This is a genomic window from uncultured Reyranella sp., assembly GCF_945957355.1.
In the GTDB taxonomy this organism is placed as follows: domain Bacteria; phylum Pseudomonadota; class Alphaproteobacteria; order Reyranellales; family Reyranellaceae; genus Reyranella.
Window position 1 is genome coordinate 114,272 of record NZ_CAMFKM010000014.1, and the last position, 50,119, is coordinate 164,390.

The window sequence follows — 50,119 nt, forward strand, 5'->3', positions numbered from 1 at the left end:
TGTCGATGTCGGCCGTGGTCATCCAGGCGAAGCCGGCGGCGAACAGGATCAGCCCGCCGATGATCATGGTCGAGGCCGGCATGGCATCGGACAGGCGCCCGGCCAGCGGGAAGATGAAGGCCAGCATGATGCCGGCCGGCATCATCATCAGCCCTGCGACCAGCGGCGTGAAGCCGATGATGGTCTGCACGAAGACGGGGATGATGTAGGTCGAGCCCATCATGCCGGCGCCGAAGATGAAGGCGATGAGCGCGGCGGCGGCGAATTCGACATTGCCGAAGATGCGCACGTCGAGCAGCGCCCGAGGCGTGTAGAGCTCCCAGCAGATGAAGGCGACGGTGGCCGCGGCGCCAAGGACCAGCCGGAACACGATGGCGTCGGAGCTCCAGCCTTCGCGCTGGCCGTCGGCGATGCCGGTCATCAGCCCGAGCAACGCCGTGCAGAGCAGCGCAAAGCCCAGCCAGTCGAAGGGCGGTATGACCTTGGGGATCGGCCGGGTCGGCATGAACACCAGGCCGAGGACGGCGGCGACGACGCAGAACGGCAGCGAGATGAAGAAGACGTAGCGCCAGGAGAAGTACTCGATCATCAGGCCGCCCAGGGTCGGGCCGATGGCCGGTGCGAAGACCACGCCGAGCCCGAATACGCCCATCGCCATGCCGCGGCGCTCCGGCGGGAAGACGGTGAAGATCGTGGCCATGACGAGCGGCTGGGCGATGCCGGCGCTGAACCCCTGCAGGACGCGAGCGAAGATCAGCGCATCCTCGGTCGGCGCCGAGCCGCCCATCAGCGCGCCCACCGAGAAGAAGAACAGCGCGCCGACGAAGGTCCGGCGCTCGCCCAGGATGCCGCTCACCCAGGCGTTGATCAGCATGCCCGCCGTCATCGTCGCCATGTAGGCCGACGACATCCACTGCGCCTTGTCCTGCCCGATGCCGAAGGCGCCCATGACGTCGGGCACCGCCACATTCACTGTGGTCATGGCCAGCACCATGGATACGACGCCCATCATGCCGGTGACGGTGACCAGCCAGCGATAGGAGGGACCGTAGCGCTCGGTGAGCGCCGCGGCGGTCTGCAGGGGGATGGCGGTTGCCGTCATGATGCGGCTACGGCTTCGTCGTTGCCCATCCTTCGAGACGCTCGCGGTGCTCGCTCCTCAGGATGAGGTGTTGTTTGTATCGCCACCAAAGACCTCATCCTGAGGAGGCCGCGGAGCGGCCGTCTCGAAGGATGGGCAACGGCATGATCGCCTGCTCCCCGCCTACCGAATGTCAATTTCGACTTCGACCATCATACCGGGCGTCAGCGGCTTCGGCATCTGGACCATGTCGATCTTGACCGGTACGCGCTGCGTGATCTTTGTGAAGTTGCCCGAGGGGTTGGGCGTCGGCAGCAGCGCAAAGCGCGCCGTCGTGGCGCTGCCGATGCGGCCCACCTTGCCGACGAAGGTGTCGTTGGGATAGGCGTCGACCGAGACGCGAACGGTCTGGCCGAGCCTCAGCTTGCCGACCTGCGTTTCCTTGATGTTGGCCTCGACCCAGACCTCGTCGGGATTGTGCAGCAGCAGGATTCGCTGGCCCGCCGCCACATACTCGCCCGGCAGGGTGAAGGTGCGGTCGATCACGGCCGGGATCGGGCTCTTGATCGTGCGGTCCTCGACATCGACCTGTTGCTGGCGCATTTGCGCCGCCAGCACGGCGACCTGGTGGGTCAGCGCCTCGATCTGCGCGTCGATCACGCCCAGCCGGTCGTGACCGACTTTCGCCTCGCCGAGGCTGCCCTCGGCCTGCTCGTGTTCGGCCTGGAGCTGCAGGATCTGGATCTCGAGCTTCGTGACCGCCGCCTGCGCCATCTGGAGCTGGCGCTCGTTGATGACCTTGCTGGCGAACAGCGTCTTGCTGCGGTCGAGTTCCAGCCTGGCGAAATCGAGGTCGGCCCGCAGGGCGGCCAGCGCCTTCTCGCGCACCGTGATGATGGAGGTGCGCGTGCGCATCGCGGCATCGGCCTGGTTCTGGTCGAGCTTGCGCTCGGCGCGCAGGCGCGCCCGCTCGACTCGTACGCCCTCGATCTGCGCCTTCAAGCCGTCGACCCGCAGCTTCGCGGCGCGGTCGTCGATCCTGACCAGGGTCTGCCCGGCCTCGACACGCTGGCCCTCACGCACCGCGAGATCGACGATCCATCCCTCGGCGCGACTCGACACCGTCACGATGTCGGCCGTCACCCGGGCGTCGTATTCGTAGACATGGGTGAGACGCAGATGCACCTCGCGACCGCCATAGGCCACCGCCGCGAGCAGCAGGAGACCGATGAAGATGAAGCGGGGCCGCAGCAGGAGACGCATGATGCCGGATGTCCGGCTCACGCGCGCAGGAGGCGCGACGCCGACGATGGGCGATACAGGCGATGTCTTGAGGGCGGGCGGCGGCACCGACTGATCCACGACTTATCCTGCCGCTTTCAACCGGGGTTTCGCGCTTCTGTCATGAAAAAAGAATAAGGCCGAAACAATCGGCGGGCCAACGATCTTCGCGCTCAGGCACTGCCTTGCAGCAACGCACGCCGTGCATGGCGCGGTGCCAGTTCCGCATCCGTGCTCGCTGCTCTTGCCAAAGCGGGCCACCGGGTCGACGCTGTTCACGCAAGCCCGTCGGACACCGCTCGCAGAGCAAAAATTCAAGACAGGAGCCGTCGCATGCCCGATGCTTCCCACGCGCCCGTGCCTCGCCAGGATGTCGCCTCCCTCGATGTCGCGATCGTCGGCGGCGGACTGGCCGGCCTCTACGCCATCCACCGCCTGCGCAAGCTCGGCCTCAAGGTCCGCGCCTATGAAGCCGGCTCCGGCATCGGCGGCACCTGGTTCTGGAACCGCTATCCCGGCGCGCGCTGCGACGTCGAAAGTCTCGAATACTCCTACAGCTTTTCAGACGAGCTGCAGCAGGAGTGGAAGTGGCCGGAACGCTACGGTACCCAGCCCGAGATCCTGAAGTACATCAATCACGTCGCCGACCGCTTCGACCTGCGCCGCGACGTGCAGTTGAACACCCGCATCAAGTCGGCCCTGTTCGACAAGGCGGCCAATGAATGGACCTTGCGGACCGAGAAGGGCGAGGAGATCCGCGCCCGCTACTGCATCATGGCAGCGGGCAATCTCTCGACGCCGCGCGTGCCCGACTTCAAGGGCATCGGAAGCTTCAAGGGCAGGTGGTATCATTCGGGTCTGTGGCCGCATGAGGGTGTCGACTTCACGGGCCTGCGGGTCGGCGTCATCGGCACGGGCTCCTCGGGCGTGCAGATGATCCCGCTGATCGCCCAGCAGGCCAGACATCTGCATGTCTTCCAGCGCACCGCCAACTTCAGCCTGCCGGCGCGCAATGGGCCGATGGAGGAAGAGCGCGAGAGCCGTCACAAAGCCGAGTATCCCGCCCGACGGCGCGCCGCCTACGACACGCCCTTCGCCATCGGCGGCTATCCGCGGCCGACCAAGTCGGCGCTCGAAGCCACCGAGGAGGAGCGCAACGCCGCCTACGAGGCCAAGTGGCAGGAAGGCGGCAGCATCAGCTACCTCTATACGTACACCGACCTGCTGGTGAACAAGGAGGCCAACGACACGGCCTCGGAGTTCGCGCGCAACAAGATCCGCGGCATCGTGAAGGACAGCAGGACGGCCGAGCTGCTGGCGCCCAAGGACCATCCGATCGGCACCAAGCGCCTCTGTCTCGATACGAACTATTACGAGACCTACAATCGCGACAATGTCGAGCTGGTCGACGTGCGCTCTGCCCCGATCCAGGAGATCACCGAGAAGGGCGTGCGGACGACGGAGCAGGAATACGAACTCGACGCCATCGTTTTCGCCACCGGCTTCGACGCCATGACCGGCGCGCTGCGCGAGATCGACATCCGCACCAGCGAGGGCGCGGTGCTGGCCGATCACTGGCAGGGCGGCCCCCTCACCTATCTCGGCCTGATGGTCTCGGGCTTCCCCAACATGTTCGTCGTCACCGGTCCCGGCAGCCCCGGCGTGAAGACGCAGATGATCGCGTCCATCGAACAACATGTCGACTGGATCGCCGATGCGCTCGAACATCTCGGCAAGCACCAGCTCGACCGCATCGAACCGTCGCCGCAGGCCGAGGCTGAATGGGTCCGGCACGTCAACGAAGTCGCCGACAGCACGCTCTATCCGCTGGCCAACTCGTGGTACGTGGGCGCCAACATTCCGGGCAAGCCGCGCGTGTTCATGCCCTATGTCGGCGGCTTCGATCGCTACAAGAAGCGCTGCGACGAGATCACGGCCGGCGGCTACGAAGGCTTCACGCTCAGCCGTCACCACGTACTCGCGTGAGCGCCACCTTCGTCCATCACCGCATCGACGCCGCGCCGCGGCGGTGGCAGGCCGTTGCCGACGGGCTGGCGGACGATGGCGCTCGACGCATCGGCGAAGCGGGCGGCCAGCTCTACGGCGCCTGGCGCAGCCAGATCGGCCGGCCGCGCGACGAGGTGCAGGCGATCAGCGTCTGGCCGCAGGGCACCTCCGCCGCTCGAGCCGAGCGCGCGCTCGTGGCGGACAGAACCGACATCCGCGCCGTGACCAGTGAGGCCCTGGCGCCGACACTCCGCCCGACCGACACCGTCCCGCCGACCCGGCAGGGCAATTACGCCTTCCGCTGGTTCGCCGTGCCGGAGCCGAACTGGCCGGAATTCCTCGACCTCTGCGCCGCGGCCTGGCCGGGCTTCGAGGGTGCCTACGATTCGCAGGTGATCGGGCTCTGGCAGGCGACCGGCGAGCGCACCGGTACCGGCCCCGACGAAGTCACGGGCGCGGGCCTGCACGGCGGCGTGCGCAGCCTGCTGCTGACCCGGCGGCCCAACCTCGCCATGTGGGAGCGCTCCAAACTGCCCGAAGGCGCAGCCGAGGCGGCGGTACGCGACAAGCTCAGCCGCCGCTACGACCTCTGCGACTGGACCGTGGTGTCCACCGCGACCCTCCTGACCGCCGTCGACCGCGCCGATACGGCCCGCTGGACCTGAGCGGCCGCTGGACTTGAGGGGCCGCGACGCCTATCTCGGCGCCGCCATGCCGACGCTGCGCTCCCTGGAAGCTCTCGAAAGCGAGGGCCTCCTCCTGCCCGACCCGCGCCTGCCGGACGCCGCGCAGGCCATGGCGATCGCCATTACCCCGGAGATGGCGGCGCTGATCGACCGGTCGCGGCTGGCCGACGATCCGATCGCCCGGCAGTTCGTGCCGAGCGGCGCCGAGGCCGAGGTCTCGCCCGACGAGCTGGCCGATCCGATCGGCGACGAGGCGCGCTCGCCCGTGAAGGGCATCGTCCATCGCTATCCCGACCGTGTCCTGCTGAAGCCGCTGCATGTCTGCCCGGTCTATTGCCGGTTCTGCTTCCGCCGCGAGAAGGTCGGTCCGGGCGGCGAGGCCCTGTCAGCCGAGGAGCTGGCGGCGGCGCTGGCCTATATCCGCAGCCGGCCGGAAATCTGGGAAGTGATCCTGACCGGTGGCGATCCGCTGATGCTCGCGCCGCGCCGGCTGGCCGAGCTGATGGCCGCACTCGATGCGATCCCCCACGTGGCCATCGTGCGCCTGCACAGCCGCGTGCCGATCGTCGATCCTGAACGGGTCACCGCCGGGCTGGTGCGGGCCCTCAAGCCCGGCCGGGTCGGCGTCTGGCTGGCCGTTCATTGCAATCATGCGCGCGAGCTCAGCCCCCCGACCCGTGCAGCCCTGGCGAGACTTGCCGACGCCGGCCTGCCGCTGATGGGTCAGACGGTGCTGCTGAAGGGCGTGAACGACGATGTCGAGACCCTAGAGCAGCTCATGCGCGCGCTGGTGACGGCCCGGGTAAAGCCCTACTACCTGCATCATCCCGACCTGGTGCGCGGCACGGGTCATTTCCGGGTGTCCATTGCCGAGGGTCAGGCGCTGATGAGGGCCCTGCGCGGCCGCCTCTCCGGGCTCGCCCAGCCGACCTACGTGCTGGACGTGCCGGGCGGTCACGGAAAGGTGCCGGTCGGCCCCTCCTACCTGGCCGACGATCCCGGGGCTCTGACGGTCGAGGACGTCTTCGGCGGGCAGCACCGCTACCCGCCCGGCTGACCCTTCCGCCATTAGAATTTCTCGCGGGCGCCTCAGCGACGGGCCGTCGGCGCCAGGGCCGGACGCACGGTCCGCGCCTGCGGTGCGGCCAGCTCCTCGACCAGCCATTCCTCGAAGGCCTTGGTCTTGGGACGGCTGACCGAGGCCGGCGGGCAGACGAACCACCAGGCCTTGCCGCTGTCGACAATCTGCTCGAACGGCTGGAACAGCCGGCCTTCCGAGAGCTCCTCTCGGAACAGTTGTGGCGGACCGACCGCTACACCCGCGCCTTCCATCGCCGCTTCCACCGCGATCATCGTCGAGTCGAAGGTGAGAACCCTCTTGGGCTTGAAGTCGCCGAGGCCGACGGCGCGCAGCCAGATCGGCCATTCAGGGTCATGTGTCATATCGATGAAGGGCACGCGCTTCAGGTCGTCGAGCGTCTTCAGCTTGTCATGGTAGCGCTTGCCGCAGAGCGGCGTCAGCACGTCGCTGAACAGCCTCGTTGCATGCAGTTCGGGCTCCGGCTGCACCGTGAACCTGATCGCGCAGTCGACATCCTCGCGCGCGAAGTCGACACGCTTCTGGCTCGTCGTCATGCGAACCTCGATCTCGGGATGCTTGGCCTGGAAGCGATGCAGGCGCGGCACCAGCCAGCCCAGCGCAAAGGTCGTGACGAGACTGACGTTCAGCGTGCCGGAGTTGGCCTTGCGGCCGACCCGCTCCAGCGCGTTGGTCATGCGGTCGAACGCATCGCGCAGATCCGGCAGCAGCGCCTCGCCTTCGCTGGTGATCTCGAGCCCGCGCGGACGGCGCACGAACAGGGCGACGCCGAGCCTCTCCTCGAGCGCCTTCACCTGGTGGCTGACGGCGGCCTGCGTGACGTGAAGCTCTTCGGCGGCGTGGGTGAAACTGGCGTGACGGGCAGCGGCCTCGAAGGCGCGCAAGGCGTTGAGCGGTAGTTGCGAACGGCTCATCTAGGACACACGCTCATAGAAATTCTATGCCTCCCCCGAGCTTTCATCCTTTGCAAGTATCCACAGGATACAGCAAATTCAGGCCAGAAACGAGGCGCAACTGCCGATTCCCGGCCTCATCGCCTCAAGCGGAGCTAAGTCATGTCGATCGTATCCAACGTGCGGATGGTCCGCGCGGATGCCCCTTCCTTCTCGTTCGGCCGCGTGATGTCGCTGCTGGCGGGCACGGTCGCGGTCGGGATCGAGAAAGCCATGACCCGAGCCGAACTCGCCCGTTCGCGACATCAGCTGGCCCAGCTGGACGAACGACTGCTGCGGGATATCGGCATCGACCGGGCAACCGCCCGGTTCGAGGCGACCAAGCCTTTCTGGTCCTAGCCGGAATTGCCGGCGGGCACCGGATAGAGCAGGTTCGGGTCGTGGTGCTTTGATGGCGCCATGACCCAACATCCTCTTTCCTTTCCCGCCGTGGTCCTCGCCACTTCCCTTCTTCCCGAACCGGAGAGCTGCTGGGACGCCGTCCAGCGGCGCGACCGGGCCTACAACGGCCGCTTCTGGTTCTCGGTCAGGACGACCGGGGTCTATTGCCTGCCGTCGTGCGCGGCCCGTCCGCCGTTGCGGCGCAACGTCGACTTCCACGCCTCGCCCGAGGCGGCGGAAGCGGCGGGTTTCCGTGCGTGCAAGCGATGCAAGCCGCGCGACTGGCAGGCCGAGGCGGGCCTCAGCCGGCCGGTGGCGCGCGCCTGTGCGCTGTTCGACGCCGGCGATGCCGACAGCCCGCCCTCGCTGGCCGAGGTGTCGCGCAAGGTCGGCCTGTCGAGCGGCGCCCTGGGCAAGCGTTTCCTGGCCGAACTGGGCGTCGCGCCGCGCGACTGGCTGGTCGCGCGCAAGCGCGAGCGGTTCCGCAGCGCCCTGCGCGGCGGCGCCAGCGTGGCCGATGCGATCTACGGCGCGGGCTACGGCTCGCCGAGCCGCGTCTACGAGAGCAGCGACAAGGCGCTGGGCATGACGCCCGCGACGTACGCCAAAGGCGGCGCCGGCGCGCACATCGACTACACCACGGTCGACTCCGACTATGGCCGGGTGCTGGTGGCAGCGACCGAGAAGGGCATCGCCGCCGTGTTCCTGGGCGATGACGACCGCGCCCTCGAAAAAGACCTGAAACGGGACTTCCCGGCCGCAGAGATCCAACGCAACGACGACGTCCTCGGCCCGCGCGTCAGAGGCGTGCTGTCGCGCCTCTACGGCCGCAAGCCCTCGGCCCTCGACGCGCCCGACGTGCCGCTCGACATCCTGGGGACCGCCTTCCAGTGGAAGGTGTGGAAGGCGCTGACCGAGATCCCGGCCGGCGAGACCCGCACCTATGGCGAGATCGCCCGCAGCATCGGCGAGCCCAAGGCGGCGCGCGCGGTGGGACGCGCCTGCGCCACCAACCAGGCCGCCGTGGTCATCCCGTGTCATCGCGCCGTGGAATCGAGCGGCGCGCTGACCGGCTATCGCTGGGGCGTGGCGCGCAAGGAACGGCTGCTGGCCGAGGAACGCCGGCGCAGCAGCAGGTAGAAGGCGCCCGTACCGCCATGATGGGCATGGGCGGCGCGGACCGCCCGCACCCGGTCGCGATTGTCGCCACGGTTCAGCCAGCCCACGAACTCTGCCCGGATGCGGCCGTCGATCGTGCGGTCGCCTTCGCGGCGCAGCCCCTTGCCGGTCACGACCAGCACGACACGCATGTCCTGCGCCGTTACTCGTTCCAGGAACCGCGTCACGGCCCGCTCGGCCGCGGCCAGGGTCATGCCGTGCAGGTCGATGGTCGCTTCCGGCGCCAGCTTGCGCCGCGACAGGGCGCGCGAGACGTCGCGGTCGAACTGCCGGCCATCCGGCGACAGCTCGGGAACGCTCGGCCGGGCAGGCAGCGGGCGAGGTTTCGGGAGAAGCGCCTCTGTCGGCCTGGACTTCACGGATCTGGCCGCGGGCGCCCGCGCGGACCCCGGCCCGGCTTCCACCGCCGGAACGCGCGCCGCGGCCGCCCGCTTTCGCTTGAGCGGCTTCACGTCGGCCATCGCCGCGGCGAACAATTCGACGTCCTTCACCATGCCATTTCGTCTAGCCTTGGCCGTGGGGCGGGTCTACACAGCCCGGCATGGCCATCGCGCCCCCCTCCCGGCCCCCCGGCCAGCCACAACCCGATCCCGACCTCCAGAGCGGCCTGCAGTATCTGCGTGCAGGCTGGTACGACCGCGCCGAGCCGCTGTTCAAGAGCGCGCGCGTGCGGCACGGCGACCGCCCCGACATCCTGCACTATCTGGCCGTCTGCCTGTCGCAGCGCGGCGCCGTGAAGGAAGCCGAGGGTCTGTGGCGCAAGGCCGTGGCGAAGGATCCGAACGAGCCGATGCTGCTCTACAATCTCGGCCTCGCCTCCCGTCGCCTCGGCAATCTCGACGAGGCGGCGCGCCGCTTCCGCGACACGATCCGCCAGGCGCCCAGTCATGTCGAAGCAAGGCTGGCGCTGGCCTCCGTGCACATGGACACCGGCCGCTTCGCCGCCGCCGAACGCGAACTGTCGGAGTTCGTGGCCAACGTCGATCGCGCCATCCATGAACATGGGACCGAGGCGCTGAAGCCCCTGCAGGCGCGTGCGCGCAACATGCTGGGCTATGCGCTCTATCGCCTGGGCCGTCATTCGGCCGCGATCGAGATCTTCGACATGGCGCTGGAAGACGCCGGCGACAATGCCGAGCGCCGCGGCCAGATCATGGGCGACCGTTCGCTCTCCCTGGCCGCCCTCGGCCACTACGACGAAGCCATTGCCGAGGCCGGCCGGGCGCTCGAACTGGCACCGGCCAGCGCCACGTTGAGCCATACGCTGGGCTACGTCCTCTATTTCAGCGGCCGTCCGAGCGACGCCATCCCGATGATCGAGAAGGCGCTGCAGCTCGATCCGGCCTTCGGCCAGGCCTACAATACCCTGGCGCTGGCGCGGTCCGCAGCCGGCCAGCCGGAACAGGCCGTCGGCATCCTCGAGAAGGTTCTGGAACGCAACCCTCTCGATCAGGAGACGATCCTCCAGCTCTCCAACCTGCACGTCCAGGCCGGGCGGTTCGAGGAGGCCATCCGGATTCTGGAGCCCTACCTGAAAGTCGTGTCCGGGGACGCCCGGGCGATGAACAACCAGGGGCTGGCGCTTCTCGGTCTCAAGCGGTTCGACGATGCGCGGCGCATCCTGAAGAAGGCCGCGAAGGTCTCACCGGAGGAACCGTTCGTGCAGACCAATTACGGGCGCGCCCTCATGGGGCTGGGGCGGGCGGCCGAAGCGCGGGCCCACCACGAGCAGGCGTTGCGCGCGCTGCCGGACGATACGCGGCTTCTGGTCCACTACGGAATATGCCTCGCCGCGCTGGGCGAATCCGACCGGGCCCGGGAAACGCTGGACTCTGCCCTGGCCGCCGACCCGAGCAACGAGGAAGCCCTGCTCGCGCGCGCGGGCCTGGACGCATGAGCAGCGGCGCCGATCGTCTGGCCGAGGTCACGGGCCGCATCGCCGAAGCCGCGCGGGCATCGGGTCGTTCGCCTTCCGACGTCACCCTGGTCGCCGTCTCGAAGACCCATGGCGCCGACCGGGTCCGCGAACTGCTGGAGGTCGGCCATCGCGTGTTCGGCGAGAACCGCGTCCAGGAAGCCGAGGGCAAATTTCCGGAGCTGAAGGCCGCCTGGCCCGATCTCGAACTGCACCTGATCGGTCCGCTGCAGACCAACAAGGCCCGCGATGCCGTCGCCCTGTTCGACGTCATACAGTCGGTCGACCGCGAGCGCCTCGCCGCCGCCCTGGTCAAGGAGATGGAACGGCTGGGCCGCCGGCCTGCCTGCTACATCCAGGTCAACACCGGCGAGGAGCCGCAGAAGGCAGGCATTCTCCCGAAGGACGTCGATGCCTTCGTCGCCCTCTGCCGCGATCAGTACAAGTTGCCGATCGTCGGCCTGATGTGCATCCCGCCGGTCGACGAGGAGCCGGCCCTGCATTTCGCGCTGCTGGCCAAGATGGCGGCGCGCAACGGTCTGGCCAGGCTCAGCATGGGCATGAGCGCCGACTACGAGACGGCGGTCCGCATGGGCGCCACCCATGTGCGCGTCGGCAGCGCCCTGTTCGGCTCCCGCCCGCCGCTGTCGCCCCCCCAACCGAAGGCCGATGCCTGAACTGCCCGAGGTCGAGACCGTCCGGCGCGGGCTGATGCCGCGCCTGGTCGGTCGGCGCATCGTGCGACTGCAGCAGCGCCGGGCAGACCTGCGGGTGCCCCTGCCGGCGAAGTTCGCCACCAGGGTCGAGGGGCGAGCGGTCACCGGCATCGACCGGCGCGCCAAGTACCTGCTGGTCCGGCTGGATGACGGCCAGACCCTGATCGTCCATCTCGGCATGTCGGGCCGCATGACCCTGCACGATGCCGAAACCGCGGCAAGCCATCCGCTGGACCGGCACGATCATGTGGTGTTCGACATGGACGATGGCTGGCAGGTCCGCTTCAACGATGCGCGGCGCTTCGGCCTGATGGTGCTGGTGGCCAATGAGGCTGTCGCCACGCACAAGTACTTCAAGAGCCTGGGACCGGAACCGCTGGACGACGCCTTTACCGGAGATGTGCTGGCGGCCCGCCTCGCCGGACGCAAGACGCCGATCAAGGCGGCGTTGCTCGACCAGAAGACCCTGGTGGGCGTCGGCAACATCTATGCGTGCGAGGCGCTCTTCCTGGCCGGCATCTCGCCGCGCCGCTCCGCCCATACCGTGAAGGGGGAACGGGCGGGCCGCCTCGTCGAGGCGATCAAGCGCGTGCTGAAGCGTTCGATACAGGACGGCGGATCGACCCTGCGCGACCATGTCCAGCCGGGCGGTGAACTCGGCTATTTCCAGACGCGTTTCAACGTCTATGACCGGGCCGGCATCGCCTGCCCCACCCGCGACTGCGGCCAGACGGTGCGCCGGCTCGTACAGGCCGGGCGATCCACCTTCTATTGCGCGCGCTGCCAGCGCTAGTTAAGGCACGCTCAAGGAGAACAAGAATGACTGCGGCATACGAGAACATCCAGACTGAGACCAGGGGCCGGGTCGGCATCATCCGGCTGAACCGCCCGAAGGCCCTGAACGCCCTCTGCGCCGATCTGGTGCGAGAGCTCGGCCAGGCGCTCGATGCGTTCGAAGCCGATCCCGGCATCGGTTGCATGGTCCTCACCGGAAGCGACAAGGCGTTCGCGGCCGGTGCCGACATCAAGGAGATGAAGGAGAAGACCTACCAGGACGTCTTCCTGCAGGACTTCATCACCGTCGGCTGGGAGAAGGTGAGCCAGGTCCGCAAGCCCATCGTCGCGGCGGTGGCGGGGTACGCCCTGGGCGGCGGCTGCGAGATGGCCATGATGTGTGACTTCATCATCGCTGCGGACAACGCCAAATTCGGCCAGCCCGAGATCACGCTCGGGACCATTCCCGGTGCCGGCGGCACGCAGCGCCTGCCGCGCTTCGTCGGCAAGTCGAAGGCGATGGACATGGTCCTGACCGGGCGCATGATGGATGCGGCCGAAGCCGAGCGCTGCGGCCTGGTCAGCCGGGTGGTCCCACTGGCCCAGCTCATGGACGACGCCATCGCCACGGCCGAGAAGATCGCAGGGATGTCACTGCCCGCCACCCTGGTCGCCAAGGAAGCGGTCAATCGGGCCTTCGAAACCACCCTCTCGGAGGGTGTTCGTTTCGAGCGCAGGACCTTTCACGCAACTTTTGCCTTCGACGACCGGTCCGAGGGCATGGCCGCCTTCGCCGAAAAGCGCAAGCCGGGCTGGAAACACCGCTGATTTGGCCGGTTTGGCGCGCTTGACCGGCCCCCATGCGGCCCGTATAAGCGCGCCCTTCGAGCAACGAGGACTATTATGGCTAATCACAAGTCGGCCGAGAAGCGCGCCCGCCAGACCGAGCGCCGCACCGCCGTGAATACGGCGCGCCGTAGCCGCGTGCGCGGCTCGGTGAAGAAGGTCGAGGAGGCGATTGCGTCCGGCGACAAGAAGGCCGCCCAGGACGCGCTGCGCGCGGCGCAGCCCGAGATCCAGCGCGGCGCCACCAAGCGCATCGTGACCAAGAACGCAGCCGCCCGCCGCGTGTCGCGCCTCTCGGCGCGCATCAAGGCGATGGCCTGACGCTTACCGATATCCTGCTTCAGGGTTTGTGAACGCCGCTCCTTCGAGCGGCGTTTTCTTTTGTGGCGATGACGATGCCGAGATTCTTTCGCGAAAAAAATCTTCGCGCTTTTCTCCAATGATCGTTTGGTCGTCGATTGGCCGACTGACATACGATTCGGAGTTATCGAACGAAGCGCAACGGCGAGCGCTACATGTTGAGAGCCGTCTCCCGACGAATGGCGCGCAAAATTGAATCGAACAACTTGTCAATCGAGCAACGCCGCGAAGTGGCTGAATAGCGTGTGGTGTTCGGGGTGTGAATCGTTTGCGCGCTTCGGAGAGTCTGGATAAGACTCACGACATCGCGACGGGGCGTGGGGCGCTTGGATCGCGAGCCAGATGGAGAAGAGGGGATTCCTCTCCATCGCAACGACGAACGAGGGAGACAGGTACACAACGCTTCGCAAGTTCGACGATCGATAAGAAGATGAAGCGTCCCATAAGCGACGCTCGCTGAACATCCCTCGTTCCCTCTTGCCGTGTTGTGTGTCGCCCGACGTCGCTGGCTCGCCAGACAACGCCTCGCTTCGACGAATGAAAGCGGGGGCCATGTCGAAAGACAACAAGATCGCAGACACATTCGAAGTGTCCCCCGCCGCCGGCTACGCTGGCGACGTCACTCCTGCGGTTGCCTGGAAGATTCTCGGCGAACTCAAGGACGCGATCCTGATCGACGTGCGCACGCGCGCCGAGTGGAACTATGTGGGCGTGCCCGACCTTGCCGGCCTCGACAAGAAGCCGGGCCTGGTCGAGTGGCAGGTCTTCCCGAGCATGCAGGTCAATCCGGATTTCGTCGGCGCGCTTTCAGGGGCGCTGGCGGACAAGGAGGTCCCGCTGCTCTTTCTGTGTCGAAGTGGGGTGAGATCGGTCGCGGCGGCGAAAGCCATGGCCGCGGCCGGATACAGTACGTGTCTCAATGTAGCAGACGGCTTTGAAGGACCCCTCGATGCGCAGGGCAAGCGCGGCGCGACGAGGGGATGGAAGGCAGCGGGGCTTCCGTGGAGACAAACGTGAATCGAATTCAATCGCCGGTCCAAGGCAATAAGAACACAGCATTTGAAAGCAACAATTTTGCGGGGGCAGATATGGAAGAAGGGGCGGGCCGAAAGGAGCTCGAAGCACATTGGGTGCGCGTCTGCGATCGGCTTCGCAAGGAGATTGGGGACAAGGCCTTCAAGACATGGTTCGGCGAGGTCGAACTGGGTGAGCTGAAGGCCGGCAAGCTGCGGCTTTACGCGCCGACGCGCTTCGTGCGCGACTGGGTCGGCCGTCACTATGGCGACCGCGTGCTCGCCTACTGGCAGTCGGTCAATGCCGAGGTGAAGAACGTCGAGGTGAACCTCGTGCCGCCGCCGGCGCCGCGCCGGCCGAACGAGATCATCGCGATGCCGCCCGTGCCCTCGTCGCAGAATCACCAGCCGCCGATGCCGCGCATGGGCCCCTCGATCGGCCGCGGCGCCGACGAGATTTCGCAGGCTCCGGAGGCACGCTACACTTTCGCCAACTTCGTGGTCGGCAAGCCCAACGAGTTCGCCTATGCGGCGGCGCGCAACATCTCCGAACAGGACATGCCGCTGCCGGAGCGCAATCCGCTCTACATCTTCGGCGGAGTCGGCCTCGGCAAGACCCACCTGATGCACGCGATCTGGCATGTCATCCGCGAGCGCGACCCCAAGACCCGCGTCCTCTACCTGACGGCCGAGAGCTTCGTGAACCGGTTCATCCAGGCCCTGCGCACCAAGAACACCGGCCAGTTCAAGGAGCTGTTCCGCAACGTCGACGTGCTGATGGTCGACGACGTGCAGTTCATCTGCGGCAAGGAAGCGAGCCAGGACGAGTTCTTCTTCACGTTCAACTCGCTGGTCGAGCAGAACAAGCAGATCATCCTGTCCTCGGAGAAGCCGCCGAGCGAGCTGCAGGACATCGAGGAGCGCATGCGCTCGCGGCTGGGCAGCGGCCTCGTGGCCGACATCCACTCGTCGACCTACGAGCTGCGCCTGTCGATCCTGCAGACCAAGGCCGAGAACGCCCGGGTGCCGGTGCCGGCCAACGTGCTCGAGTTCCTCGCGCACAAGATCAGCACCAACATCCGCGAGCTCGAGGGTGCCCTGAACCGCGTCGTTGCGCACGGCCAGCTGATCGGCCGCGAGATCACCGTCGAGATGGCGCAGGACGTGCTGCACGACCTGCTGCGCCAGGCCGACCGCAAGGTCACGGTCGACGAGATCCAGCAGCGGGTCGCCGCCCACTACAACATCAAGCTCGCCGAGATGAGTTCGCCGCGGCGCGCCCGCTCGGTCGCCCGGCCGCGCCAGGTGGCGATGTACCTCGCCAAGCAGCTCACGACCCTCAGCCTGCCGCAGATCGGCAAGCGTTTCGGCAACCGCGACCACACGACGGTCATGCACGCAGTGCGCAAGATCGAGGAACTCAAGGTTTCCGACCTGTCGATCGCCGAGGACGTCGAGTTGCTGAAGCGGCAGCTGCAGGGCTGAAAATTCACTGAGACAGACTGTGAAACGGGCCCCGCAAGGGGCCCGTTTTGCATGGCACCCAAGGCTCTAAATGCCTCTAGAAACAGCGAAATTGCTTCCCGCGGACAGTCGGCGTGATATACTTTTCAACCGTTCCTCCGGCGCCCTGCGCCGCGTTTGGAACGGGCCATGAACCAGACCCAATCCGGCCCTGACTACGGCGACCAAAACATGAAATTGACGATCGAACGGGCGGCTCTTCTGAAGGCTCTCGCCCATGTCCAGAGTGTCGTCGAGCGTCGGAACACCATCCCGATCCTGTCGAACGTGCTGATCACCGCCCAGAAGGGCCGGCTGAGCCTCGCCGCGACCGACATGGACTTGGCCATCACCGAATCGGTGGAAGCCAGCGCCTCCAAGACCGGGTCGACCACGGCACCGGCCCACACGCTGTACGAGATCGTCCGCAAGCTGCCCGACGGCGCCCAGGTCGAGCTGGAAGCCGCCTCGGACAACAGCAGCCTGGTGATCCGGGCCGGCCGTTCACGCTTCACCCTGCAGTGCCTGCCGCCGGCCGATTTCCCGGCCATGGCCGAAGGCGACCTGCCGCACCGGTTCCAGCTCCCGGCGACCGACCTGAAGGGCATCATCGACCGCACCCGGTTCGCAATCTCCAACGAGGAGACGCGCTACTACCTGAACGGCATCTATTTCCATGCCGCGACCGCGGCCGGCACCCAGGTGCTGCGCGGCGTGGCGACCGACGGCCATCGCCTGGCCCGGGTCGAGGTGCCGTTGCCCAAGGGCGCCGGCGAGATCCCGGGCGTGATCGTGCCGCGCAAGACCGTGGGCGAGGTCCGCAAGCTGCTCGACGAGGGCGACGGTTCGGTCGACGTCGAGCTCAGCGACACCCGCATCCGCTTCTCCAGCGGCAACGTCACCCTGGTCAGCAAGCTGATCGACGGCACCTTCCCGGACTACGAGCGGGTCATCCCGACCGGCAACGACAAGGTCCTGAACGTGCCGTGCAAGGAATTCGCGCACGCCGTCGACCGCGTCTCGACCATCTCGACCGAGAAGTCGCGCGCCATCAAGCTGGCGGTCGGCAAGGGCATCGTGACGCTTTCGGCCACCAGCCCGGACGCGGGCAGCGCCAGCGAGGAGATCGAGGTCGAGTACAAGGACACGGCGCTCGAGATCGGCTTCAACTCGCGCTACCTGCTGGACATCACCGAGCAGATCGCGGGCAGCGAGGCGCGCTTCCTGATGGCCGATGCCGGCTCGCCCACCCTGGTGCGTGACGGTGCCGACGAGAGCGCGCTCTACGTGCTCATGCCGATGCGGGTATGAACGCACAGGCCATTAGCAACCTCGCCTACTCTTCCGACGCCGTATCGGGCGCTGCGCCGGCACTCCTCGCCGTGCGCCAGCTTCGCCTGACTGACTTCCGCAACTACCGCCAGCTCCGCCTCGAGTGCGGCCACGAGCCGGTCGTCCTGGTCGGCGCCAACGGCGCGGGCAAGACCAACCTGCTGGAGGCCCTCTCTTTCCTGGCGCCCGGCCGCGGCCTGCGGCGGGCCAGGCTCGACGATGTCTGCCGCCGCTCCCGCGGCGACGAGCCTTCGGCCGCCGGCTGGGCCGCCGCTGCGACACTCGACACGCCCGAAGGCCGGCTGGCCATTGGCACCGGCCTCGAAGCCGGGCGCAGCGAGAGCAGCCTGCCGCGCCGCGCCGTGCGCATCGATGGCCGGACGATGCAGAGCCAGACCGCACTGGGTCGGCACGTCGCCGCCGTGTGGCTGACGCCGCAGCTCGACCGGCTGTTCCTCGACGGCGCGACCGAGCGACGGCGCTTTCTCGACCGGCTGGTGACGGCACTGCATCCCGAACACGCCGGCGACGTCGCGGCCTACGAGAATGCGCAGCGCCAGCGCGCGCGGCTGCTCGGAGAGGGCAACCGCGACCCGCACTGGTTCTCGGCTCTGGAAGACACGATGGCCCGCCACGGCGTGGCGCTCGCCGCCGCACGGGCCGACACGGTGCAGCGCCTCGATGCCGCCGCACGGCTCGGCGTCGGACCTTTCCCCCGCGCCTCGCTCGCCATGGCGGGCGAAGTCGACGGCTGGATTGCCACCATGGCTGCGATCGACGTCGAAGACCGGCTGCGCGACGAACTGGCGGCCAGCCGCTTGCGCGACGCCGAGGCCGGCACCACGTCCTGCGGGCCGCACCGCAGCGATCTCGCGGTGCGCCATCTCGATCTCGACCTGCCGGCGGCCGAGGGGTCGACCGGCCAGCAGAAGGCGGTCCTCGTCTCGATCGCACTGGCGCATGCGAGGCTGGTGGCGCTGTCGCGCGGTCGGCCGCCGTTGCTGCTGCTCGACGAAATCGCGGCCCATCTCGACGAAGAGCGCCGGCGGGCGCTGTTCGACGAGGTGGTCGCGCTCGGCGTCCAGAGCTGGATGACCGGCACCGATGCCGAACTCTTTGCGCCGCTCCGCGGCCGCGCGCAGATCCTGCGCGTGACCGACGGGTCGATCGCGGCCGTCTGAACCCTTTTCGAAAGCCAGGACCATGAGCGACAACGACATGACGCCGGGCGCCGAGGACTACGGCGCCGATTCCATCAAGGTGCTGCGCGGCCTCGATGCCGTCCGTAAGCGCCCGGGCATGTATATCGGCGACACGGACGACGGCACCGGCCTGCATCACATGGTCTACGAGATCGTCGACAATGCGATCGACGAGGCGCTGGCGGGCTATTGCGATAAGGTCGACGTCGTCCTGCACGGCGACGGCTCCGTTACCGTGTGCGACAATGGCCGCGGCGTCCCGACCGACATCCACAAGGAAGAGGGAATCTCGGCGGCCAACGTCATCTTCACGCAGCTCCATGCCGGCGGAAAGTTCGACCAGAATTCCTACAAGGTTTCGGGCGGACTGCACGGCGTCGGCGCCGCGGTGGTGAACGCCCTGTCGGAGCATCTCGACCTGCGCATCTGGCGCAACGGCAAGGAACACTTCATGCGCTTCCGGCACGGCGAGCCTGAGGGCGACCTGCAGATGGTCGGCGACGCGCCCGAGGGCAAGAAGGGCACCGAGGTGACGTTCCTGCCTTCCAAGGGCACCTTCACGAAGACCGAGTTCGACTTCTCGACGCTCGAGCACCGGCTGCGCGAGCTGGCCTTCCTTAACTCCGGCGTGCGGATCGTGCTGACCGACGAGCGCGGCGCCGAGCGAAAGGTCTCGGAACTGTTTTACGAGGGCGGCGTCGAGGCCTTCGCCAAGTATCTCGACCGCAACAAATCCGTACTGCACGACCCGCCGGTGTCGATCCGCGGCGAGAAGGACGGCATCGCCGTCGAAGTCGCGATGCAATGGAACGACAGCTATCACGAGACGATGCTGTGCTTCACCAACAACATCCCGCAGCGTGACGGCGGCACCCATCTCGCGGGCTTCCGCGGCGCACTGACCCGCACACTGAACAAGTATGCCGACGAGAGCGGCATCTCCAAGAAGGAGAAGGTCGGCCTCACCGGCGACGACATGCGCGAGGGTCTGACCTGCGTGCTCTCGGTCAAGGTGCCCGACCCCAAGTTTTCCTCGCAGACCAAGGACAAGCTGGTCTCGTCGGAAGTCCGCCCGGTGGTCGAGTCGGTGGTAGGCGACAAGCTCGGCCAGTGGTTCGAGGAGCATCCCGCCGAGACGAAGAAGATCCTGACCAAGGTGGTCGAGGCGGCGGCGGCGCGCGAGGCCGCCCGCAAGGCCCGCGAGCTCACCCGCCGCAAAGGCGCGCTCGACGTCTCCTCGCTGCCCGGCAAGCTCGCCGACTGTCAGCAGCGCGATCCGGCGCTCTCCGAGCTGTTCATCGTCGAGGGCGATTCGGCCGGCGGTTCGGCCAAGCAGGGCCGCAACCGGGCGAATCAAGCCATCCTGCCGTTGCGCGGAAAAATCCTGAACGTCGAACGCGCGCGCTTCGACAAGATGCTGGGCTCGGCGGAAATCGGCACGCTGATCACGGCGCTCGGCACCGGCATCGGCCATGACGACTTCAACCTCGACAAGCTGCGCTACCACAAGATCATCATCATGACGGACGCCGACGTCGACGGCTCCCACATCCGCACGCTCCTGATGACGTTCTTTTATCGCCAGATGCGCGACCTGATCGAGCGCGGCTACCTCTACATCGCCCAGCCGCCGCTGTTCAAAGCGGCCAAGGGCAAGTCCGCGATATACCTCAAGGACGAGCGCGCGCTCGACGACCATCTGATCCAGACCGGGCTCGAGGGCGCCACCCTGCAGCTCGGCAGTGGCAGCGTTCTGGCCAAGGAAGACCTGCGGAACACGGTGGACATTGCCCGCTCGGTGACCAACCTCGTGAAGCCGCTGGCCTTGTCGCGGCGCGTCACCAGCCAGGCCGTGATCGAGCAGGCGGCGATCGCGGGCGCCCTCAAGCCCGACGTGCTGGCCGATCCGACACTCGCCAAGCAGACGGCCGACTACATCGCCAAGCGGCTCGACGTCGTCAGCCCGTTGCTGGAGAAGGGCTGGGCAGGCGAGCCGATCGCCGACGGCGGGCTTGCCTTCGTGCGCCGCCTGCGCGGCGTCACCGAGCGACACGTGATCGACGGCCCGCTGACCCGCAGTGCCGAAGCCCGCAAGCTCGACGCGCTCGCGGACGAGCTGCAGGCTGTCTACGAGAAGCCCGGCATCTTCGCGGTGAAGGACAAGGAGACCAGGATCGCCTCGCCGACCGAGCTGTTCGCCGCCGTCCTCGAGGCGGGCCGCAAGGGCGTCACGATCCAGCGCTACAAGGGACTGGGCGAGATGAACCCCGACCAGCTCTGGGAGACCACCCTCGATCCGGAGGCGCGCACCTTGCTGCAGGTCAGGATCAACCATGCCGACGAGGCCGACGAGATTTTCTCGACCCTTATGGGCGACGTGGTCGAGCCGCGCCGCGACTTTATCCAGGAAAACGCGCTGAAGGTGGCGAACCTCGATGTTTAGGATCGGAAAGGCCCTGGTCGCCGCCGTGCTTCTGGCAAGCGCGACTCCCGTCGCTGCATCGGCGCAGACCCAGTCGACGACGCCTGCGACGAACGCCGGCACCAGGCTCAACTTTCCGTCGAGCCTGGGCGGCGCCACGTTCGAACGTTCGGTCAACTATGCCGCTCCTCCGGGCAACAATCCCGGCCAGGGCATGGCCTACTACTATTCGACGCCGAAGCGGCTGACGATCAGCGTCCAGGTCTACGATCTCGGCCGCCGGGTGCCGGCCGGCAGCGACAATCCGGCGGTGACCGCCCAGTTCAACGCCGAGGTCGCCTCGGCCGAGCAACAGTTCAAGCACGCCGGATACACGAGCTTCCAGAAACCGTCGGTGCCCTCGAGCTGCACTTATGGGACGGTGACCTTCCGCTGCCTCGCTTATAGCGGCCTTACCCAAGCGAACTCGCGGGTCTACAGCAAGCTGCTGCTGACCGGCTTTCGCGACCACTTCGTCAAGATCCGCATCGACTGGATGCAGTCGCACCAGCAGACTGCGGCCGATGCCGATGCCGCGCTGCAGGCCTTCGTGCCGGCCCTGATGCACTGACGCCCGCGGCGAGGGCTCACCGGAGACCCAGTCGCCGGAACAGGCCGACCGTCGTCATCAGGCCCAGGGTGACGAGACAGAGTCCGGTGATCTGCAACATGCCGGGGATTTCACCGACGATCGGGATGCCGACCAGCACCGACAGGGCCGGAACGATGGCTGGGAACAGCACGGCCCGGCTGACGCCGAGGAAAATCACCGCCTGACTGTAGGCTACCATGGTGATGGCGCCCTGCAGGCCGCCCTGCACCAGTCCCTGGAAGGCCAGCATGCCGAGCGGCAGTGCTTGCAGATGGGCAATGCCCATCACCGCCAGATAGACCGGCGTGGTCAGCAGGAAGGACAGCACGGCCACGACCGCCGTCGCCGGCAGCGCCGGCAGGCGCCAGTGCCGCAGCAGCAGGGTGAAGCCCGCCCACAGTACGCTCGACCCGAAGAACAGGAGATCGCCCAGCCAGGCCCGTTCGCCCGATGGCTGGGTAAGCCCGTCCCAGCCGATCAGGACGATGCCCGTCAGCACGATGGCGGCGCCGACCAGATGAGTGCGACTGAGGCGCTCGCGCAGGAACAGGGCGGCGCCGATCGTGCTGACGATGGTGACGGTCGACGGCGCGATCACCGCGCCGTGCGCGAGCGGCGCGAAGCCGTAGCCGCCGGTCTGCAGCAGCGCGAAGGGAGCGCCGCCCAGCAGGGTCAGGATGAGTGATCGCCGCAAGCCGATACCCGCGAAGTCGCGCACGCCGTAGCGCAGCAGCAGCGGAAACATGATCGCGCCGGCCACGATGTAGCGGGCGAAGATCATGTCGACGGCGCCGAGTCCGCCCAGGATGCCGGCGCGTGCCGAGGCGAACGACAGCGACGCCCCCAGGGCCATGATGGAGCCGCACAGGAAGCCCCAGTGGTCGCGCGTCATCCGCACGAATGTCCCCTCGGCCATGCCCTTCGCTAGCACGGAGCGGGCCAGCGGCACACGAATTTTAGTGCAATCGATCCAGAATCGCGCTCATATGCTGCGATGGCTCGCTTGAGGGAATTCGACGAGGACCGCGCGCTCGATGCCGCTGTCGACTGTTTCTGGAGTCGCGGCTACGAGGCCACGTCGGTGCGCGACCTCGCGCGCGAGATGGGGATCGGCGGCGCCAGCCTGTACAATGCCTTCGGCGGCAAGCGCGCCCTGTTCGCGCGCGTCCTGGAACGCTACGCCAACCGTTCGACGCGAGAGCGCATCGCGCGGCTCGAAGCCGCTCATCGTCCCCGCGAGGCGATCCGCGCCTTCCTGGCGGAGGTGATCGACCGTTCGCTGAAGGATCGCGACTGCAAGGGCTGCCTGCTGGTGAATTCCGCGCTCGACGTCGCGCCGCACGACGCAGAACTGGGCCGCGCGGTTACCGGCTACCTCGAGGAGATCCGCGCGTTCTTCCGGCGCAACGTCGAGGCGGCGATCGCGGCCGGCGAGACGCCGCGCGGCACCGATGCCGAGGTCCTGTCCATCCACCTGCTGGGCGTACTGATGGGCATGCGGGTCCTGGCGCGCACCGGCGCCCGCCGGCGCACGCTGGAAGCGGTGGTCCAGCCGGCGCTCGACCTTCTGGGGAGGCCGCATTGATCGACCATCTGAACGATGCCGCCCTGAGCACGCTGCCGGACGACGCTCCCGTGGTCATGCTGAACCTGATGCGTTTCCGCGAATGCTCGCTGGACGGCAACGGCAGCGGATGGGACGCCTACCTGCGTTACAGCGCACTCACCATAAAACTGATCAAGGCGCAGGGCGGCACGATCATCTGGACGGGCGATGCCGAAGCGGTGGCACTGGGCGAACCCGACCGGCATCGCTGGGACTACGTGGCGCTGGTCCGCTATCCCTCGCGCGCGGCATTCCTTGCCATGATGAACTCGCCCGAATACGCGGCAGCCAACGTCGAACGTGAGAACGGCTGCGCCGACCACGCCATCGTCGCCACGCGCGAGACCTATCGGAAATTCACATGAGGAGTCCGGGGCCATGGTGAAACGTCTCAGCGAGATGCCCGAGGTCGAAGCCCACCACCTCCGGCGCATCGAGTGCCCGACCTTCGACGACACGCCGGCGCTGCGTGGCAAGCCGCTCAGCCAGCGCCGCATCGCACTGATCTCGACCGCGGGCCTGCATCGACGCGGCGACCGGCCATTCCGCCCCGGCGACGGCAGCTATCGCGTCATTCCGGCCGAGACCCCGGCGCGCGACCTGGTCATGAGCCACATCTCGGTGAACTTCGACCGCACCGGCTTCCAGCAGGACCACAATGTCGCCTTTCCGATCGACCGGCTGCGCGAGCTGGTCGAACAGGGCATCGTGGGCTCGATGGCGTCGATGCACTATTCGTTCATGGGCGCGTTTCCGCCGGATGCAGCCGAACCACATGCCCAGCATCTGGCCGGCCTGCTGAAGCAGGATGCCGTCGACGCGGCCCTGCTCGTTCCCGTTTGACCCGCCTGCACGCGCGCCGTGGGCGCGCTCGGCCACTATCTCGAGCGTCAGGGCATTCCAACCGCCAGCATCAGCCTGGTGCGTGAGCACACCGAAACGATCCGCCCACCGCGTGCGCTCTGGGTCACGTTCGAACTCGGACGTCCGCTCGGCATCCCCGACGATCCCGGCTTCCAGCGGCGCGTGCTGCGCGCGACGGCGGAGCTGCTGGAGCGCAGCGATGGGCCGCTGATCGTCGACTACCCCGAAGAGGCCACCGAAGAAGTCGACTTCACCGGTTGGGCCTGCCCGATCAACCTGGCGCCCCAGGCAACCGACACGCTTGCGGCGGAGATCGATCGTCTGGCGACCTGGCACGATCAGAGCGTCGCCCGGACAGGCCGCACCACCGTGGGGGTCTCCGGCCTCGACATGCCGGCGGCCGGTGCCCTTCTGTCAGCAGCGCTGGCCGGCGACCTGCCGTCGGCCCAGGCGCTCAAGGAAGCGGTCGACGATCTCCGCGCCTACTATCTGGAGGCCGCCTCGGCCTTTCCCGATCCCGGCACATCGAAGAAACGCAAGGCGTGGCTGTGGGACGAGACCCTGTTCGGCAAGGCGCTGCTCGATCTGCAGCCCAGGCTGGCCGCCAGCGCCGACCCGCAGCACAGGATTCTGGGAAACCTCACCCTGATTCCGGCGACCGAGCGCCACCGGCTGACGAAAACCTAGAGAACCATCTGCGTCTGCGTCACCACCGCCACGAGCTTGCCGTCGGCGGTGGTGATCCGGGTGGTCCAGACCATGGTGCGGCGGCCGCGATGGACCGGCGTGGTCTCGCCGATCACCGTGGCGCCGACCGGGGCCGGGCCCACGAAGTTGGTCTTGCTCTCGATTGTCGTGGTGCCCTTGCCCTCGGGCAGGTTGAGCACGGTGGCGGCGGCGCCCAGCGTGTCGGCGAAGGCCATCACCGCGCCGCCGTGCAGGATGGCGGGCCGCGTACAGAGCTCGGGGCGCACGACCATCTCGGCCTTCACCCCGGTCTCGCTCGCTTCCGTGAACCTGAGCCCCAGCACCTCGGCGAAGGGCAGCTTGATGGCGTTCAGGTGCTGGAGCTTGTCCATGGTCGTTCCCCTCTAAACAGCGGTATGGAGCCGGCGCAGGCCGAGATATTCCAGGATCACGAAGTCGGCCACGATCAGCGCGACCACGACGATGCCCGCGATACCGGCCGTGGTCCACGAGGCCGGCAGCGCGAGCACCAGCGCGCTGGCCGCCACCCAGGCGATATCGGCGGCGAAGATGAAGCGGGCGAGGCCGCGCGGCAGTTCGCCCCGCGAGGCGACCCAGGCGCAGAGACCGCCGAAGGCCACGACACCCACGCCCAGCAACTCGAACAGGATGGCGAGATCGAGGCCGGCGACGGACACCGGAGCATGAGCAGCGAAGCGAGCGAAGGGCGCGGCGAAGGCCACGAGCATCGCGCCGGAGAGTACGGAGAAGGCGGCGTTGCCCCACAGGGTGCGGCGGAGCAGGCGATCGGATGAAGCAGTCATGTCGTCCTCCTTTGGTTGCGGACGATCGGGAGATCGCATTCCCCCACCGGTCCCTCAATTACGCAGGAGGTAATCGGCGGACCCGAGGGCCAGTGCTAGGTTTCGCTCCATCATGAGCACCCACCCCGCTTCCGCCCCCACGGCTCCGGTCGACACGTTCGGTCCCATGCTGCGCGCCTGGCGCCGGCGCCGCGGCGCCAGCCAGCTCTCGCTGGCGCTGCAGTCCGGCGTCTCGCAACGCCATGTCAGCTTCCTCGAATCGGGACGTGCGCGCCCCAGCCGCGAGATGGTGGTCCAGCTCTCGACCGCGCTCGACGTGCCGCTGCGCCAGCGCAACGAGATGCTGCTGGCCGCTGGATTCGCGCCAGCCTATCGCGAGAGCAATCTCGCCGCGCCCGAACTCGCGCCGGTGCGCCAGGCGATCGATTTCATGCTGAAGCAGCAGGAGCCCTACCCTGCCGTCGTGATCGACCGGCTATGGAACCTGCTGCTGGCCAACGAGGCGGCCAACGCCTTCACCGTCTTCCTGTTCGAGGGCATGCCGCCGGCACCGCCGCCCGGCAAGGGTCCCAACCTGCTGCGCTGGATCCTCGACCCGAAGGCCCTGCGCTCGAAGATCTCCAACTGGGAGGAAGTCGCGCGCTATCTCGTGTCGACGACATATGCCGAAATCCTGGCGGCTGGCGGCGAGCCCCGGGCGCTCGCCTTCATCGAGGAGATCATGGCCTATCCCGACGTGCCCGCCTCGTTCCGCAAGCTGCGCTTCGAGGAGCGGCCGGCGCCGGTGCTGACGGTCGACTATCTGGTGGGCGGCAAGGCACTGTCGGTCTTCACCACCATCGCCACTTTAGGGACCCCGCAGGACATCACCCTGCAGGAAGTCCGCGTCGAGAGTTTCTTCCCGGCCGACGACCGCAGTGACGCGCTGTTCAGGAGCCTCGCGGCGAAGGGCTGACGGGGCCGAGCGGCCAGGAGCGCCCGACGGCTGATGGCGTGACCGCGGCAAAGTGCTAATCACGTCGCCGACCATGGGCGGCCCTGGCATCCTCGTTACACTCGACATCGCCCTGCGCGGCGCGGGCATTGCGCTGCTCCTGATCGTCGCGGCCGCAACGCTGCGACGGGCCCAGGGCCGGCCCGCCGCCTGGCTCGGCGCCCTGCTCGCCGTGGGAGCCGCCGCCTACGTGATCTGCTCGTCGCCCGGGCCCCATGATCCGCCGCTCTGGTTCGCCCCCGTCCTGATGCTCTGCACCGGCAATGCCGCCGTCTTCTGGCTGTTCGCCCAGGCGATGTTCGACGATTCCTTCCGGTTGAAGCCCTGGCACTCGCTGGTCTGGCTGGGCCTGGTCGTCTGGCCGCTGGCCCATCTCCTCGGTGCGGGCTTCACCTCGCACTGGCTGGTGGGTGTGCTCGTGCGCGGTGCGGTGATCCTGTTGGCGTTGCTGGCGCTGGCTCAGACTGTACGGGGCTGGGGCAGCGATCTGGTCGAAGGCCGGCGGCGCTTGCGGCTGTTCATCCTGATCGCCGTCGCCCTCCACATCGCCGTCACCGTCACCGCCGAACTGGTCATCGGACCCGACCAGGTCCCGATGAGCTTCCACCTTCTCAACTCGGGCGCCTTGGCCGCGATCGCGGCCATCGTCGCCCTGCTGCTCCTGCAGGCCGACCTCGATTCCGTCCTGGGTCCGGCGGCGGTCGGACCGATGGTCGAAGCCCCCGCGCCCGGCACCCCGCCCTCTCGCCCGCCCATCGCAGAGGCGGCGCCAGGGGACGAGCCCGCTGACCCGGTCCTGCTCGCCACACTCGAACGACTGATGTCGGTCGACAGGCTTTACCGTCAGGAGGGTCTCACCATAGGCGTCCTGGCCGGCCGGCTCGGCCTGCCCGAGTACCGGCTGAGGCGCGCCATCAATCGCGGGCTGGGCTACCGGAACTTCAACGAGTACCTGAACCGCCACCGCCTGGCCGATGCCAAGCAGGCCCTGGCCGATCCCGGCCAGGCCACCGTCCCGATCCTGACCATCGCGCTCGATTCGGGTTTCCAGTCGCTCGGTCCCTTCAACCGGGCCTTCAAGGCAGATACCGGCATGACTCCGACCGAGTACCGAAAGGCCGCCGAAGGCCGCAACGGCTCCTGATCTCCCGCCGATTCCGGAATCGGCGAGCCGTTTTTCGCCGCGGATCGCCGATTTTCGGCTTCGGCGCGATCCTTCCGCCACCTCCTCCTAGGCATTGGGCACGCCCGATGGAGGGGCGGTCGATGAACGAACTCTGGCACGTCTACCTGTCTGCCTGGCCCACCGTCTGGGCCATGGACACTGGCCGCTACCTCGTGGCCGCCACGCTGATGGCCACGATCCTCGCGCTGTTCTGGCGAGCCGGGCTGGCCCGCCGCAAGCTGCAGCCCCGCGATCCCGCCCAGGGCCAGAGGCGGCGCGAATTGCTGGCGTCGCTACGCACGGCCTTCATCTTCTCATTGCTGGGCGCCGTGGTGGCAGTGGGCGACCATCAGGGCTGGATCACGATCTACAAGGACTTCCGCCAGGCCGGACCGCTCTACCTCGTCCTGTCGCTCGCCCTGCTGCTGGTGGTCCACGACACCTACTTCTACTGGGCCCACCGCGCCATGCACCACAGGCGCCTGTTCGCGCTGTTCCATCGCACGCATCATCTGTCGCGCACGCCGACACCGTGGGCCGCCTATTCCTTCGCCATCCCCGAGGCCATCGTGCACGGCGCCTTCGTCCCGCTCTTCCTCCTCGTGGTGCCGATGCACGGAATCGGCCTGCTGGCCTTCGGCATCGTGCAGATCCTGCGCAACGTCATGGGGCATGCCGGTGCCGAGGTGCATTCCGCCGCCTTCGGCCCCGGCCGCTGGCTGGGCTGGAACAACACGACGACGCATCACGATCTGCATCACGAAGCCGGACGCTACAATTACGGCCTCTACTTCCGCTGGTGGGACAAGCTGATGGGCACCGAGCATCCCGACTACCGGCGGAAGTTCGAGGCAACCGTCTCGCCGGCCTCGGCCGCCACCGCGCCCGGCCGCGCCATTGCACGGGCGATCACCTGCGTCGTGGCCGGAGGCATTCTCCTTGGCGTCGACCCGGTCCATGCCCAGGAAGGCCCAGTCGGCCGTTGGGTGACGCCCGGCGCGTCGGCCATCGTCGAGATCGCGCCCTGCGGCGGGGCGCCGGACCTGTGCGGTACGATCCGATGGCTGTGGGACAACGTCGACGACAAGGGCCGGCCGCGCGGAGACGACCGGAATTCCGACCCCTCCCTGCGGTCGCGGCCGCTCGTCGGCCTGTCGATCCTGTCGGGGCTCGCGCGCACCGCGGGCGGCGGCTGGGAGGGCCGCATCTACAATCCCGAGGACGGTCAGACCTATCGCGCGACGGTGCGTCGGCCGACCGCCGACACGCTGACGATCGAAGGCTGCGTCCTGTTCATCTGCCAGAAACAGGTGTGGCGCAGCGCGGGAGCGCTGGCCGCCGCGCTGCGTTGACGCGGGTCAGCGCTCGAGGGTGATCGACATCGCGAAGGTCTCGGTGGCGCCCGGTGCGATCGGCACGATGCCGGGCTTGTCGGCCAGCTCACCGTCGAAACCCTCGGGGCTGGCATGGCCATGCCACGGTTCGATGCAGACATAACCGGCGCCAGGCTTGGTCCAGATGCCGAGATGCGGCATGCGCGGGAAGTCGACGCGGAGCGCCTCGCCATAGAGGACACTGCGGCTGGCCAGCGTGTCGAAGACCAGCGCGCCCTCCTCGAACAGGCCGTCGTGCAACAGGAGGTGACGGTCTTGCACCGGCGTCGGGAACTGCGCGGCGCTCAGCAGTCCGTCGATCGGCCGGCGGATCGGTGCGGGCTCATTCTTGTCGAACACGATCTCGTGGGTCGCGCGCGGCTTGCCGTAGGGCAGCGGCCAGCGCAGCGCCGGATGGAAGCCGAACGATGCCTGCATGACCACGGCGCCGAGGTTCGTGACCTCGGCCTCCATGTGCAGGGTGGCGCCTTCGATCCGGTAGGTGACGTCCAGCCGGAACTCGAAGGGATACTGGCGCCGCGTCGCCTCACTCGACTCGAGCCGCCAGGTGCAGGACGCGGCATCGGACCGGACCAGCGCGAAAGTCGAGGTCCGGGCGAAGCCGTGACGCCCGATTTCGTATTCCTTGCCGGCCACATTGAGCCTGTTGCCGGTCACTTCGCCGACGATGGGAAAGAGGAGCGGGGAGCGGCCGTTCCAGACGGCAGGATTGCCGTCCCAGAGGAGATCGGCACCAGCGCCATCCTGCAGACGTACGAGTTCGGCGCCGGTGGCGGAAATCTCGGCGCTGAGCGCCGCGGTGGAGATCGAGACGGTAGAATTCGAGACAGGGGAGGCCATGGGCCATCCTACAACAGATGCGCTTCGCGAACGGCATCGTCGATGGAGGGCAGGTAGCGGACCTGGGGCCGCCCGGCGCCAGCCCTCAGCAGCGCGTGGCGCACCGACGGCGTGGCGCCCGTGACGTAGACCCGTACGCCATGCCGCGCCGACTTGCGGCCGGCGCCCGCAATGACGTTTGCCGCCGTCGAATCGACGAAGGGCACGGCGCTGAAGTCGATGACGAAGGCCTTGTGCTGGTCGGCGATGTTGTCGAGCACGGCGCCCACGGTCGAGGCCGTACCGAAGAAGAAGGCGCCGGACAGCCGGTAGACGATCACCTGGGGGTCGGTCACGAGATCGGCGGCGAAGGGCGCGCGGGCCGGCTGCGCGACGATGCCCGCCGTCGCGGTCAGGCGCTGGACGAGCAGGATGACGCCGAGCGCCGTGCCGACCACGATCCCTTCCATCAGGTCGCGGAACACGGTGAGGAGGAAAGTCGACACCAGGACGACCGCGTCGCCGCGCGAGGAGCGCAGCAGGGTCACGAACTCATGCTTCTCCGCCATGTTCCAGGCGACGACTGCCAGCACGCCGGCCAGGGCCGCCAGCGGGATAAAGGCCGCCAACGGCGCGGCCAACAGCATGAAGCCCAGCAGAAAAGCCGAGTGGAGCATGCCGGCGACCGGTCCGCGCGCGCCGGCACGCACGTTGGTGGCGGTGCGGGCGATCGTGCCGGTGGCGCAGATCCCGCCGAACAGCGCCGATGCGATGTTGGCCACGCCCTGGGCCACCAGCTCGCAGTTCGAACGGTGGCGCCGGCCCGTCATGCCGTCGGCCACCACCGCCGACAGCAGCGACTCGATGGCGCCCAGCAGCGCGAAGGAGAGCGCGTCCGGCAGCACGGCCAGGATCTTCTCCAGCGACATGTCGGGCAGGCTGGGCGCGGGCAGCATCGAGGGAATGCCGCCGAAACGGCTGCCGATCGTCTCGATCGGCAGGCCAAGAATGACGGTCGCGAGCGAGGTGACAACAACCGCGACCAACATGCCCGGCCAGTGCGGCCGCAGCTTCTTGAGTCCGACGATGATACCGATCGTCGAGAATGCCAGGGCGACGGCTGCCGCGTTCAGGGTGCCGGCCGCGCCCGCGAGCGCTTCGAGCTTGGCGGCGAACTCACCCGGCTCCTTGCCCTGCAGGGTGAGACCGAACAGGTCCTTGATCTGGCTGGCGAAGATGATGACGGCGATGCCCGTCGTGAAACCCACGGTGACCGGATAGGGGATGAACTTGACGAAGGTGCCGAGCCGGAGCGCCCCGGCCGCCACCAGGAAGACGCCGGCCATCAGGGTGGCCAGCAGCATGCCTTCGATCCCGTGGCGCGCGACCGTTGCGGCGACCAGCACGATGAAGGCGCCGGCGGGGCCGCCGACCTGGAACCGGCTGCCGCCCAGTGCCGAGATCAGGAAGCCGCCGACGATCGCCGTGAACAGGCCGCGCTCCGGCGTCGTGCCCGAGGCGATGGCGATGGCCATCGAGAGCGGCAGCGCCACGATCGCCACCGTGAGGCCTGCGATGGCATCGGCGCGCAGCGAGGCCAAGCCGTAGCCCTCGCGCAACACCGAGACGAGCTTGGGAACGAAGGGGCCGTCGAATCTCGTCAGGAAGGTCGAGGCAGAGGGGCTACCGACAGACATAATACAATTAATTTGTGTGTTATGATGATATCGAATAACGCCGATCGACACAACCCGCCCCAGGCCGGACCAGTCTCGGGGAAATAGTGAGATGTTGTCTGACAACCCGGTCGCACCCGGGCTCAAACCCATGCATAGTCCGCGCACGGTCCCGGTCGCAGAACCAAAACAGGGCCTCTGGAGGAAACGACATGAAGCGCAGACTGCTGATGGGCGGTATCGCCGCCTCGACTCTCGCTGCACCGTTCATTGCCCGCGCGCAGGCGCCGCTGACGCTGAACGGCGCCGTGCAATTCAACGACGACCACGCCTTCAACAAGACCCTCCTCAAGTTCGAGGAGCTGGTGAAGAAGTATTACGGCAAGCCGATCAACTTCGTACTCCATCGCAATTCATCGCTGGGCCTCGAGAAGCAGTATTTCGAGTACATGGCGCAGGGAAAGGCGGTGGACTACGCGGTCGTCTCGCCGGCCCACATGTCGACCTTCTCGAAGGCCGCGCCGTTCATCGATGCGCCGTTCCTGTTCCGGGACCTCGCGCAATGGAACAAGGTGCTCGACCTCGATCTCCTGAAGCCGGTGGCGGACGAGGTCGCGCAGAAGGCCCAGGTCATGCTGATCGGCTATGCCGGGGGCGGCGTGCGCAACATCTTCGTCAACAAGCCGGTGAGCAACCTGGCCGAGATCAAGGGCCTCAAGGTCCGCGTCCAGGGGGCGCCGATCTGGTCCAAGACCTTCGCAGCCGCCGGCATGTCGCCGACCGTCATCGCCTACAACGAGGTCTATAACGCCATCCAGAACAACGTGATCTCGGCCGGCGAGAACGAGGCGGCCGGCGTCGAATCGATGAAGTTCTACGAAGTGGCGCCCAATCTCGCGATGACCGAGCACGCCATCACCATCCGTCCCGTCTGCTTCTCGTCAAAGACCTTCAACTCCCTGCCCAAGGACCTGCAGGACGCGGTCGTCAAGGCCGGCAAGGAGGCCGGCGCCTACGGTCGCCAGGTCGAGAGCAGCGAGGACGAGCAGAAGCTCGTCGCGCTGGAGAAGGCCGGCAAGCTGAAGCGCATCCCGTTCAAGGACCGCGCCGAGATGAAGAAGCTGGTCGACCCGGTGATGGCCGCCTACGCCAAGGAGATCGGCGCCGATGGCATCTTCATGAAGATCGTCGCCACCAACTGAGCCGTACGCGCAGCGGGGCTCGCCGCTCCGCTGCGCCTTTCTCCCGGTGCGAAACCGGGCGTGCGTTTTTCCGAACGGTTTCCGAATGAACTCTCCTGCCTCGACGCCCGGCCTCTGGCGCCGGTTCACGGCCGCCTATGCCAAATTCCTGACCGGCCTCCTCGCCCTCTCCGTCGCCGTCATCATCATCCCCGTCACCCTGCAGATGATCTCGCGCTACACCGCGCTGATCCCGGCCTATATCTGGACCGAGGAGATGGCGCGCTTCCTGTTCATCTGGATGATCATGATCGGCGCCATGATCGGCGTGCGCGAAGCCTCGCACTTCGAAGTCGACGTGTGGCCGACCCTGCCCCGCCGCGGCGAGGCCGCCGTGCGCATCGTGGCCCGTCTCGGCATCCTGGCCTTCGCGATGGTGTTCCTGATCGGCGGCATCGAGTTCACGCGCTTCGCCTGGTATCGCACCTCCGAGCTGGCAGACCTGCCGCTCTGGATGATCCACATCGCCTGGCCCGTCGCGGCCGTCACCTGGATCGTCTTCCTCGGCGAGCAGTTCTACGACGAAACGCGCATCCTGTTCGGCAGGAGCGCGACATGACCGGCGCGCTCTTCTCGGCCGGAGAAGCGGCCTCGATCCTGTTCGGCTGCTTCTTCGTGCTGCTGGTGCTGCGTGTGCCGGTGGCCTTTGCGCTCGGCCTCGCGTGCCTGCCGCTCTTCTATCTCGAGCCGCGGCTCGGGACGATGATGCTCGCGCAGGAAACCTTCAATGCCTACAACTCCTTCATCCTGCTGGCCGTGCCGTTCTTCCTGCTGACGGCCAACCTGATGAGCGTCGGCGGCATCACCGACCGGCTGGTGGCGCTGTCGCGCGCCATCGTCGGCAGCTTCCCCGGCTCGCTGGCCCAGATCAACGTCGTGCTCTCGGTCTTCTTCGCCGGCATCTCCGGCTCCTCGACGGCCGACGCGGCCAGCCAGAGCAAGATCTTCATCGATGCCCAGACCAAGGAGGGTTACGACCTCTCCTTCTCGGTCGCCATCACCGCGGTGTCCGCCGTGCTGGCGGTGGTCATTCCGCCCTCGATCCTCATGATCGTGTGGGGTGGCCTGATTTCGACCTCGATCGGCGCACTCTATCTCGCGGGCGTCGTGCCCGGCCTGCTGATCGCCGGCGCCCAGATGGCCACGGTGCACGTCTATGCCGTCAAACGCGGCTATCCGACCTATCCGCGCGGGACGTTCCGCCAGCTCCTTCGCTCGATCTGGGTCTCGATCCCGGCCTTGATGACACCGGTCATCATCGTCGGCGGCATCCTGGCGGGCTGGTTCACGGCGACCGAGTCGGCCTGCGTGGCCGTGCTCTACTCGGCCGTGCTGTCGATCGTGGTCTATCGCGAGATGGGGCCGAAGGAGCTCTACAGGGCGCTGGTCGATACGGGCAAGCTCGCCTCCGTGGCGCTGTTCTGCATCGGCACCGCCTCGGCCTTCGGCTGGCTGCTGGCCTACTACAGGATCCCGCAGGAGCTGCTGGCCAATGTCACGACCTGGGGCATGGGCCCGATCGGCGTCGGCTTCTTCATCGCCTTCGTGTTCCTGGTGGTGGGCTGCTTCCTCGACGCCATCCCGGCGATCATCATCGTCGGCACGGTGCTGGAGCCGCTGGCTAAGTCGGTCTCGATGGACCCGGTCCACTTCGCCATCGTCTCGATCGTGGCCCTGGCGTTCGGGCTGGTGACACCGCCCTACGGCCTCTGCCTGATGATCTCCTGCGCCGTCGCAGGCGTCCCCTTGCGCTTCGCGCTGAGGGACACGCTGATCATGCTGGTGCCGATGGTCGTCGTGCTGGCGGCGATGATCGTCTGGCCCGACATCGCCCTCTTCCTGCCCCGCCTCATCGCGCCGGAGCTGCTGAAGTAGTCGGGTGCCCTACGGCATGTTGCGCACGCGGTCCCAGGCGGCGGTGAAGTTCGGTGCCTTGTCGGGACGGCAGGGCAGCGCGCGCTTGGGGTTGGGATCCTCTATGAAGGCATCGCGCAGGCGGGCGGCGCAGGCATCCTGCACCACGACACCGTGGCCCTGCGCCCGGAAGACGACGTTGCGCGAGGCGGACAAGGTCTTCGCGGCTTCTCGCGCCCAGGCCGGCGGCGTCAGCCAGTCGTAGCCGCCGCTCAGCAGCAGGGTCGGCACCTCCGACTTGACCGGCTGACGTTCCGCGGCCGGCGCAGGCATGACCCGCCACACCGGACAGAAGGTCGGCGACTTGCTCGACTTGGCGTTCAGCCCGTAGACCCCGTTGCCTTCGATCGCCTTGCGCCGGGCCGTCCGGTCGACCATCGGCCAGGTCTCTCGGCATTCGACGCTGTTGTAGAGCCCGTCGAACTGCTGGGCGTTCTGTTCGAGCAGCCCGCCGTCGTTGGTCTCGAGATCCTCGGCGTAGAGCTTGAGCAGCCGCAGGTCGCCGCGCTGCGCCGCCGCCACCGTCTCGGGGATGGCGGCGACCTCGCCCTCGCGCATCATGTTGAGCAACACCATCATCAGCTGGGTGCCATCGAGCTGCACCGGATGCGGACCGTCCTCCAGCGTGAGCGCGAGTTCGATCGGCGTGCGCTCCGCCGCCTCGATCAGGCCCTCGAGGGTCGCACGCAGCGCCGGATGGCGTTCGCGGCACACGGCATCGGCGGCGCAGTCGGCGTAAAGCTGCTCGAAGGCGCGGCGGATGATCGTCGGCTCGTTCTGCTCGCCGTTGACCTGGGGCGGGTAGACGCCGTCGAGCACGGCGGCACGCACCAGGTCGGGATGCCGGCGCATCACCTCGAGCGCCCAGCGCGTGCCATAGGACACGCCGTAGATGTTGACCTTGCTCTGGCCCAGCGCCGCCGCGAGGTCGGCCACGTCGTCGGCCAACGCAGGCGTCGTGTACATGCCGAGGTCGATCTTGCGGCGATCGAGTCCGGCCCGGCAGCGCGACAGGATCTCGCGCTCCTGTTGCTCGGTCACGGCGCGGCGGCGGGCCCTGGCCGGATCCGAGGTGCGCGTGTCGAAGCAGTCGAGATTGGGGTTCGAGCCCCCGGCGCCGCGCTGGCTCAGGATGACGACGTCGCGGCGACGGCGGATGGCGGCGGTCTCGTTCCACCAGTCGCCCTCGCTGAGCGCATCCGCCCCCGGCGTCGAGGCGACCAGCGGAGCGTCGCCGGGGCCGCCCGAGAGGTAGATCATCGGCTCGACGCCGGCGGTGCGCTTGGCCTTGAGGATCGCCACCTTCAATTTGATCTCGCGGCCCTGCGGCTGCTCGCGATTCTCCAGCACCGTCAGGACGTAGCACTCGACCCGGTCGCCGCGTGGCGGCTTGAAGGTGCAGCGCTCGCGCTCCAGCCGCGGCGCCGCTTGGGCGCTTCCTGCCAAAGCCACCAGGAATGCTGCCAAGCCGTACAGGAACCGCAGTCGCGCCATGGATATCTTCTGCCACATCGGAGCTTGTGACGGCATGAAGTAATTCTATGGAAACCGTAAGGCAGGACATCTTGCCAGTCAGGGCATGCCGCCTCAGGTTGCGGCCCATGACCCAACGCTCCTATTGGACCGCCGTCTGGTGCGGTTTCCTCGTCCTTACCATCGGCCTCGGCGTCCGCCAGAGCTTCGGCATCTTCCTGAAGCCGATCTCCGCCGAACTCCATGTCGGCCGTGAACTCTTCTCCTTCGGCACCGCGCTCTCGATGTTGCTGATGGGCGTCATCGCGCCCTTCTCCGGCCGCCTCGCCGACCGGTTCGGCTCCGCACCGACCATCGCGGGTGGCGGCGCTCTCTACGTCGTGGGCATGATCGTCACCGCCACGATGCATGACGGGTTCATGCTGATCCTGGGCAACGTGCTGGTGGGCGCCGGCCTCTCCGCGGCGACCTTCGGGCCGGTGCTGGGCGTGATCCTGCGCGTGGCCCCGCCCGCCAAGCAGGCGCTGGCAGTCGGCATCTGTTCGGCCGGCGGCTCGTTCGGCCAGTTCTTCATCGTGCCGCTGGCGGCCGTGCTGCAGAACTATTTCGGTGACTGGCGGCCGACCATGTGGGCGCTGACGGCGCTGGCCGTGCTGATCATGGTGCTGCCGATCGGCCTCAACGACCGCAAGGAGATCGCAGCCTCCAGGAAGGCAGGCGGCGGCAGCCAGACCACCGGCGAGGCGCTCGCCGAGGCCTTCGCGCAGCGCAGCTACGTGCTGCTGGTGGTCGGCTATTTCGTCTGCGGCTTCCACGTCGCCTTCGTCGGTGGCCACCTGCCGGCCTACATCTCCGACAAGGGCATCGGCCTGTCGCTGTTCGGCATCAACCTCTCGCCGGCCGAACTCGGCGGCTGGGCGATCGGCATGGTCGGTCTCTTCAACATCGCCGGCGCCATCCTGTGGAGTTCGATGGGCAACCGGTTCAAGCGCAAGAACCTCCTGTCGACGCTCTACCTGCTGCGCTCGCTGGTCTTCCTGGGCTTCGTGCTGGCCCCGCTCTCGGCAGCCTCGGTGCTGACCTTTGCGGCAGCACTTGGCTTCCTGTGGCTGGGCACCGTGCCCCTCACCACCTCGCTGGTCGGCTACATCTTCGGTCCGGTGCACGTCACCATGCTGAACGGCTTCGTCTTCATGGGACACCAGATCGGCAGCTTCTTCGGTGGCTGGGGCGGCGGGCGGCTGTTCGACCTGCAGGGCAACTACGACATGATGTGGTGGATCTCGATCGTGCTCGGCCTCGTCTCGGCGGCGCTGCACTACCCGATCGTCGAGGAGCGGCTGGTCCGCCCGGCGGCGATCCCGCAGCCGGCATGATGGCGGGCACGACGATGGGCTGGCGTCCCGTCCTGCTGTGGGGACTGGCCAGCCTGGTGGTGGCCGCGACGATCGTGTCGTTCATCCTGTGGGGCCTGAACGGCCCCGCCTACCTCGTCGACCTGATCGCGGCCTATTGCCTTTAGAGTCTTTTCGGCAACGCTTGGCGCCTTCAATGGCTCCAGAAAGCAACATTGTTGCGCCACGCCCTGCATTCAGGCGGGTGCGACATCGGCTTCGTTTGTTTCGTTTAGTTCGGTTGTTTCGTTTACGCGCCGCAAAAACACCATCGGAGCGCGCAACGCCAGTAGCCGCGCTCCGATGGTGAAGCCCGCCTACAGCACGAACTTCGAGAGGTCGGCGTTCTTCGCCAGTTCGCTGACATGCGCGCGGACGTAGGCGGCGTCGATTTCCATCTTCGTGTTGGGCTTGTCGGAGGCGGTGAAGCTGATCTCCTCCAGCAGCTTCTCCATCACCGTGTGCAGCCGGCGGGCGCCGATATTCTCGACCGTCTCGTTGATGTCGGCCGACAGCCGTGCCAGCTCGTCGATCGCATCCGACGTGAAGTCGAGCTCGACCTTCTCGGTCGCCATCAGCGCCTTGTACTGCTTGACCAGGCTGGCCTCGGGCTCGGTCAGGATGCGGCGGAAATCCTCCTGGCTGAGCGAGGCCAGGCTGACGCGGATCGGCAGGCGGCCCTGCAGCTCCGGCAGCATGTCCGAGGGCTTGGCGAGATGGAAGGCGCCGGAGCAGATGAACAGGACATGGTCGGTCTTCACCGGGCCGTGCTTGGTGTTCACCGTCGTGCCCTCGATCAGCGGCAGCAGGTCGCGCTGCACGCCCTCGCGGCTCACGTCGCCGCCGCCGCGGTATTCGCTGCGCGCCGTGATCTTGTCGATCTCGTCGATGAAGACGATGCCATTCTGCTCGACCATCTCGCGCGCCTCGCGCACGACCCTCTCCTGGTCGAGGAGCTTGTCGCTCTCCTCGCGCATCAGGGTCTGGTGGCTCTCGGCCACGGTCATCTTGCGCTTCTTGGTGCGCCCGCCGAACGCCTTGCCCAGCATGTCGCCGATATTGATCATGCCGACCGAGGCGCCCGGCTGGCCCGGGACCTCGAACTGCATGGGCCCGCCGGTATCGGCTACCTCGATCTCGATCTCGCGATCGTCGAGCTCGCCGGCGCGCAGCTTGTGGCGGAAGCGCAGCTTCGTCTCCTCGCTGGCACTGGCGCCGCACAGCGCGTCGATCACGCGGTCCTCGGCGGCCAGCTCGGCCTTGGCCTTCACGTCCTTGCGCAGGCTCTCGCGCGCCATCTCGATGGCCGCCTCCATCAGGTCGCGCGCGATCTGCTCGACGTCGCGGCCGACATAGCCGACCTCGGTGAACTTGGTCGCCTCGACCTTGAGGAACGGCGCGTTGGTGAGCTTGGCCAGGCGGCGCGCGATCTCCGTCTTACCGACGCCGGTCGGACCGATCATCAGGATGTTCTTGGGCAGCACCTCGTCGCGCAGCGAATCGGAAAGCTGCAGGCGGCGCCAGCGGTTGCGCAGCGCAATGGCGACGGCGCGCTTGGCCTCCTGCTGACCGACGATGTGCTTGTCGAGTTCGGAGACGATTTCGCGCGGGGAAAAGTCGTTGCTCATGGGGCTCATTGGGGGGATGTCAGAGCTTCTCGATGACGATGTTGTGGTTGGTGTAGACGCAGATGTCGGCGGCGATCTTCATCGACTTGCGGGCGATCGCCTCGGCGTCGAGCCCGTCCACGTCGATGAGGGCCCGCGCGGCGGAGAGCGCGTAGTTGCCACCCGAGCCGATGGCGATGATGCCGCCCTCCGGCTCCAGCACGTCGCCGGTTCCGGACAGCAGCAGCGACACGTCCTTGTCGGCCACCGCCATCAGCGCCTCGAGCTTCCGCAGGTAGCGGTCGGTGCGCCAGTCCTTGGCGAGCTCGATCGCGGCGCGCAGGAGCTGCCCGGGATGGCGCTCCAGCTTGGCTTCGAGCCGTTCGAACAGCGTGAAGGCGTCGGCCGTGGCGCCGGCGAAGCCCGCGATGATCTGGCCGTTGCCGATGCGGCGGACCTTCTTGGCGTTGCCCTTGACGATGGTCTGGCCCATCGACACCTGGCCGTCGCCGGCCATCACGACCTGGCCGTCCTTGCGAACCGAGAGGATGGTCGTGGCATGCCAGCCGGGACCGGAGGAACTGTCTGATTGTGCGGAAGACATGCGCCCTAAATAGGGATTCACAGCAACAAATCAATCGCCGCCTCGGGCTCGCGCAGGTGTCGTGCTAACGTCGCCGCATGAGTGAAACAGCCCAGAGCGACCCCGTCATCGTCATCGGCGCCGGAATCGTCGGCGCCGCCACCGCCCGCGCCCTGCAGCGCAACGGCCACAGCGTCACCCTTCTCGACAGCGCCGAGCCGGGCAACGCGACCTCGTTCGGCAATGCGGGCTTCCTGTCCGTGGACAGCCTGATCCCGCTGGCGCGGCCGGCCACCCTGAAGAAGGTGCCGCAGATGCTGATGGACCGGAACGGTCCGCTCACGCTGCATCCGCCCAGCCTGCCCTGGCTTCTGCCCTGGATGGCGCGCTTCGCGCTGGCGGCGATGAGCCCGTCCGAAGTCCAGAAGGGCAAGGTCATGTTCAGGTCGCTGATGCTCGAGGCCGATATCGCCTGGAAGGCCGAGATCCAGGCCTCAGGCCTCGGCGAGCTGTTCCGCACGCGCGGCGCGCTCTACGTCTACGAGAGCGAGGCCTCGTTCCAGGGCACCGACGAGATGCGCGGCCTGCAGTCGGGCAAGGGCACGGAATTCGAGATCGTCGACGGCAACCGGGCGCGCGAGCTGGCGCCGGGCCTCAGCCCGACCATCGTGCGCGGCATCCACTATCCGAACGGCACGCACACGATCGATCCGCACAAGGTCGTCGCGACCCTGGTCGAGCGATTCAGCGCCGAGGGCGGCATGGTCGTGCGCGGCCGCGTGCGCGGCTTCCGGCGCGACGGCAACCGGGTCACCGCCGTGCAGCTCACCGATTCCGAGCTGCCCGCCGGCGCCGTAATGATCTCGGCCGGCCGCGCCTCCGGCGAACTGACGCGCCTGCTCGGCTTCAACGCCCCTCTCGTCGCCGAGCGCGGCTATCACGTGATGGTCGCGCCCGACAACGTGCGCTTCGACCTGCCGGTCAGCCCGCCCGACCGCGGCCTCTTCTTCACGCCGATGACCGAGGGCCTGCGCATCGCTGGCACGGTCGAGCTGGCAGCACCGCACCAGCCGCCGTCCTGGCATCGCGCCGATCTCCTGAAGAAGCACCTCAAGGACATCTTCCCCGGCGTCGGCGGCGTCGAGCAGAGCCGCTGGATCGGCGAGCGACCGACCTTGCCCGACTATCGTCCCGCCATCGGCCGCGCGCCGCGTCTCGCCAACGTCTATTGCGGCTACGGCCACCAGCATCTCGGTCTGACCCTCGCCACGGCGACGGGCCGGCTGATTGCGCGCCTGATGGAAGGCGAGCAACTGCCCAGCGCTCTTCAGGGCTGCGATCCCGGCCGCTTCGGATGACCGCGCCCTCAACGCTGCGCGGAAAATGCCTGTGCGGCGCGGTGCAGTATGAGGTGACGGACGCCTTCACCTATGCGCTGAACTGCCATTGCTCGAATTGCCGGCGTGCGACCGGCGCGGCGTTCAAGCCGTTCGCCGGCATCGCGCGCGCGGCGCTGACGGTGACGCAAGGCAATGACCGGTTGCTGGTCTACGGCTCCGAGACCAATCACGACGCGCACTGCGCCCAGTGCGGCTCGATGCTCTATTCACTGGTGCGCGACGCTGCCTATGTGCATGTCACGATGGGCACCTTGACCGACCCGCCGACGATCCGGCCGAGTGCCCATATCTTCGTCGGCTCGAAGGCGCCGTGGTTCGCCATCACCGACGACCTGCCGCAATACGAAGGGCACGTGACGTCTTGATCATGCTCCTCCCCCGTCATACGGGCAGGGCTATCGCATGTAAAAACTTCCGTCGTCTCGACCGGAGCACCCCTCGAGTGCCTCGGGGCAAGCTCCGCGCGGAGTGGAGAGACCTTCGCTAGTGGTCGCTCCTCACCATGAGTACCGAGGCCACGGCGAGAAAGTCTCCGTCGGTGAACAGGAAATCCGTGTAGGTGGCGACGAATCTGAACCCAAAGGGCGCGACAAATTCCGAGATGGCGTTCAGCGACCCTCCGACTGTTCCAGGCTTTTCCTTGAAGTCGTTGAACTCTGCGAAAATGAAGTCGATGCGTTTTTGAGACAGCATGCGCGTCGCGCCCTTGAGCACGAAATAGTCGTGGCCTTCCGTATCGATCTTCAGAAGGTTGATCGCATCGATTCCCCTTGCCTCGCAAAACTCGTCGAGGGTGGCGGCGCGGACCTGAATTTCTCGCGGTTCAATGTTGATCGCCGTGGCGTACCTCGCCCGCGAAGTGAGGCTGTTGATCTTGGAATGAGACTCTTCGCCATCGTACTCGAAAAAGGAAACATTTCCTGCCGTATTGCTGAGCGCCAGCGGATGCACAGTCACTCGGCTGGGCCATGGCTGTCGAGCAAGGTTTGCGTACGTTGCAGGATGTGGCTCGAAGGCGTGAATAGTTGCGTCCGGAAACTCTTTGACGAACTCGGTGGTCATCTGGCCAGTGTTGGCGCCAACGTCGAAAACGCAATGGATCGGCCGCTTTAGTCGCACGCTCAACCGGCTAACGTCGGTCCAAGGGGCGTATCCAAAGGGGGCATTCTTGCGTCGAATGAGCTCAAGCCCTGCCATCGCAAGTCCGGTACGCACTAACTTCACTATAGGCCGCAACATTTTCTGGTTCCTATTTTCCATTGTCTCTTCCGAAACATCGGCCGCGCCAACAGAGCAGGCACCTGTCCCAGCCACGCCCCGTAGTATCGCCGGTAATGCGCGTCCAACTCCACCCGCTTCCGGTCATAGGTCTTCCAACGCATCCTTTCAGCCGACATTTCCCAGATGAACCCTTGGAACGGTGGGAATGGTGGGAATGGTATCGTTTTGTGGGGTTCGGGCGAACCCATGGGCGGCCTGCGCCGTTTTCCCGGCGCCCCTGCCCGGTCCGCCCGTCTCGAACGAGCTTTTGATCCATAGATTTGGCCCTTTCATTCGCCGTGCGGACGCACGCCTCCCGTGGTGATGGCGCATTCGCCCCGTTCGGGACGCGACAGGTTGGTGACGATGAAGCAGACGCGGGGATAAAGCTTGCCGGGGTGCCACTCGAGCTTGGCCACGACGTGGCGTGGCATCGTCCAGCTTGCCGCCTGATAGCTGAAGCTGGCGTAGCATCGTCGGACCTTGATCGGCGGGCGATTAACGGGGCGCTTGAGCAGATAGCCAATGCGCGCCTGCAGGATGCGGTTCGCCGGCACCCGGATCGTGTATTTGTAGCCTTCGGCTTCCAGAAGCTCGTAGACCTCTGGGTTGGCAGAGGCCGCATCGGCGCGGAAGTCGCGCCGCACATCGCTATCCCGGTAGCGGGCGACGACCGGTTCGTGAAATGCCGCAGGCCGACGGCTCGATTTGAGACGGCGCGCGGGGATGGCGCCACCAGTGATGGTCTTTGCCACCTCTCTTCCGCGAGATTTGCGGAATGGCTTCAGCCTCAGCGTGAACGTAGCCTTGAAATAGTGCGTACTGCAGTTTGCCGAAGGGCAACTGCGCTCCGCCGTATTGGCCAACCAAGGCGATACGCCGCCTCCGGTAGCCGCCGCGACCGCCGGATATCATCGATCGATACGTGCACGAGCGCGCCCATGCCGTTGGGACTGAACCAGCGCTCCCATTGCTGCTGGGCTTGATGCGCCATGCTTTCCCAGCGCGGAAGCGCTTCGAGGCAAATTTCAGGCAGGGAAGCAACGTGTCGCTCAGGCACACGAAGAGAGCAGCTTTTCCAGTCAAACCAAGGCGGCGGCACCCAGTGATCCGACAGAATTACCGGCACGCGCCCGCTCTGCATGACTTCGAACAACCGATAGGATGATACACCCACGCCACGCGGGCAGAGAACGAACCGGCTTTGCCTAACATTCAATGCATATTGCTGCTTGAAGCCGATTTGCTGCTCGGCGCCGGTGCTCTCCCAAAAGGGCTCCGTCCGCTCAATGAGCACGTCGTCACGACCATAATTCGCAGCAAAGAGTCGGCCTCGGACGGCAGATGTCAGATTTCCCTGGAAGCTGAAGAGCCAGCGAATACTGCTCTTGGACTCGCAGTCTGCGCGGACAAACTCGTTGAACGACTGCATGTAACAGCCGGTACGATGGCGACGCGCGCTGAAGAGGTATCGCCTCAAGGAAGAATAGAGGCCTGGGTAAAGTCCAATCGGAGAATCCTGAGTATCGAATACGAAGCACTTTTCCGGATACTCCGCATAGGCTCCGGTACAGGCGATGTTTTTATTGATCTCGAGATAGCTCGACCGACAATCAGCCAACGTGATCAACACTGCATCGGCCTCACGGGCCCCGCCAACCAGCTCGAAATGGCCTGCGTGCTGCCAGTTACCGGTAATGTCTAACCATCGTGCGCGAGCCCAGTCCGATTCATACGTCGTATCAACGAAAAGCTTCATCATTATCCGGACCTTCATATCGACACGCAGGCGCCAAACAATTAGAGAGTCCGAGACTGTAAATAGAAGCGCGCTTCTAGACAAACCTATGAATGTACTGAGACGGTATTCGGCTGACAGTCGCCGCGCCCTGACCGGTAGTCAGGCGACTTCAGTCTGGTCGATGTTCCGGTCGTTGTCCTCCTGTGGGTTGTCGTTTGCAGGGATGCGGTCGAGGAAGGCCCGGCCGGGGGTGCGGCCGTTCATGCCACGGCCCTGATGGGGTCGTGCGGTGTTGTGGGTGACGAGGTAGGCATCGAGCGCCTCCTGCATCTGCTCGACGGTCTCGAACCGGGTCCTGCGGCCTTCGACGCGGAAGTGCTCGTCGAGCAGCGTGCGATGGAATCGCTCGACGATGCCGTTGGATTGCGGACGCCGGACCTTGGTCTTGCGATGCTCGATGCCTTCGAGCTGGAGGAACAGCTCGTAGGGGTGGCGGTCGAGCCGGCCGCAGAACTCGCGGCCATTATCCGACAGCACGGTCTTGATCGGCACGCCGTGTTCCTCGAAGTGGGGCACGACATCGGTGTTGAGCAGATGCACAGCGGTCAGCGGCATCTTGTTGGTGTAGAGGCGGCCCCAGGCGAAGCGAGAGCAGCAGTCGATGGCGGTCTGCAGGTAGACCTTGCCGATCCCTTTCAGGTGACCCACGAAGAACGTGTCGACGGCCACGAGATCACCGCTGTGGTGGGCCTCGATGTGGCGTTCGCGGAACTCTGGGCTGAAGCGTTCGAGGGCCGCCACCTGCTCTTCGTTGAGCTGCACGACACGGTCGGCCGAGGCCTTCTCCAGTCGCATCAGCCGGTCGAGCTTGCCGAGCAGGCCGTCGGCGCCGTAGGTCTGGAAGTTACGGCGGATCTCGTAGAATTGCTGGCGGCTGTAGCCGACGATCCGACAGGCCTTGCTGACATTGCCGAGCTGGCCGGCAAGCCCGGGCAAAGTGAGCTTGCGCCGTGCTACCTTCTTCTCCGTGGTCATGTCGTTCTCCGGTCGAGGTTGGATGTGCTTCACAACACCATCCTAACCCCGGTCGGGAGCGGCGTGGCCACACCGGGCGTCGCTACGCTCGGGGCCTCCGGCCCCTCCCTTCGCGACACCCGGTGTGGCGCAATCTGTCAGGTCAATACCGTCTCAGTTCAGTCTGCGATCTTCGCTGTCCTGATGCTGATGGTGCTAATTCAAGTACTTTATGTGACATGATAGGTTATTGTTCTTGCTGGTCTTTTTAAGACTGTATCGACGATGCGCAGGTTTTGCCTGGGTTTGGGATGCGAGCGATAGGGCTCGCCTTCTAACGCTTGCGTAGCCAGCAGAGTGCTAACATTATATGCATGCGCGCTTTTAGTCCGGTCGGCTTTTGGGAGGGCTGCCTGCCTGTTTCGCTGAAAGAAGAGGCTAGCCGATGAGGCGGAATTTTGAACGGCTCCGCCGCGCCAGTTGCGCATTGCGCATATTCCAGCGTTCTCTTTTTGCGAATTTGTTGGCTTTGGCGCCTTCGGAAATCATGGCGCAGAACATTGGAGCGCCATCCAAAGGCAAGTTCGTCGGTCTCGAGATCGTCCGTAGCCTCGCGGCCCTGGTCGTAATCTACAGTCATGTCTTCCTGTTCAAGCTGCTGCCAGCCACGGGCTTGCTCGAGTTTCCGGGTCAATTCGCGACCGAGGCGGTCATCATCTTCTTCGTCCTCTCTGGAACCGTCATCACCCTGTCGCAGGAGAACAAGCTCAGGGAAGAGGACCGCGTGACAGTGGTGCTGACCTACCTGAAGGCGCGGCTGGTAAGACTTTATCCAGTCTACCTGCTGGGCCTTGGGCTCGCCGCCGCCGTACAATTTCTGTCAGAGGGCACTTGGATGGCCCCCACCACGCTCGCAGGAAACCTTTTCTTCCTGCAATCGCCATCGAGCTACATCGTGTCGTCGCCGGCGTTCAATCCGCCGCTGTGGTCATTGTCGAACGAGGTCGGCTATTACCTGATCTTCGCGGCGGTACTGCTCTATCCAAGGGTCTGGGTCCTTTGGATGCTCGCTGCGATCATATGCGGGACCATCTTGGGGCCCGTCGGCCTCGAGGGTGTTCCGGGCTTCCTCGTGTTTCTCTTTGGCCTGTCGCTGCCGTGGATCATGGGCTACTGGCTTGCCGTCAATCGTCATGCGCTGCCCGCCGTTTCCATTCCGCTCGGCTTTGCCTTCTTCGTAATCGGGCTTGCCTACTCGCGTGTTCCTGTCTCCGGGTCCTACTACGATCCCTATCGACTGACGGCATTCGGCGCCTTTAGCTGCCCGCTCATTCTATCGATCATCCAGGGTGAGGCGCCGGCCAAGGACCAAAAGCAGTACCGTGGCTTGCGCCTTGTTGCCGCGCTTCCAGCCGTCGTCGGTCTCTGGACGCTGTCGCCCTCGATGGTCCCGGTCAAGGTAGCGCTCACGTCGGTCGCCCTACTGTTCGCCATGCTCGATCTCGCGTGGATCAAGGCGGCCCTGAGCTCGTTACGGATCCTAGTGCCTGTGTTGGCCTACCTCGGATCGATTTCCTACGCCCTTTACGCCCTGCACGCTCCGCTGATCTTTCTCGTGAACTCCTTGCTCGAGGGCCTTCACTCGGTCGCTCGCTTCATGGCCTTTGTCGCAGCAGTTCTCGCGCTGTCCCACCTGATGGAGCGGGTTGTCCAGCCGAGGCTGGCACACCTGCTGCAAAGCAGGGCGCGTCTTCCCGGGCGCTCGATGAAGTAGGCTGTATATTTGGTCGCCGTGCTGCGAGCCTGCTTGCCTTGCTCATTGTCACGCTCGCGGAGACGGATGTACTCGTCCAGTACAGCATTCAGGGTGCGCTTGCGAACGGGCAGGCCCTTTTTCAGTTCATAGCGAGTATCATTCCACAGATCGTCAGCCAGCCGTTCAGCCTGCGCCGTGTTGGCAGTCTTGAGACTGCGGTGGAGGTACTCGCCTTTGCCAAGATGGATGCGGGCTTGATAGAGGCCGTTGCGACGGTACAGCAGCAGCAGCTTGCCGTCGTGTTTGCGGATTGCATCATCCATTGCTTGTGAGCCTGCAGATCACCGCTTGTACTGAGACGGTATTCGGCTGACAGTCGCCGCGCCCTGACCGGTAGTCAGGCGGCTTCAGTCCGCGTTCTACGCCGCACATGGGATATTAGAACGCTCTCTAATCGCTGCCGAAGCGCGCGACCTTCGAGGCAAAGTCGTGTCTCCCGACGATCCGACGATCGCGTTGATGGCGAAAGGTTACGCTGGAAGGACCTCTGTCTTGGAGTTTGACGCCGTCAAGGGGGATGCCAAACGCCTCCAGCCCTTGCTTCGAGAAATCGAGGCTGCCGACTATGTAATCATAATGCACCATGCGCAGGGAGCGGATGGGAAGACATTGGTATCGGAAGCAACGTCCGGGAAAATGGATTGGTGGCAAAGAGAGGAACTCTTGAGGGAGATGGGATTCGCCAGAATCGACTTCAAATCCACTTCGGCACCAGTTTACTCACTATGGCATCGATCAAATCATCCATAGGGATCTTCGTGCCTTCAGACCGTTGAACTTCCCCACGCTTTAAGCGTGCGCGTACGGCCCCCGCGAACATCACCCACCCGTCAGGAGCCGTACTGCAGCAATGTCTCGCCGTTCTTGCGGAGCCAGGCCTGCGGCCCCTCGATCGGCCCGTCGCAGAGGGCGCGCGCCAGGGCCCAGAACCGGGGGCCGTGGTTCAGGTGGACCAGGTGCGCCGTCTCGTGCGCGGCCAGGTAGTCGAGTACGTCGGGCGGCGCGAACACCAGCCGCCACGAAAAGGAGAGTGCCGCATCCGGGCCGCAGCTGCCCCAGCGCGAACGCGTGTCCCGCACCGAGATGCGCTTCACCGGCCGCTCGGTCCGCGCCGCCTTGGCATGAACCAGCGGCACCAGCTCCTTCTTCAGCTCGCCGATCAGCCAATCCTTCACCCGGCGTGACAGGTGTTCGGGCCTACCCGCGATATGGATCTCGCTGCCCTCGCGCCAGACCGTGCCGCGGGCGTCGGGCCGGTGACGCAGACGATGCGGCAACCCGAACAGCGGGATTTCCGCCCCGTCGACGAAGGGCCGCCGTGCCGGAAGGCGCTGCAGCCGTGCGGCGATCCAGCCGGCCTGCGTCTCGGCGAATCCCACGGCGGTGCCGCGCGCCATCCGCGACGGCGCCGTCAGCACGATGCGCCGGTTGGCGGGATCGACCCGCAGCGAGGCGCGGCGCGCGCGGGCGTTGCGCACGAAGGTGACGGAAAGCATCTCGCCGTCATGAGCAATGGTCAGTTGCTCGGGCTCGGGCGTCGCTTTAGGCAGGAAACGGCTGAACCAGGAGGATGACGGCATGACCGAACAGCAGGCTCACAAGACGCTCAGCGATGCAGGACGAAAGGTCCTCTCGGAGGTTCTGGGCGAATCCTATCTCGCCAGGCGCGACGCCACCAACAACGATTTCTGGGGCCCGGTCCGCGCTTTCTCCGAGGAATTCGCCTATGCCTCGCTGTGGACGCGCGACGGGCTCGACCGCAAGCAGCGCAGCATGATCACCATCGCCATGCTGTGTGCGCTGAACCGCCCGCACGAACTCAAGATCCACCTGGTCGGCGCGCTCAACAACGGCTGCACCAAGACCGAGCTGCGCGAGATCTTCACCCATGCCATCGCCTATTGCGGCTTCCCGGCCGCCATCGATGCGCTGCGCGTCGCCGAGGAAATCCTGAAGGAACAGGGAAAGTTCTGACATGAGTCTCGACATAGACCGCATCCGCGCCGAGACGCCGGGCTGCGCCCACGTCCTGCATCTCAACGCCGCGGGCTCCTCGCTGCCCAGCCGCCGCACCCTCGACGCCACCCTCGATCATCTGCGGCTGGAGGCCGAGATCGGCGGCTACGAGGCGGCCGACCGGGCGCGACCTGTGCTCGATGGCTTCTATCCCTCGATCGCGACGCTGATCGGCGCGCAACCCGAGGAAATCGCCTATGTCGAGAATGCCACGCGCGGCTGGGACCTCGCTTTCTACTCGCTCGACTTCAAGCCGGGCGATCGCATCCTGACCTGCGTCAGCGAATATTCCTCGAACTACATCTCCTACCTGCAGGTGGCGAAGAAGACCGGCGCCGAGATCGTGGTCGTGCCCGACGACCGGCACGGCCAGATCGACCTCGCCGCCCTCGAACGCGCCATCGACAAGCGCACGAAACTCGTGTCGATCTCGCACATCCCGACGCAGGGCGGACTGGTCCAGCCGGCCGAGGCCGTCGGCAAGATCGTGAACGATGCCGGCATCCTCTACCTGCTCGATGCCTGCCAGTCGGTCGGCATGATGCCGATCGACGTGAAGAAGATCGGCTGCGACTTCCTCTCGGCCACGGGACGCAAGTACATGCGCGGCCCCCGCGGCACGGGTTTCCTCTACGCCCGCACGCGCAGCACCTCCCACATCGAGCCGATCTTCCTCGACAATCACGCCGCGCGCTGGACCGGCGACAACGACTACACGGTGATGGGCGACGCCAAGCGGTTCGAGAACTGGGAGCGCTACTTCGCCGGCGTGATCGGCCTCAAGGTCGCCGCCGACCAGGCGAACGAGCTCGGCATGCCGGCCATCTGGGCGCGGCTGCGCCACCTGGCCGACGGGCTGCGCGAGCGGCTGAAGACGGTGCCGGGCGTGACCCTGGCCGATCTCGGGGTCATCAAGGGGGCCATCGTCACCTTCGCCGTCGCCGGCAAGGAGCATGGGACGCTGAAGCAGCAGCTGCGCGACCAGGGCATCAACGTCTCGGTCTCGACGCAGTTCTCGTCCCGCCTCGATCTCAAGGGACGCGGCCTGAAGGACGTGATGCGCGCCTCGGTGCACATCTACAACACCGACGAGGAACTCGACCGCTTCGTCGCGGCGTTGCGACCGCTCGCGGCCGGATAGGCGGCGCCATGCCGATCATCGCGCCGTCGGCATCTTGGCTGCTCGTCGTCGCGCAGACCGGCTCGATCCGGCGCGCGGCGACGCGGCTCAACCTCTCGCCCTCGGCGGT

50 protein-coding genes and 1 pseudogene (1 of these 51 only partly in view) are annotated in these 50,119 nt (G+C 66.4%); 34 read left to right on the forward strand and 17 right to left on the reverse strand.

Annotation, left to right across the window (positions count from 1 at the left end; all coding sequences use genetic code 11):
• Together Q0Q48_RS21430 and Q0Q48_RS21435 are read right to left on the reverse strand one after the other, a co-directional pair.
• On the reverse strand, window positions 1-1,102 hold the 5' portion of the coding sequence (locus Q0Q48_RS21430; RefSeq protein WP_295142338.1) for a DHA2 family efflux MFS transporter permease subunit. Its footprint begins 473 nt before the window's first position; only the first 1,102 of its 1,575 coding nucleotides appear in the window; it begins with the start codon at window positions 1,100-1,102; the stop codon falls past the left edge of the window.
• 162 nt (window positions 1,103-1,264) lie between these two features.
• A complete protein-coding gene (locus Q0Q48_RS21435; RefSeq protein ID WP_295142341.1) occupies window positions 1,265-2,443 on the reverse strand; it encodes an HlyD family secretion protein in 1,179 nt (392 codons plus the stop codon).
• 252 nt (window positions 2,444-2,695) lie between these two features.
• On the opposite strand from Q0Q48_RS21435, the gene Q0Q48_RS21440 reads away from it, so the two are divergent.
• From Q0Q48_RS21440 to Q0Q48_RS21450, 3 genes are read left to right on the forward strand one after another with little or no spacing between them, the layout of a single operon-like run.
• Window positions 2,696-4,348, forward strand: a complete 1,653-nt coding sequence (locus Q0Q48_RS21440) for an NAD(P)/FAD-dependent oxidoreductase (protein WP_295142345.1) — start codon at window positions 2,696-2,698, stop codon at window positions 4,346-4,348.
• A complete protein-coding gene (locus Q0Q48_RS21445; protein WP_295142348.1) occupies window positions 4,345-5,034 on the forward strand; it encodes a hypothetical protein in 690 nt (229 codons plus the stop codon). The genes Q0Q48_RS21440 and Q0Q48_RS21445 overlap by 4 nt, the downstream gene beginning before the upstream one ends.
• 13 nt (window positions 5,035-5,047) lie before the next feature.
• Entirely contained in the window at window positions 5,048-6,112 is a 1,065-nt protein-coding gene (locus tag Q0Q48_RS21450) for a lysine-2,3-aminomutase-like protein (protein ID WP_295142351.1), read from the forward strand.
• 32 nt (window positions 6,113-6,144) lie between these two features.
• Here the strand turns inward: Q0Q48_RS21450 and gcvA are convergent, their stop codons facing one another.
• Entirely contained in the window at window positions 6,145-7,068 is a 924-nt protein-coding gene (gene gcvA, locus Q0Q48_RS21455; RefSeq protein ID WP_295142354.1) for a transcriptional regulator GcvA, read from the reverse strand.
• Between the two features lie 141 nt (window positions 7,069-7,209).
• Between gcvA and Q0Q48_RS21460 the strand changes: the two genes are divergently transcribed.
• Both Q0Q48_RS21460 and ada read left to right on the forward strand, forming a co-directional pair.
• A complete protein-coding gene (locus Q0Q48_RS21460; protein WP_295142357.1) occupies window positions 7,210-7,446 on the forward strand; it encodes a DUF1127 domain-containing protein in 237 nt (78 codons plus the stop codon).
• A 60-nt stretch (window positions 7,447-7,506) separates the two neighbouring features.
• Window positions 7,507-8,628: a bifunctional DNA-binding transcriptional regulator/O6-methylguanine-DNA methyltransferase Ada gene (gene ada / locus Q0Q48_RS21465; protein WP_295142360.1), complete on the forward strand. Its 1,122-nt coding sequence runs from the start codon at window positions 7,507-7,509 to the stop codon at window positions 8,626-8,628.
• On the opposite strand, the gene Q0Q48_RS21470 is transcribed toward ada, so the two are convergent.
• Window positions 8,562-9,161, reverse strand: coding sequence for a Smr/MutS family protein (locus tag Q0Q48_RS21470; protein WP_295142363.1), 600 nt, complete (start codon window positions 9,159-9,161; stop codon window positions 8,562-8,564). The two genes, ada and Q0Q48_RS21470, sit on opposite strands and share 67 nt — an antisense overlap.
• Window positions 9,162-9,208: 47 nt before the next feature.
• Between Q0Q48_RS21470 and Q0Q48_RS21475 the strand changes: the two genes are divergently transcribed.
• The 11 genes from Q0Q48_RS21475 to Q0Q48_RS21525 all read left to right on the forward strand — a co-directional run bounded on the left by Q0Q48_RS21475 (window position 9,209) and on the right by Q0Q48_RS21525 (window position 21,360).
• Entirely contained in the window at window positions 9,209-10,564 is a 1,356-nt protein-coding gene (locus Q0Q48_RS21475; RefSeq protein WP_295142365.1) for a tetratricopeptide repeat protein, read from the forward strand.
• Window positions 10,561-11,259 (forward strand): YggS family pyridoxal phosphate-dependent enzyme, encoded by a 699-nt coding sequence (locus Q0Q48_RS21480; protein ID WP_295142367.1) that lies wholly within the window; start codon window positions 10,561-10,563, stop codon window positions 11,257-11,259. Before Q0Q48_RS21475 ends, Q0Q48_RS21480 begins: the two co-directional genes overlap by 4 nt.
• Window positions 11,252-12,091, forward strand: a complete 840-nt coding sequence (gene mutM, locus Q0Q48_RS21485) for a bifunctional DNA-formamidopyrimidine glycosylase/DNA-(apurinic or apyrimidinic site) lyase (protein ID WP_295142370.1) — start codon at window positions 11,252-11,254, stop codon at window positions 12,089-12,091. The genes Q0Q48_RS21480 and mutM overlap by 8 nt, the downstream gene beginning before the upstream one ends.
• 26 nt (window positions 12,092-12,117) lie before the next feature.
• Window positions 12,118-12,900, forward strand: coding sequence for an enoyl-CoA hydratase (locus Q0Q48_RS21490; RefSeq protein ID WP_295142373.1), 783 nt, complete (start codon window positions 12,118-12,120; stop codon window positions 12,898-12,900).
• 75 nt (window positions 12,901-12,975) lie between these two features.
• Entirely contained in the window at window positions 12,976-13,239 is a 264-nt protein-coding gene (gene rpsT / locus Q0Q48_RS21495; protein ID WP_295142376.1) for a 30S ribosomal protein S20, read from the forward strand.
• 591 nt (window positions 13,240-13,830) lie between these two features.
• Window positions 13,831-14,295, forward strand: coding sequence for a rhodanese-like domain-containing protein (locus tag Q0Q48_RS21500; RefSeq protein WP_295142378.1), 465 nt, complete (start codon window positions 13,831-13,833; stop codon window positions 14,293-14,295).
• Window positions 14,296-14,366: 71 nt separating this feature from the next.
• Window positions 14,367-15,776: a chromosomal replication initiator protein DnaA gene (gene dnaA, locus Q0Q48_RS21505; RefSeq protein WP_295142379.1), complete on the forward strand. Its 1,410-nt coding sequence runs from the start codon at window positions 14,367-14,369 to the stop codon at window positions 15,774-15,776.
• 210 nt (window positions 15,777-15,986) lie between these two features.
• The gene (gene dnaN / locus Q0Q48_RS21510; protein ID WP_295142381.1) at window positions 15,987-17,105 is read left to right on the forward strand and encodes a DNA polymerase III subunit beta; all 1,119 of its coding nucleotides are present in this window, start codon (window positions 15,987-15,989) and stop codon (window positions 17,103-17,105) included.
• Complete coding sequence (recF, locus tag Q0Q48_RS21515) at window positions 17,102-18,307, forward strand: DNA replication/repair protein RecF (RefSeq protein WP_295142384.1); 1,206 nt, start codon at window positions 17,102-17,104, stop codon at window positions 18,305-18,307. The genes dnaN and recF overlap by 4 nt, the downstream gene beginning before the upstream one ends.
• Before the next feature lie 22 nt (window positions 18,308-18,329).
• Window positions 18,330-20,771, forward strand: a complete 2,442-nt coding sequence (gene gyrB / locus Q0Q48_RS21520) for a DNA topoisomerase (ATP-hydrolyzing) subunit B (RefSeq protein WP_295142386.1) — start codon at window positions 18,330-18,332, stop codon at window positions 20,769-20,771.
• A complete protein-coding gene (locus Q0Q48_RS21525) occupies window positions 20,764-21,360 on the forward strand; it encodes a hypothetical protein (protein WP_295142388.1) in 597 nt (198 codons plus the stop codon). The genes gyrB and Q0Q48_RS21525 overlap by 8 nt, the downstream gene beginning before the upstream one ends.
• A gap of 16 nt (window positions 21,361-21,376) precedes the next feature.
• Here the strand turns inward: Q0Q48_RS21525 and Q0Q48_RS21530 are convergent, their stop codons facing one another.
• A complete protein-coding gene (locus tag Q0Q48_RS21530; protein WP_295142390.1) occupies window positions 21,377-22,297 on the reverse strand; it encodes a DMT family transporter in 921 nt (306 codons plus the stop codon).
• A 78-nt stretch (window positions 22,298-22,375) separates the two neighbouring features.
• Between Q0Q48_RS21530 and Q0Q48_RS21535 the strand changes: the two genes are divergently transcribed.
• The 4 genes from Q0Q48_RS21535 to Q0Q48_RS21550 are packed head-to-tail and all read left to right on the forward strand — an operon-like array spanning window position 22,376 to window position 24,538.
• Window positions 22,376-22,966 carry a TetR/AcrR family transcriptional regulator gene (locus Q0Q48_RS21535; RefSeq protein ID WP_295142391.1) on the forward strand — a complete coding sequence of 197 codons (591 nt, stop codon included), beginning with the start codon at window positions 22,376-22,378 and terminating at the stop codon, window positions 22,964-22,966.
• Between the two features lie 56 nt (window positions 22,967-23,022).
• Complete coding sequence (locus Q0Q48_RS21540; protein ID WP_295142473.1) at window positions 23,023-23,352, forward strand: DUF1330 domain-containing protein; 330 nt, start codon at window positions 23,023-23,025, stop codon at window positions 23,350-23,352.
• Window positions 23,353-23,365: 13 nt separating this feature from the next.
• Window positions 23,366-23,830, forward strand: a complete 465-nt coding sequence (locus Q0Q48_RS21545) for a glycine/sarcosine/betaine reductase selenoprotein B family protein (protein ID WP_295142393.1) — start codon at window positions 23,366-23,368, stop codon at window positions 23,828-23,830.
• A gap of 18 nt (window positions 23,831-23,848) precedes the next feature.
• A complete protein-coding gene (locus Q0Q48_RS21550; protein ID WP_295142396.1) occupies window positions 23,849-24,538 on the forward strand; it encodes a hypothetical protein in 690 nt (229 codons plus the stop codon).
• Here the strand turns inward: Q0Q48_RS21550 and Q0Q48_RS21555 are convergent.
• Window positions 24,535-24,930, reverse strand: coding sequence for a PaaI family thioesterase (locus tag Q0Q48_RS21555; RefSeq protein ID WP_295142399.1), 396 nt, complete (start codon window positions 24,928-24,930; stop codon window positions 24,535-24,537). The two genes, Q0Q48_RS21550 and Q0Q48_RS21555, sit on opposite strands and share 4 nt — an antisense overlap.
• A 12-nt stretch (window positions 24,931-24,942) precedes the next feature.
• A complete protein-coding gene (locus Q0Q48_RS21560) occupies window positions 24,943-25,362 on the reverse strand; it encodes a hypothetical protein (protein WP_295142401.1) in 420 nt (139 codons plus the stop codon).
• A gap of 112 nt (window positions 25,363-25,474) precedes the next feature.
• Here Q0Q48_RS21560 and Q0Q48_RS21565 point away from each other — a divergent pair, with 112 nt between their 5' ends.
• The 3 genes from Q0Q48_RS21565 (at window position 25,475) to Q0Q48_RS21575 (ending at window position 28,873) form a co-directional block, all read left to right on the forward strand.
• Window positions 25,475-26,317 carry a helix-turn-helix transcriptional regulator gene (locus tag Q0Q48_RS21565; protein ID WP_295142403.1) on the forward strand — a complete coding sequence of 281 codons (843 nt, stop codon included), beginning with the start codon at window positions 25,475-25,477 and terminating at the stop codon, window positions 26,315-26,317.
• A 52-nt stretch (window positions 26,318-26,369) separates the two neighbouring features.
• On the forward strand, window positions 26,370-27,500 hold the full coding sequence (locus Q0Q48_RS21570) for an AraC family transcriptional regulator (protein ID WP_295142406.1): 1,131 nt from the start codon (window positions 26,370-26,372) through the stop codon (window positions 27,498-27,500).
• A gap of 122 nt (window positions 27,501-27,622) precedes the next feature.
• Window positions 27,623-28,873 (forward strand): sterol desaturase family protein, encoded by a 1,251-nt coding sequence (locus Q0Q48_RS21575; protein ID WP_295142409.1) that lies wholly within the window; start codon window positions 27,623-27,625, stop codon window positions 28,871-28,873.
• A 6-nt stretch (window positions 28,874-28,879) separates the two neighbouring features.
• On the opposite strand, the gene Q0Q48_RS21580 is transcribed toward Q0Q48_RS21575, so the two are convergent.
• Both Q0Q48_RS21580 and Q0Q48_RS21585 read right to left on the reverse strand, forming a co-directional pair.
• Window positions 28,880-29,755 (reverse strand): aldose 1-epimerase family protein, encoded by an 876-nt coding sequence (locus tag Q0Q48_RS21580; RefSeq protein ID WP_295142413.1) that lies wholly within the window; start codon window positions 29,753-29,755, stop codon window positions 28,880-28,882.
• Between the two features lie 8 nt (window positions 29,756-29,763).
• Entirely contained in the window at window positions 29,764-31,431 is a 1,668-nt protein-coding gene (locus Q0Q48_RS21585; protein WP_295142417.1) for a SulP family inorganic anion transporter, read from the reverse strand.
• A 191-nt stretch (window positions 31,432-31,622) separates the two neighbouring features.
• Here Q0Q48_RS21585 and Q0Q48_RS21590 point away from each other — a divergent pair, with 191 nt between their 5' ends.
• From Q0Q48_RS21590 to Q0Q48_RS21600, 3 genes are all read left to right on the forward strand, one after another.
• Complete coding sequence (locus tag Q0Q48_RS21590; RefSeq protein ID WP_295142420.1) at window positions 31,623-32,612, forward strand: TRAP transporter substrate-binding protein; 990 nt, start codon at window positions 31,623-31,625, stop codon at window positions 32,610-32,612.
• A gap of 85 nt (window positions 32,613-32,697) precedes the next feature.
• Window positions 32,698-33,210, forward strand: coding sequence for a TRAP transporter small permease subunit (locus Q0Q48_RS21595; protein WP_295142423.1), 513 nt, complete (start codon window positions 32,698-32,700; stop codon window positions 33,208-33,210).
• The gene (locus Q0Q48_RS21600; RefSeq protein ID WP_295142426.1) at window positions 33,207-34,526 is read left to right on the forward strand and encodes a TRAP transporter large permease; all 1,320 of its coding nucleotides are present in this window, start codon (window positions 33,207-33,209) and stop codon (window positions 34,524-34,526) included. Before Q0Q48_RS21595 ends, Q0Q48_RS21600 begins: the two co-directional genes overlap by 4 nt.
• 9 nt (window positions 34,527-34,535) lie before the next feature.
• Here Q0Q48_RS21600 and Q0Q48_RS21605 read toward each other — a convergent pair whose 3' ends face one another.
• Window positions 34,536-36,095 (reverse strand): alpha/beta hydrolase, encoded by a 1,560-nt coding sequence (locus tag Q0Q48_RS21605; protein WP_295142429.1) that lies wholly within the window; start codon window positions 36,093-36,095, stop codon window positions 34,536-34,538.
• Window positions 36,096-36,166: 71 nt separating this feature from the next.
• Here Q0Q48_RS21605 and Q0Q48_RS21610 point away from each other — a divergent pair, with 71 nt between their 5' ends.
• Both Q0Q48_RS21610 and Q0Q48_RS21615 read left to right on the forward strand, forming a co-directional pair.
• Complete coding sequence (locus Q0Q48_RS21610) at window positions 36,167-37,414, forward strand: MFS transporter (RefSeq protein ID WP_295142432.1); 1,248 nt, start codon at window positions 36,167-36,169, stop codon at window positions 37,412-37,414.
• On the forward strand, window positions 37,411-37,560 hold the full coding sequence (locus Q0Q48_RS21615) for a hypothetical protein (RefSeq protein ID WP_295142435.1): 150 nt from the start codon (window positions 37,411-37,413) through the stop codon (window positions 37,558-37,560). The genes Q0Q48_RS21610 and Q0Q48_RS21615 overlap by 4 nt, the downstream gene beginning before the upstream one ends.
• Window positions 37,561-37,749: 189 nt before the next feature.
• Here Q0Q48_RS21615 and hslU read toward each other — a convergent pair whose 3' ends face one another.
• Window positions 37,750-39,060 (reverse strand): ATP-dependent protease ATPase subunit HslU, encoded by a 1,311-nt coding sequence (gene hslU, locus Q0Q48_RS21620; RefSeq protein ID WP_295142437.1) that lies wholly within the window; start codon window positions 39,058-39,060, stop codon window positions 37,750-37,752.
• A 19-nt stretch (window positions 39,061-39,079) separates the two neighbouring features.
• Complete coding sequence (gene hslV, locus Q0Q48_RS21625; protein ID WP_295142441.1) at window positions 39,080-39,643, reverse strand: ATP-dependent protease subunit HslV; 564 nt, start codon at window positions 39,641-39,643, stop codon at window positions 39,080-39,082.
• Window positions 39,644-39,720: 77 nt separating this feature from the next.
• On the opposite strand from hslV, the gene Q0Q48_RS21630 reads away from it, so the two are divergent.
• Together Q0Q48_RS21630 and Q0Q48_RS21635 are read left to right on the forward strand one after the other, a co-directional pair.
• Entirely contained in the window at window positions 39,721-40,980 is a 1,260-nt protein-coding gene (locus tag Q0Q48_RS21630; RefSeq protein WP_295142443.1) for an FAD-dependent oxidoreductase, read from the forward strand.
• Window positions 40,977-41,387 carry a GFA family protein gene (locus tag Q0Q48_RS21635; protein ID WP_295142445.1) on the forward strand — a complete coding sequence of 137 codons (411 nt, stop codon included), beginning with the start codon at window positions 40,977-40,979 and terminating at the stop codon, window positions 41,385-41,387. The genes Q0Q48_RS21630 and Q0Q48_RS21635 overlap by 4 nt, the downstream gene beginning before the upstream one ends.
• 118 nt (window positions 41,388-41,505) lie before the next feature.
• Here the strand turns inward: Q0Q48_RS21635 and Q0Q48_RS21640 are convergent, their stop codons facing one another.
• The 4 genes and pseudogenes from Q0Q48_RS21640 to Q0Q48_RS21655 form a co-directional block, all read right to left on the reverse strand.
• A complete protein-coding gene (locus Q0Q48_RS21640) occupies window positions 41,506-42,282 on the reverse strand; it encodes an FkbM family methyltransferase (RefSeq protein WP_366915300.1) in 777 nt (258 codons plus the stop codon).
• A gap of 344 nt (window positions 42,283-42,626) precedes the next feature.
• Window positions 42,627-43,037: pseudogene (locus tag Q0Q48_RS21645) on the reverse strand (transposase); the annotation flags it as partial.
• 35 nt (window positions 43,038-43,072) lie between these two features.
• Window positions 43,073-44,044 (reverse strand): exostosin family protein, encoded by a 972-nt coding sequence (locus Q0Q48_RS21650; protein WP_295142447.1) that lies wholly within the window; start codon window positions 44,042-44,044, stop codon window positions 43,073-43,075.
• 138 nt (window positions 44,045-44,182) lie between these two features.
• A complete protein-coding gene (locus Q0Q48_RS21655; protein WP_295142450.1) occupies window positions 44,183-45,058 on the reverse strand; it encodes an IS481 family transposase in 876 nt (291 codons plus the stop codon).
• A 424-nt stretch (window positions 45,059-45,482) separates the two neighbouring features.
• Here Q0Q48_RS21655 and Q0Q48_RS21660 point away from each other — a divergent pair, with 424 nt between their 5' ends.
• Entirely contained in the window at window positions 45,483-46,811 is a 1,329-nt protein-coding gene (locus Q0Q48_RS21660) for an acyltransferase (RefSeq protein WP_295142453.1), read from the forward strand.
• A gap of 38 nt (window positions 46,812-46,849) precedes the next feature.
• On the forward strand, window positions 46,850-47,125 hold the full coding sequence (locus Q0Q48_RS21665) for a hypothetical protein (RefSeq protein WP_295142455.1): 276 nt from the start codon (window positions 46,850-46,852) through the stop codon (window positions 47,123-47,125).
• A gap of 558 nt (window positions 47,126-47,683) precedes the next feature.
• Here the strand turns inward: Q0Q48_RS21665 and Q0Q48_RS21670 are convergent.
• Entirely contained in the window at window positions 47,684-48,433 is a 750-nt protein-coding gene (locus Q0Q48_RS21670; protein WP_295142459.1) for a SprT family zinc-dependent metalloprotease, read from the reverse strand.
• Here Q0Q48_RS21670 and Q0Q48_RS21675 point away from each other — a divergent pair.
• Both Q0Q48_RS21675 and Q0Q48_RS21680 read left to right on the forward strand, forming a co-directional pair.
• On the forward strand, window positions 48,432-48,827 hold the full coding sequence (locus Q0Q48_RS21675; protein WP_295142462.1) for a carboxymuconolactone decarboxylase family protein: 396 nt from the start codon (window positions 48,432-48,434) through the stop codon (window positions 48,825-48,827). The genes Q0Q48_RS21670 and Q0Q48_RS21675 overlap by 2 nt on opposite strands.
• A 1-nt stretch (window position 48,828) precedes the next feature.
• Window positions 48,829-50,010: an aminotransferase class V-fold PLP-dependent enzyme gene (locus Q0Q48_RS21680; protein WP_295142464.1), complete on the forward strand. Its 1,182-nt coding sequence runs from the start codon at window positions 48,829-48,831 to the stop codon at window positions 50,008-50,010.
• Window positions 50,011-50,119 lie beyond the last annotated feature (109 nt).

What these genes read in the sequence shown, in the direction of transcription:
- Q0Q48_RS21605 (WP_295142429.1), bottom strand. Translation starts at nt 36,095, where the DNA reads ATGCCGTCACAAGCTCCGATGTGGCAGAAGATATCCATGGCGCGACTG.
- hslU (WP_295142437.1), bottom strand. Translation starts at nt 39,060, where the DNA reads ATGAGCAACGACTTTTCCCCGCGCGAAATCGTCTCCGAACTCGACAAG.
- Q0Q48_RS21540 (WP_295142473.1), top strand. Translation starts at nt 23,023, where the DNA reads ATGCTGAACCTGATGCGTTTCCGCGAATGCTCGCTGGACGGCAACGGC.
- dnaN (WP_295142381.1), top strand. Translation starts at nt 15,987, where the DNA reads ATGAAATTGACGATCGAACGGGCGGCTCTTCTGAAGGCTCTCGCCCAT.
- gcvA (WP_295142354.1), bottom strand. Translation starts at nt 7,068, where the DNA reads ATGAGCCGTTCGCAACTACCGCTCAACGCCTTGCGCGCCTTCGAGGCC.
- Q0Q48_RS21630 (WP_295142443.1), top strand. Translation starts at nt 39,721, where the DNA reads ATGAGTGAAACAGCCCAGAGCGACCCCGTCATCGTCATCGGCGCCGGA.
- Q0Q48_RS21640 (WP_366915300.1), bottom strand. Translation starts at nt 42,282, where the DNA reads ATGGAAAATAGGAACCAGAAAATGTTGCGGCCTATAGTGAAGTTAGTG.
- Q0Q48_RS21610 (WP_295142432.1), top strand. Translation starts at nt 36,167, where the DNA reads ATGACCCAACGCTCCTATTGGACCGCCGTCTGGTGCGGTTTCCTCGTC.
- Q0Q48_RS21675 (WP_295142462.1), top strand. Translation starts at nt 48,432, where the DNA reads ATGACCGAACAGCAGGCTCACAAGACGCTCAGCGATGCAGGACGAAAG.
- recF (WP_295142384.1), top strand. Translation starts at nt 17,102, where the DNA reads ATGAACGCACAGGCCATTAGCAACCTCGCCTACTCTTCCGACGCCGTA.
- Q0Q48_RS21500 (WP_295142378.1), top strand. Translation starts at nt 13,831, where the DNA reads ATGTCGAAAGACAACAAGATCGCAGACACATTCGAAGTGTCCCCCGCC.
- Q0Q48_RS21600 (WP_295142426.1), top strand. Translation starts at nt 33,207, where the DNA reads ATGACCGGCGCGCTCTTCTCGGCCGGAGAAGCGGCCTCGATCCTGTTC.
- rpsT (WP_295142376.1), top strand. Translation starts at nt 12,976, where the DNA reads ATGGCTAATCACAAGTCGGCCGAGAAGCGCGCCCGCCAGACCGAGCGC.
- Q0Q48_RS21660 (WP_295142453.1), top strand. Translation starts at nt 45,483, where the DNA reads ATGAGGCGGAATTTTGAACGGCTCCGCCGCGCCAGTTGCGCATTGCGC.
- Q0Q48_RS21460 (WP_295142357.1), top strand. Translation starts at nt 7,210, where the DNA reads ATGTCGATCGTATCCAACGTGCGGATGGTCCGCGCGGATGCCCCTTCC.
- Q0Q48_RS21480 (WP_295142367.1), top strand. Translation starts at nt 10,561, where the DNA reads ATGAGCAGCGGCGCCGATCGTCTGGCCGAGGTCACGGGCCGCATCGCC.
- ada (WP_295142360.1), top strand. Translation starts at nt 7,507, where the DNA reads ATGACCCAACATCCTCTTTCCTTTCCCGCCGTGGTCCTCGCCACTTCC.
- Q0Q48_RS21440 (WP_295142345.1), top strand. Translation starts at nt 2,696, where the DNA reads ATGCCCGATGCTTCCCACGCGCCCGTGCCTCGCCAGGATGTCGCCTCC.
- dnaA (WP_295142379.1), top strand. Translation starts at nt 14,367, where the DNA reads ATGGAAGAAGGGGCGGGCCGAAAGGAGCTCGAAGCACATTGGGTGCGC.
- Q0Q48_RS21655 (WP_295142450.1), bottom strand. Translation starts at nt 45,058, where the DNA reads ATGACCACGGAGAAGAAGGTAGCACGGCGCAAGCTCACTTTGCCCGGG.
- Q0Q48_RS21555 (WP_295142399.1), bottom strand. Translation starts at nt 24,930, where the DNA reads ATGGACAAGCTCCAGCACCTGAACGCCATCAAGCTGCCCTTCGCCGAG.
- Q0Q48_RS21580 (WP_295142413.1), bottom strand. Translation starts at nt 29,755, where the DNA reads ATGGCCTCCCCTGTCTCGAATTCTACCGTCTCGATCTCCACCGCGGCG.
- Q0Q48_RS21565 (WP_295142403.1), top strand. Translation starts at nt 25,475, where the DNA reads ATGAGCACCCACCCCGCTTCCGCCCCCACGGCTCCGGTCGACACGTTC.
- Q0Q48_RS21650 (WP_295142447.1), bottom strand. Translation starts at nt 44,044, where the DNA reads ATGATGAAGCTTTTCGTTGATACGACGTATGAATCGGACTGGGCTCGC.
- Q0Q48_RS21535 (WP_295142391.1), top strand. Translation starts at nt 22,376, where the DNA reads ATGGCTCGCTTGAGGGAATTCGACGAGGACCGCGCGCTCGATGCCGCT.
- Q0Q48_RS21470 (WP_295142363.1), bottom strand. Translation starts at nt 9,161, where the DNA reads ATGGTGAAGGACGTCGAATTGTTCGCCGCGGCGATGGCCGACGTGAAG.
- hslV (WP_295142441.1), bottom strand. Translation starts at nt 39,643, where the DNA reads ATGTCTTCCGCACAATCAGACAGTTCCTCCGGTCCCGGCTGGCATGCC.
- Q0Q48_RS21575 (WP_295142409.1), top strand. Translation starts at nt 27,623, where the DNA reads ATGAACGAACTCTGGCACGTCTACCTGTCTGCCTGGCCCACCGTCTGG.
- Q0Q48_RS21530 (WP_295142390.1), bottom strand. Translation starts at nt 22,297, where the DNA reads ATGGCCGAGGGGACATTCGTGCGGATGACGCGCGACCACTGGGGCTTC.
- Q0Q48_RS21595 (WP_295142423.1), top strand. Translation starts at nt 32,698, where the DNA reads ATGAACTCTCCTGCCTCGACGCCCGGCCTCTGGCGCCGGTTCACGGCC.
- Q0Q48_RS21590 (WP_295142420.1), top strand. Translation starts at nt 31,623, where the DNA reads ATGAAGCGCAGACTGCTGATGGGCGGTATCGCCGCCTCGACTCTCGCT.
- Q0Q48_RS21615 (WP_295142435.1), top strand. Translation starts at nt 37,411, where the DNA reads ATGATGGCGGGCACGACGATGGGCTGGCGTCCCGTCCTGCTGTGGGGA.
- mutM (WP_295142370.1), top strand. Translation starts at nt 11,252, where the DNA reads ATGCCTGAACTGCCCGAGGTCGAGACCGTCCGGCGCGGGCTGATGCCG.
- Q0Q48_RS21545 (WP_295142393.1), top strand. Translation starts at nt 23,366, where the DNA reads ATGGTGAAACGTCTCAGCGAGATGCCCGAGGTCGAAGCCCACCACCTC.
- Q0Q48_RS21670 (WP_295142459.1), bottom strand. Translation starts at nt 48,433, where the DNA reads ATGCCGTCATCCTCCTGGTTCAGCCGTTTCCTGCCTAAAGCGACGCCC.
- Q0Q48_RS21680 (WP_295142464.1), top strand. Translation starts at nt 48,829, where the DNA reads ATGAGTCTCGACATAGACCGCATCCGCGCCGAGACGCCGGGCTGCGCC.
- gyrB (WP_295142386.1), top strand. Translation starts at nt 18,330, where the DNA reads ATGAGCGACAACGACATGACGCCGGGCGCCGAGGACTACGGCGCCGAT.
- Q0Q48_RS21585 (WP_295142417.1), bottom strand. Translation starts at nt 31,431, where the DNA reads ATGTCTGTCGGTAGCCCCTCTGCCTCGACCTTCCTGACGAGATTCGAC.
- Q0Q48_RS21560 (WP_295142401.1), bottom strand. Translation starts at nt 25,362, where the DNA reads ATGACTGCTTCATCCGATCGCCTGCTCCGCCGCACCCTGTGGGGCAAC.
- Q0Q48_RS21475 (WP_295142365.1), top strand. Translation starts at nt 9,209, where the DNA reads ATGGCCATCGCGCCCCCCTCCCGGCCCCCCGGCCAGCCACAACCCGAT.
- Q0Q48_RS21525 (WP_295142388.1), top strand. Translation starts at nt 20,764, where the DNA reads ATGTTTAGGATCGGAAAGGCCCTGGTCGCCGCCGTGCTTCTGGCAAGC.
- Q0Q48_RS21490 (WP_295142373.1), top strand. Translation starts at nt 12,118, where the DNA reads ATGACTGCGGCATACGAGAACATCCAGACTGAGACCAGGGGCCGGGTC.
- Q0Q48_RS21635 (WP_295142445.1), top strand. Translation starts at nt 40,977, where the DNA reads ATGACCGCGCCCTCAACGCTGCGCGGAAAATGCCTGTGCGGCGCGGTG.